At 62.2% G+C, this 54484-nt stretch carries 59 protein-coding genes and 4 tRNA genes (1 of these 63 cut by a window edge); 51 read left to right on the forward strand and 12 right to left on the reverse strand.

Annotated features, from left to right (window positions below; all coding sequences use genetic code 11):
- The first annotated feature begins 312 nt into the window (after window positions 1-312).
- Window positions 313-1296 (forward strand): biotin--[acetyl-CoA-carboxylase] ligase, encoded by a 984-nt coding sequence (locus QWY74_RS06795; RefSeq protein ID WP_264824384.1) that lies wholly within the window; start codon window positions 313-315, stop codon window positions 1294-1296.
- Window positions 1297-1328: 32 nt separating this feature from the next.
- Here the strand turns inward: QWY74_RS06795 and QWY74_RS06800 are convergent, their stop codons facing one another.
- The 7 genes from QWY74_RS06800 to QWY74_RS06830 all read right to left on the reverse strand — a co-directional run bounded on the left by QWY74_RS06800 (window position 1329) and on the right by QWY74_RS06830 (window position 9651).
- Window positions 1329-2324, reverse strand: coding sequence for a LacI family DNA-binding transcriptional regulator (locus QWY74_RS06800; protein ID WP_264824383.1), 996 nt, complete (start codon window positions 2322-2324; stop codon window positions 1329-1331).
- A gap of 252 nt (window positions 2325-2576) precedes the next feature.
- The gene (locus QWY74_RS06805) at window positions 2577-3581 is read right to left on the reverse strand and encodes an ABC transporter ATP-binding protein (protein WP_264824382.1); all 1005 of its coding nucleotides are present in this window, start codon (window positions 3579-3581) and stop codon (window positions 2577-2579) included.
- The gene (locus QWY74_RS06810) at window positions 3578-4492 is read right to left on the reverse strand and encodes an ABC transporter ATP-binding protein (protein ID WP_264824381.1); all 915 of its coding nucleotides are present in this window, start codon (window positions 4490-4492) and stop codon (window positions 3578-3580) included. The genes QWY74_RS06805 and QWY74_RS06810 overlap by 4 nt, the downstream gene beginning before the upstream one ends.
- 94 nt (window positions 4493-4586) lie before the next feature.
- Window positions 4587-5561 carry an ABC transporter permease gene (locus QWY74_RS06815; protein ID WP_290314033.1) on the reverse strand — a complete coding sequence of 325 codons (975 nt, stop codon included), beginning with the start codon at window positions 5559-5561 and terminating at the stop codon, window positions 4587-4589.
- 15 nt (window positions 5562-5576) lie between these two features.
- Complete coding sequence (locus tag QWY74_RS06820; RefSeq protein ID WP_264824379.1) at window positions 5577-6551, reverse strand: ABC transporter permease; 975 nt, start codon at window positions 6549-6551, stop codon at window positions 5577-5579.
- 70 nt (window positions 6552-6621) lie between these two features.
- Entirely contained in the window at window positions 6622-8256 is a 1635-nt protein-coding gene (locus QWY74_RS06825) for an ABC transporter substrate-binding protein (protein ID WP_290314034.1), read from the reverse strand.
- Between the two features lie 45 nt (window positions 8257-8301).
- Complete coding sequence (locus QWY74_RS06830) at window positions 8302-9651, reverse strand: GH1 family beta-glucosidase (RefSeq protein ID WP_264824377.1); 1350 nt, start codon at window positions 9649-9651, stop codon at window positions 8302-8304.
- Between the two features lie 413 nt (window positions 9652-10064).
- On the opposite strand from QWY74_RS06830, the gene QWY74_RS06835 reads away from it, so the two are divergent.
- The 45 genes from QWY74_RS06835 to rplQ all read left to right on the forward strand — a co-directional run bounded on the left by QWY74_RS06835 (window position 10065) and on the right by rplQ (window position 42044).
- On the forward strand, window positions 10065-10904 hold the full coding sequence (locus QWY74_RS06835) for a type III pantothenate kinase (RefSeq protein WP_264824376.1): 840 nt from the start codon (window positions 10065-10067) through the stop codon (window positions 10902-10904).
- Window positions 10905-11021: 117 nt separating this feature from the next.
- Window positions 11022-11105: transfer RNA gene (locus tag QWY74_RS06840), tRNA-Tyr, on the forward strand.
- A 44-nt stretch (window positions 11106-11149) separates the two neighbouring features.
- Window positions 11150-11223: transfer RNA gene (locus tag QWY74_RS06845), tRNA-Gly, on the forward strand.
- A gap of 29 nt (window positions 11224-11252) precedes the next feature.
- Window positions 11253-11327: transfer RNA gene (locus QWY74_RS06850), tRNA-Thr, on the forward strand.
- A gap of 147 nt (window positions 11328-11474) precedes the next feature.
- A tRNA-Trp gene (locus tag QWY74_RS06855) sits at window positions 11475-11550 on the forward strand.
- A gap of 72 nt (window positions 11551-11622) precedes the next feature.
- The gene (gene secE / locus QWY74_RS06860; protein WP_264824375.1) at window positions 11623-11991 is read left to right on the forward strand and encodes a preprotein translocase subunit SecE; all 369 of its coding nucleotides are present in this window, start codon (window positions 11623-11625) and stop codon (window positions 11989-11991) included.
- Between the two features lie 8 nt (window positions 11992-11999).
- Entirely contained in the window at window positions 12000-12533 is a 534-nt protein-coding gene (nusG, locus tag QWY74_RS06865; protein ID WP_264824374.1) for a transcription termination/antitermination protein NusG, read from the forward strand.
- Window positions 12534-12617: 84 nt separating this feature from the next.
- Window positions 12618-13049, forward strand: a complete 432-nt coding sequence (rplK, locus tag QWY74_RS06870) for a 50S ribosomal protein L11 (RefSeq protein WP_264824373.1) — start codon at window positions 12618-12620, stop codon at window positions 13047-13049.
- Between the two features lie 2 nt (window positions 13050-13051).
- Window positions 13052-13744: a 50S ribosomal protein L1 gene (rplA, locus tag QWY74_RS06875; RefSeq protein ID WP_264824372.1), complete on the forward strand. Its 693-nt coding sequence runs from the start codon at window positions 13052-13054 to the stop codon at window positions 13742-13744.
- 248 nt (window positions 13745-13992) lie between these two features.
- Window positions 13993-14496 carry a 50S ribosomal protein L10 gene (gene rplJ / locus QWY74_RS06880; RefSeq protein WP_264824371.1) on the forward strand — a complete coding sequence of 168 codons (504 nt, stop codon included), beginning with the start codon at window positions 13993-13995 and terminating at the stop codon, window positions 14494-14496.
- 89 nt (window positions 14497-14585) lie between these two features.
- Window positions 14586-14960 (forward strand): 50S ribosomal protein L7/L12, encoded by a 375-nt coding sequence (gene rplL, locus QWY74_RS06885; RefSeq protein WP_141320876.1) that lies wholly within the window; start codon window positions 14586-14588, stop codon window positions 14958-14960.
- 233 nt (window positions 14961-15193) lie between these two features.
- Window positions 15194-19273 carry a DNA-directed RNA polymerase subunit beta gene (rpoB, locus tag QWY74_RS06890; RefSeq protein WP_264824370.1) on the forward strand — a complete coding sequence of 1360 codons (4080 nt, stop codon included), beginning with the start codon at window positions 15194-15196 and terminating at the stop codon, window positions 19271-19273.
- An 86-nt stretch (window positions 19274-19359) separates the two neighbouring features.
- Window positions 19360-23577, forward strand: a complete 4218-nt coding sequence (rpoC, locus tag QWY74_RS06895) for a DNA-directed RNA polymerase subunit beta' (protein ID WP_264824369.1) — start codon at window positions 19360-19362, stop codon at window positions 23575-23577.
- A gap of 179 nt (window positions 23578-23756) precedes the next feature.
- On the forward strand, window positions 23757-24131 hold the full coding sequence (gene rpsL, locus QWY74_RS06900) for a 30S ribosomal protein S12 (protein ID WP_264824368.1): 375 nt from the start codon (window positions 23757-23759) through the stop codon (window positions 24129-24131).
- A 125-nt stretch (window positions 24132-24256) separates the two neighbouring features.
- A complete protein-coding gene (gene rpsG, locus QWY74_RS06905; RefSeq protein ID WP_264824367.1) occupies window positions 24257-24727 on the forward strand; it encodes a 30S ribosomal protein S7 in 471 nt (156 codons plus the stop codon).
- A 45-nt stretch (window positions 24728-24772) separates the two neighbouring features.
- The gene (gene fusA, locus QWY74_RS06910; protein WP_264824366.1) at window positions 24773-26893 is read left to right on the forward strand and encodes an elongation factor G; all 2121 of its coding nucleotides are present in this window, start codon (window positions 24773-24775) and stop codon (window positions 26891-26893) included.
- A 29-nt stretch (window positions 26894-26922) separates the two neighbouring features.
- The gene (gene tuf, locus QWY74_RS06915; protein WP_264824365.1) at window positions 26923-28116 is read left to right on the forward strand and encodes an elongation factor Tu; all 1194 of its coding nucleotides are present in this window, start codon (window positions 26923-26925) and stop codon (window positions 28114-28116) included.
- Window positions 28117-28280: 164 nt separating this feature from the next.
- Entirely contained in the window at window positions 28281-28592 is a 312-nt protein-coding gene (gene rpsJ / locus QWY74_RS06920; RefSeq protein ID WP_089848256.1) for a 30S ribosomal protein S10, read from the forward strand.
- A 157-nt stretch (window positions 28593-28749) separates the two neighbouring features.
- Window positions 28750-29388 (forward strand): 50S ribosomal protein L3, encoded by a 639-nt coding sequence (gene rplC, locus QWY74_RS06925; RefSeq protein ID WP_264824364.1) that lies wholly within the window; start codon window positions 28750-28752, stop codon window positions 29386-29388.
- A gap of 14 nt (window positions 29389-29402) precedes the next feature.
- The gene (gene rplD / locus QWY74_RS06930) at window positions 29403-30011 is read left to right on the forward strand and encodes a 50S ribosomal protein L4 (protein ID WP_141320890.1); all 609 of its coding nucleotides are present in this window, start codon (window positions 29403-29405) and stop codon (window positions 30009-30011) included.
- The gene (gene rplW / locus QWY74_RS06935) at window positions 30008-30304 is read left to right on the forward strand and encodes a 50S ribosomal protein L23 (RefSeq protein ID WP_141320892.1); all 297 of its coding nucleotides are present in this window, start codon (window positions 30008-30010) and stop codon (window positions 30302-30304) included. Before rplD ends, rplW begins: the two co-directional genes overlap by 4 nt.
- A gap of 17 nt (window positions 30305-30321) precedes the next feature.
- The gene (gene rplB / locus QWY74_RS06940; RefSeq protein ID WP_264824363.1) at window positions 30322-31152 is read left to right on the forward strand and encodes a 50S ribosomal protein L2; all 831 of its coding nucleotides are present in this window, start codon (window positions 30322-30324) and stop codon (window positions 31150-31152) included.
- 33 nt (window positions 31153-31185) lie between these two features.
- Window positions 31186-31461: a 30S ribosomal protein S19 gene (gene rpsS / locus QWY74_RS06945; RefSeq protein WP_264824362.1), complete on the forward strand. Its 276-nt coding sequence runs from the start codon at window positions 31186-31188 to the stop codon at window positions 31459-31461.
- Window positions 31462-31479: 18 nt separating this feature from the next.
- Window positions 31480-31812, forward strand: a complete 333-nt coding sequence (rplV, locus tag QWY74_RS06950) for a 50S ribosomal protein L22 (protein ID WP_264824361.1) — start codon at window positions 31480-31482, stop codon at window positions 31810-31812.
- 11 nt (window positions 31813-31823) lie between these two features.
- A complete protein-coding gene (gene rpsC / locus QWY74_RS06955) occupies window positions 31824-32528 on the forward strand; it encodes a 30S ribosomal protein S3 (protein ID WP_264824360.1) in 705 nt (234 codons plus the stop codon).
- A 15-nt stretch (window positions 32529-32543) separates the two neighbouring features.
- Window positions 32544-32957 carry a 50S ribosomal protein L16 gene (rplP, locus tag QWY74_RS06960; RefSeq protein WP_264824359.1) on the forward strand — a complete coding sequence of 138 codons (414 nt, stop codon included), beginning with the start codon at window positions 32544-32546 and terminating at the stop codon, window positions 32955-32957.
- On the forward strand, window positions 32957-33148 hold the full coding sequence (gene rpmC, locus QWY74_RS06965) for a 50S ribosomal protein L29 (RefSeq protein WP_141320904.1): 192 nt from the start codon (window positions 32957-32959) through the stop codon (window positions 33146-33148). Before rplP ends, rpmC begins: the two co-directional genes overlap by 1 nt.
- Window position 33149: 1 nt before the next feature.
- Window positions 33150-33410 (forward strand): 30S ribosomal protein S17, encoded by a 261-nt coding sequence (gene rpsQ, locus QWY74_RS06970; protein WP_290314037.1) that lies wholly within the window; start codon window positions 33150-33152, stop codon window positions 33408-33410.
- 52 nt (window positions 33411-33462) lie between these two features.
- Complete coding sequence (rplN, locus tag QWY74_RS06975; protein ID WP_264824357.1) at window positions 33463-33834, forward strand: 50S ribosomal protein L14; 372 nt, start codon at window positions 33463-33465, stop codon at window positions 33832-33834.
- 14 nt (window positions 33835-33848) lie between these two features.
- Complete coding sequence (gene rplX, locus QWY74_RS06980; protein ID WP_141320908.1) at window positions 33849-34166, forward strand: 50S ribosomal protein L24; 318 nt, start codon at window positions 33849-33851, stop codon at window positions 34164-34166.
- An 18-nt stretch (window positions 34167-34184) separates the two neighbouring features.
- The gene (rplE, locus tag QWY74_RS06985; RefSeq protein ID WP_141320910.1) at window positions 34185-34724 is read left to right on the forward strand and encodes a 50S ribosomal protein L5; all 540 of its coding nucleotides are present in this window, start codon (window positions 34185-34187) and stop codon (window positions 34722-34724) included.
- A 10-nt stretch (window positions 34725-34734) separates the two neighbouring features.
- The gene (gene rpsN / locus QWY74_RS06990; protein ID WP_264824356.1) at window positions 34735-35040 is read left to right on the forward strand and encodes a 30S ribosomal protein S14; all 306 of its coding nucleotides are present in this window, start codon (window positions 34735-34737) and stop codon (window positions 35038-35040) included.
- A gap of 32 nt (window positions 35041-35072) precedes the next feature.
- Entirely contained in the window at window positions 35073-35465 is a 393-nt protein-coding gene (rpsH, locus tag QWY74_RS06995; protein ID WP_264824355.1) for a 30S ribosomal protein S8, read from the forward strand.
- 9 nt (window positions 35466-35474) lie between these two features.
- A complete protein-coding gene (gene rplF / locus QWY74_RS07000) occupies window positions 35475-36005 on the forward strand; it encodes a 50S ribosomal protein L6 (protein ID WP_264824354.1) in 531 nt (176 codons plus the stop codon).
- A 9-nt stretch (window positions 36006-36014) separates the two neighbouring features.
- Window positions 36015-36365, forward strand: a complete 351-nt coding sequence (rplR, locus tag QWY74_RS07005; RefSeq protein WP_264824353.1) for a 50S ribosomal protein L18 — start codon at window positions 36015-36017, stop codon at window positions 36363-36365.
- An 11-nt stretch (window positions 36366-36376) separates the two neighbouring features.
- Window positions 36377-36877 carry a 30S ribosomal protein S5 gene (rpsE, locus tag QWY74_RS07010; protein ID WP_264824352.1) on the forward strand — a complete coding sequence of 167 codons (501 nt, stop codon included), beginning with the start codon at window positions 36377-36379 and terminating at the stop codon, window positions 36875-36877.
- Between the two features lie 5 nt (window positions 36878-36882).
- On the forward strand, window positions 36883-37065 hold the full coding sequence (gene rpmD, locus QWY74_RS07015; RefSeq protein ID WP_264824351.1) for a 50S ribosomal protein L30: 183 nt from the start codon (window positions 36883-36885) through the stop codon (window positions 37063-37065).
- 3 nt (window positions 37066-37068) lie between these two features.
- Window positions 37069-37503: a 50S ribosomal protein L15 gene (gene rplO, locus QWY74_RS07020; RefSeq protein ID WP_264824350.1), complete on the forward strand. Its 435-nt coding sequence runs from the start codon at window positions 37069-37071 to the stop codon at window positions 37501-37503.
- Entirely contained in the window at window positions 37504-38835 is a 1332-nt protein-coding gene (gene secY, locus QWY74_RS07025) for a preprotein translocase subunit SecY (protein WP_264824349.1), read from the forward strand.
- A gap of 51 nt (window positions 38836-38886) precedes the next feature.
- Window positions 38887-39000 carry a 50S ribosomal protein L36 gene (gene rpmJ / locus QWY74_RS07030; RefSeq protein ID WP_141320928.1) on the forward strand — a complete coding sequence of 38 codons (114 nt, stop codon included), beginning with the start codon at window positions 38887-38889 and terminating at the stop codon, window positions 38998-39000.
- A 124-nt stretch (window positions 39001-39124) separates the two neighbouring features.
- Entirely contained in the window at window positions 39125-39481 is a 357-nt protein-coding gene (gene rpsM, locus QWY74_RS07035) for a 30S ribosomal protein S13 (protein WP_264824348.1), read from the forward strand.
- Window positions 39482-39520: 39 nt separating this feature from the next.
- Complete coding sequence (gene rpsK, locus QWY74_RS07040; protein WP_141320932.1) at window positions 39521-39907, forward strand: 30S ribosomal protein S11; 387 nt, start codon at window positions 39521-39523, stop codon at window positions 39905-39907.
- Between the two features lie 12 nt (window positions 39908-39919).
- Window positions 39920-40540, forward strand: coding sequence for a 30S ribosomal protein S4 (gene rpsD, locus QWY74_RS07045; protein ID WP_264824347.1), 621 nt, complete (start codon window positions 39920-39922; stop codon window positions 40538-40540).
- Between the two features lie 82 nt (window positions 40541-40622).
- A complete protein-coding gene (locus QWY74_RS07050) occupies window positions 40623-41621 on the forward strand; it encodes a DNA-directed RNA polymerase subunit alpha (RefSeq protein WP_264824346.1) in 999 nt (332 codons plus the stop codon).
- Window positions 41622-41660: 39 nt separating this feature from the next.
- A complete protein-coding gene (gene rplQ / locus QWY74_RS07055; protein WP_264824345.1) occupies window positions 41661-42044 on the forward strand; it encodes a 50S ribosomal protein L17 in 384 nt (127 codons plus the stop codon).
- A 194-nt stretch (window positions 42045-42238) separates the two neighbouring features.
- Here rplQ and uvrA read toward each other — a convergent pair whose 3' ends face one another.
- Window positions 42239-45106: an excinuclease ABC subunit UvrA gene (gene uvrA / locus QWY74_RS07060; protein ID WP_264824344.1), complete on the reverse strand. Its 2868-nt coding sequence runs from the start codon at window positions 45104-45106 to the stop codon at window positions 42239-42241.
- Window positions 45107-45263: 157 nt separating this feature from the next.
- Here uvrA and QWY74_RS07065 point away from each other — a divergent pair, with 157 nt between their 5' ends.
- The 4 genes from QWY74_RS07065 to QWY74_RS07080 all read left to right on the forward strand — a co-directional run bounded on the left by QWY74_RS07065 (window position 45264) and on the right by QWY74_RS07080 (window position 49106).
- The gene (locus tag QWY74_RS07065; protein WP_264824343.1) at window positions 45264-46661 is read left to right on the forward strand and encodes an MFS transporter; all 1398 of its coding nucleotides are present in this window, start codon (window positions 45264-45266) and stop codon (window positions 46659-46661) included.
- 91 nt (window positions 46662-46752) lie between these two features.
- On the forward strand, window positions 46753-47310 hold the full coding sequence (gene ssb, locus QWY74_RS07070) for a single-stranded DNA-binding protein (RefSeq protein WP_264824342.1): 558 nt from the start codon (window positions 46753-46755) through the stop codon (window positions 47308-47310).
- A gap of 174 nt (window positions 47311-47484) precedes the next feature.
- Complete coding sequence (locus QWY74_RS07075; protein ID WP_264824341.1) at window positions 47485-48378, forward strand: sugar nucleotide-binding protein; 894 nt, start codon at window positions 47485-47487, stop codon at window positions 48376-48378.
- Window positions 48375-49106, forward strand: coding sequence for a lysophospholipid acyltransferase family protein (locus QWY74_RS07080; protein WP_264824340.1), 732 nt, complete (start codon window positions 48375-48377; stop codon window positions 49104-49106). The genes QWY74_RS07075 and QWY74_RS07080 overlap by 4 nt, the downstream gene beginning before the upstream one ends.
- 104 nt (window positions 49107-49210) lie before the next feature.
- Here QWY74_RS07080 and fabB read toward each other — a convergent pair whose 3' ends face one another.
- Both fabB and fabA read right to left on the reverse strand, forming a co-directional pair.
- A complete protein-coding gene (gene fabB / locus QWY74_RS07085) occupies window positions 49211-50425 on the reverse strand; it encodes a beta-ketoacyl-ACP synthase I (RefSeq protein WP_264824339.1) in 1215 nt (404 codons plus the stop codon).
- A gap of 13 nt (window positions 50426-50438) precedes the next feature.
- The gene (gene fabA / locus QWY74_RS07090; protein WP_264824338.1) at window positions 50439-50954 is read right to left on the reverse strand and encodes a 3-hydroxyacyl-[acyl-carrier-protein] dehydratase FabA; all 516 of its coding nucleotides are present in this window, start codon (window positions 50952-50954) and stop codon (window positions 50439-50441) included.
- A 219-nt stretch (window positions 50955-51173) separates the two neighbouring features.
- Between fabA and QWY74_RS07095 the strand changes: the two genes are divergently transcribed.
- Window positions 51174-52976 (forward strand): putative bifunctional diguanylate cyclase/phosphodiesterase, encoded by a 1803-nt coding sequence (locus QWY74_RS07095; protein WP_290314039.1) that lies wholly within the window; start codon window positions 51174-51176, stop codon window positions 52974-52976.
- Here QWY74_RS07095 and QWY74_RS07100 read toward each other — a convergent pair.
- Both QWY74_RS07100 and QWY74_RS07105 read right to left on the reverse strand, forming a co-directional pair.
- Complete coding sequence (locus QWY74_RS07100) at window positions 52973-53488, reverse strand: DUF2878 domain-containing protein (protein ID WP_290314040.1); 516 nt, start codon at window positions 53486-53488, stop codon at window positions 52973-52975. The genes QWY74_RS07095 and QWY74_RS07100 overlap by 4 nt on opposite strands.
- Window positions 53485-54484: the 3' portion of an SAM-dependent methyltransferase gene (locus tag QWY74_RS07105; protein WP_290314041.1), read on the reverse strand. The gene runs 269 nt beyond the window's last position; the window shows 1000 of its 1269 coding nt (coding positions 270-1269); the start codon falls outside the window, past its right edge — the gene reads right to left on this strand; its stop codon occupies window positions 53485-53487. The genes QWY74_RS07100 and QWY74_RS07105 overlap by 4 nt, the downstream gene beginning before the upstream one ends.

Here is a 54484-nt window from a genome sequence, read left to right on the forward strand (position 1 = left end):
TACCATGCGACCCGTTCGTCGGGAACGAACGGGAACCGCCCCTGGCGGGCCCGCAGGGCGAGCCTCAGGGATGAGGCGAGTACAGTAGGGTGAGCGCCGCCCCGACGTCAGGCACTTACATGAGAACTCCCTCGGGTCTTCCTGGGGGAGTTTTTTATATCGGGTGTCATACCGTGCGAATCCGGGAACGCCACGGGAGTTGAGCCTGGCTACTGTTCCGCCTCGACCTGGGAACTGTGCAGTGCGGAAGGTGAATGTCGGGGCAGGGCCGCTTCCGTTAGAATATTGTTTTTGCCTGGTTGGGGGTGGCACATGACCATCGGAGATTTGATCCGCTTGTTGAGTGATGGTGAGTTTCACTCTGGCCAGCAATTGGGTGAACGCTTGGGGGTCTCGCGGGCCGCCGTCTGGAAGCAGTTGCGTAAGCTGGAGTCGTTGGGTATTGGCATGGAGGCGGTCAAGGGCCAGGGGTACCGGCTGGCAGAGCCGCTGGAGCTGCTTGATGGGAGCGTGATTGTGGCGGGCCTGTCGCGTCAGGCGAGGAGTCATGTCGCACGGCTCTTTGTCGAGGACGTTGTGCCCTCGAGCAACCAGTTTATCCGTGAGCGGTTTGCCCAGGGGGCAGGCCACGGCGAGGTGTGTCTGGTCGAGCAACAGAGTGCCGGCAAGGGGCGTCGTGGCCGTACCTGGGTCACGCCCTGGGGGCGAACGCTGATGCTTTCGACAGGCTGGCGTTTCGAGTCCGGGATCGCGGCCATGGAAGGCTTGAGTCTGGCAGCGGGCGTGGCCCTGTCACGCGTGCTGGAGGCACATGGCGTGCAGCCGAGGCTGAAGTGGCCCAACGATGTCCTGCTGGCCACCGAGGGCGGTGGGTATGGCAAGCTGGCCGGTATACTGGTCGAGATGAGTGGTGATGCGGCGGGCCCGTGCGAGGCGGTGATCGGCATGGGCATCAACATGGATCTGCCCGATGACTTCCGGGCGAGTATCGAGCAGCCGGTGTCGGCAGTCAGGGATCAGGCGCCCGGACTGACACGTCATCAACTGGCCGTGGAGCTCCTGGGCGAGCTGATGCCGATGCTCGCGGATTTCGAGCGGGTCGGCTTCGAGGCCTGGCAAGCGGAGTGGAACGCTCGCCATGCCTTCGCTGAACAGGAGGTCGAGATCCTGCAAGGAGAGCGACGTGAGGCCGCTGTGGCCGAGCAGGTCGATGTGTCCGGTAACCTCTGGGTGCGATGCGACAAGCGACGCTGGAAGCTGACGGGGGGCGAGATCAGCGTGCGCGGGCGCTCTTGAGATCGTCGCCCGCTGGTCGAGCCGACCGGCGGTCAGCGCGGGGGAACCACGGTGCCTCTTTCCACCAGGTGGGTCATAAAGCAGCGCTGGCCCTCCCAGGGCTTGCCGTTCAGAAGAGACAGCAACTGCGCACTGGCCGACTGGGCCATGTGGTCGACGGGCACATGGACCGAGGTGAGCCCCGGCGTCACGAAGTGCGCATAGACTTCATCGTCGAAGCCTACCAGCGAGACGTCCTCGGGGATGCGCCATCCCCACTCCTGCATCTGCAGCATGGCGCCGATGGCCATGTCGTCGTTACCCACGGTCAGGGCGGTGAAGGGAATGCCGCGCTCCCGCAGGGTACACACGGCATGGCTTCCGCTGCGCTCCTGCCAGTCGCCCTCGATGATGGCGGTTTCGTCGATCGCCAGGCCGGCTTCCTCCATGGCCTGGTGATAACCCGCCAGGCGCTGGGCGGCATCCTGCTTCCACAGGGGACCGGTGATGCAAGCAATGTGTCGATGCCCGTTATGTATCAGGTGTTGTGTCGCCAGATAACTTCCCTGGCGGTTGTCGACATGGCTGCATTGCGCTTCCAGCCCCGGGACGCGGCGGTTGATGACGATCAGCGGGATCTCGGCGGCCAGGCTGATGAGGGTCTCGTCACTCAGGCGGTCGGACTGGATCAGCAGGCCATCACAGCGCCTCGACATGAGAAAGTCGATGGAATCCTGCTCGCGCTGCAGTTCGTCGTGCCCCGAGGCCACCAGGAGTGACTTCTGGTTGAGGCGCAGCCGTTCCTCCAGGTTGACCATCAGCGTGCCCATGAAGGGGCCGGCCAGGTGGGAGATGACCAGCCCGATGCAGTCGGAGCGGTTCGAGGCCAGGGAGCGGGCGAAAGAGTTGGGCCGGTAGCCCAGGTGACGCATGGCGTCCTCGACTCGCTGGCGGGTCTGCTGGGCGACGGGGACTTCGCCATTCATGACACGCGATACCGTGGCAGGCGAGACCCTGGCCAGGTTGGCGACCTCCTTGATCGTGGACATGCTTGCTCCTGGTGCGTGGCGATCGACAGCGCCAGGAAAAGGCCGACGGTCCCCCGGGCGTTGTTCGGCGGCAGGGGAGAGGCGGGCACAGGCTCGGCCGCTATGGCGTGCGCCATTTCCTGGCGTAGTCTCGAGGCACAGGCCAGCTTTCAGCCTGTGCCTCCGAGAACAGCGTGCCACATTATAAAGCGAAACCTGGTGGCTTTCATTCGGCGCCTGCCGGCGCGAGCCCCGTCTCCCCGGCAGGCGGTTTCAGGTGGTACCGTCAGGCTCGTACAGGTAGCAGCGCACGAAGTGGTCCTCGGCGATCTGGGTGACCCCGGGCAATTGCTCCTTGCAGATCTCGCGCGCATGCGGGCAGCGCTCGGCAAACGGGCAGCCCTTGCTGTCCGGCTGCCACATGGGGATGTCCGCCTTGTGCTGGTACTGCGTCATGTCGCGGCTCTTTTGGGCGCCGGGCTGCGGCACGGCAGCGAGCAGCAACTGGGTGTAGGGGTGCTGCGGGGTCTGGGTCACAGCATCACTGTTGCCCCATTCGACCATGTGACCGACATACATGACGGCGGTACGCTCGGCGAAGTAGCGGGCGGTAGCGATATCGTGGGTGATGTACATGAAGGCGATGCCGTGCTGGTCCTTCAGGTCCATCATCAGGTTGAGGATACCCAGCCGGATCGATACATCGAGCATCGAGATGGGCTCATCGGCGAGGATGACATCGGGCTCCACGGCCAGCGCGCGCGCAATGGCCACGCGTTGCCGCTGCCCGCCGCTCAGCTCGTAGGGGAACTTCTGGGCGGTTTCGGCAGCCGGTGACAGGCCGACGGTCTCGAGCAGTTCGTGGACGCGCTGGGTCAGTGCCTGACGGTCCTTCAGCTTGCCGTGGATCTGCAGTGGCCGGGCGATCTGATAGAAGATGCGGTGCACCGGGTTGAGGCTGCCGAAGGGATCCTGAAAGATCATCTGCACCTGGCTGGCAAAGCCGCGCTTGCCGCCTTGCCGGATCCAGTCATGCAAGGGCTTGCCACGGTAGGTCACCTCGCCCGAGGTGGCGTCGTGCACCTGCGAGAGAATGCGGGCGCCGGTGCTCTTGCCGCTGCCGGACTCCCCGACAATGGCCAGTGCCTCGCCGGGAAACAGGTCGAACGAGACGGCATTGAGCGCCCGCATGGTGGTTTTCTCGAACAGCGATCCGCCCAGGGTGAAGTCCTTGGTCAGGTTGCGTGCCGAGACAATAGGCTGCTGGCTGGTGGTCATCCTGTGTTCCTCTCTGCCAGCGCATGGCAGGCGGCCTGGTGAGTGGGAGAGAGCGTGCTCAATGCCGGGTCATCCGTCAGACAGGGGGCAAAGCACTTCTCGCAGCGGGCCTGGAAATAACACCCTTCAGGGGTGTCGAGCAGGTTGAGCGGCTGGCCGGGGATGCCGTTCAGTCGCTCGCGCGGGCCATGTATGGTGGGGAAGGAGTTGAGCAGGCCCTGGGTATAGGGGTGCTGTGGTTGCTCGAAGACTTCACTGGCGGCCCCCAGCTCGACCAGCTTGCCGGCATACATGATGCCGATGCGGTCGGCGATCTCGCCCATCAGGCTGAGGTCATGGCTGATGAACAGAATCGAGAAACCGAACTCGTCCTTGAGCTGGTAGAGCTCGTCCATGATCTCCCGCTCGACGACCACATCCAGCGCCGTGGTCGGCTCATCCATGATGATCAGGCGGGGCCGCAGTGCCAGGGCAATGGCAATGACCACCCTTTGGCGCATGCCGCCGCTGAGCTGGTGCGGAAAACTCTCCATGCGGCTGGCATGCAACCCGACGGTCTGCAGCAGGGTTTCCCCCTGACGCCATGCCTCCTTGGTCTTGACCTTGCGATGCGCCTGGATCACATCGATGATCTGCTCACCAATGGTGATCACCGGGTTGAGCGAGTTCATGGCGCTCTGGAACACCACGCTGACCTCGTTCCAGCGAAACTGCCGCAGGGTGCGGGGCGACATGCTCAACACATCCCGCCCGCGGTAACGGATTTCGCCAGCCGAGATGAGGGCCGGCGCCTTGTGCAGGCGAGAGATGGAGAACGCCAGGGTCGACTTGCCACATCCCGACTCACCGGCCAGGCCCAGGGTCTCGCCGGCCTTGATGTTGAGGTTGACGTTGTCGATGGCGCGGACCATGCCCTGGGCGCCACATAGTCAACGCAAAGGTCGTGGATCTCCAGAAGATCGCTCTGCGCTTCGTCCTGTGCGGGTTCAAACGCTTGTCTGGCCATCAGGAAGCACCTCGCAGCCGTTTGGCTTGAATGATTTGATTGAGCTTGCGCCAGCGCCGGATGTGCGGGCCTGTCTTGAGCTTGGGGTTGCTGATCTGGTCGATGGAGATATTGATCAGTGCCATGGCGCCACCGACCACTGCGATGGCCACGGCGGGCACAATCATTTCCCACCAGCCGCCGGTATACAAAGCGGCCGAGGACTGCGCCCAGTACAGCATGGTGCCCCAGGTGACCACGGTGGGGTCGCCCAGCCCGAGGAACTCGAGCCCCGCCTCGTTGATCAGGGCGTACATGACCACGCCGACAAAGCTGCCCGCCACGATGGAGATCAGATTGGGCAGGATTCCCACCAGCACGATGCGCAGGCGGCTTTCCCCCATGCACTCGGCGGCCAGGATGAACTCCTTGTTGCGTAATGCCATGGTCTGGGAGCGCACCACCCGGGCGCCCCATGGCCAGCTGGTGATGCCGATCAACAGGGCGATGACGATGGGTCCCACCTGCCCCAGGAAGGCCGCGAGGACGATCAACAGGGGCAGTTGCGGGAAGACCAGCACCACGTTCATGACAAAGTTGAGCCACTGGTCGACCCGACCGCCGAAATAGCCGGCGGAGATGCCCACCAGGATGGAAATGACCGTGGAAATGGCCCCGGCGAGGAAGGCCACGGCCAGGGACGCTCGACCGCCATACAGCAGCTGGCTGAAGACGTCCCGTCCCTGACGGGTGGTGCCCAGGAAGTGTTCGGCGCTGGGTTCGACGTGCGGCCTGGCGACGCGTTCGTCGGGTGCATGGGCGGTGAACCAGGGGCCTGCCAGGCAGGCGACAATCACCAGGGCCATGATGCCCCCGCCGATCGTTGCCGAGAGATTGCCCTGGAAGAAGGCCGCGAGATTGCGCATTCGTCGCCAGCGGGGCGGTCGGCTCGGCGGGGTGGTATCCGAGGGGGAGGTGGCGGAGTAGTCAGTCATCGTGGAACCCTTCCGTTACTTGCGCAGACGAGGATCGAGCCAGAGATAGGTCAGATCGGCGATGAAGTTGCCGATGAGGACAAAGGCCACGATCAGCAATAGCAGGGCCTGTACCAGCGGATAGTCGCGCGCATTGATGGCCTTGAGCAGGGTGTTACCGACACCCGGATAATTGAAGACGATTTCGATGAAGACCTGGCCGGCGACGGCGAACCCGAGTCCCATGGCCACGGATGTGACGACCGGCAGCACGGCATTGCGCGAGGCATAGCGCATCATGATGCGCGACTGGCTCAGCCCCTTGGCCTCGGCCATGGTGATGATGTCCTCGCCGAGCACATTGATCATGGCGTTGCGCATGGTCATGACCCACTGGGCCAGGCTGACCAGCACAATCACCAGCAGGGGCAGGACGGCATGGTGCGCGACACTGGCCATGTACTCGGCCGTCCAGCCGGGCGACAGGGAGGGGTCGGCCGCGTAGCTCATGGGGAACCACTCCAGCTGCAGGCCGAAGATGTAGAAGACCAGCAGAGCAGTCACGACCGCCGGCATCGAGGAGATCACGGCTGTCATGATGGGAATCACCGTGGCCAGCCAGCTGGCCCGTTTGTAGGCCGCCAGGGTGCCGATGATCAGCCCCAGGATGATGGCGGTCGTCACCCCCAGCCCGATGAGAAACAGCGTCCACGGGAAGGTAAAGCCCAGCACCGAGGTCACTTCGGTCGGATACATGAGAAACGAAGGCCCGAGGTCGCCGGTGAAGACGCTTTTCACGTATTGCAGGTACTGCGACCACAGGGGGCCATCGGAGAAGCCGTACATGGCGCTGATGGCATCCATCTGCGACGGGTCGAGCTGGCCTGCCGCCCCGGCAAAGAGGGCATCGACCGGGTCTCCCGGCATGATCCGCGGCAACAGGAAGTTGAAGGAAATGGCGATCAGGAACGCGACGAAGTAGAACAACAGTCGACTGGTTATGTACCGCATGGGCATCGCCTCTGATTCGGGTAGGGGCCGGGCGCCCCGAGGAGGCGGCGCCCGGAAGTCAGCGGGTGGATCACTTCTGCCGGAGGTTGTTGAAGATCAGCGTATTGTTGCCCGTGGTGTAGAACACCGGGTGTACATACGGGTCTTCTTCGCTCGGCCAGCCAACGAAGTCAGTGGTGTTGTACTGGAACCAGGTGGCGTTGGAGAACAGCGGAATGAAGGGCAGCTTTTCGGCGGTGAAGCGCTGCAGCTTGTCCAGCGTTTCCTGCTTGTCGCTTTCCGAAGTCAGCGACCCGAAGTTGTCGATCAGCTTGTCGACCCGTTCCGCGTGCACCCCATGGCCGGCATGCCATGTCTGGCCGACGCGGCTGGTATGGAAGTACTCCTTGAAGGTCTGGATGGGGTGTGTCGAGAGCTGTGACCAGTTGATGGCCGCCTCGTATTCGCTGTGTTTCAGCGACTTGTCGTAGACGCCCCATTCCACGGCCTTGACGTTGGCATTGACGCCGATGTCCTGGAAGTACTCGGTGATCATGACGACCGCCTGAACCCAGTCGGTCCAGCCATTGACGACCTGGATGTCGACCTCCATGGCCGAGCCGTTCGGCTGCTCGCGCCAGCCATCGCCGTCGCTGTCCTGGTACCCGGCTTCCTCCAGCAGCGCCTGTGCCTTGTCCGGATCGTACTGCGTCAGCCAGCCGAAGTCCTCCTTGACCGAGTCGTCCATGTAGTCGGCGAAATAGTCGCCGATGCCGCCCGGGAAAAAGTTGGCCGTGGGGTAGCCATAGGCCGCCAGCTCGACGATGGCTTCACGGTCGATCGCCACCGAGAGGGCCTGACGGAACTTCAGGTCATCGAAGGGCGCCTGATTGGTGTTGAGGTACAGGTGAATGGCGTCGTTGGGCGGATACCAGTAGTGATGATTCTCGGGGTCGGTGGCGACAAAGGTCTTTTCGACGTCGGCAATGAAGTTGGAGCCCCAGTCCAGTTCGCCGCGCATCAGGGCCGGTTGAATCTGTGAGTTGTCATTGAAGGCCCGGTACTTGACGCAGTCCAGGTAGGGGCGGTCTTCCAGGTAGTAATGCGGATTGCGGCAGAGTTCCATCTGCTGAGGGCGCACGTACTGGATTTCGGTCACCGGGCCGGAGCCGATGGCCTCGGGGTTGGTGAAGGTTGCCGGGTCGTCGGCCTTTTCCCAGACATGCTTGGGAAGCGGCATGTAACGGTTGATGTCCCAGTGGATGGTGCTGTTGGTGTTGGCCAGGTCGAAACGCACCTTGCGCTCGGAGACCTGAGTCACCTTGGTGACCTGGCCGCTGGCGATCACCCCGGCAATGTCATAGGCCGGCACCTCGCCCGCGAGATCGAAGGTGTACACCACATCCTCGGCGGTCAGGGGCTCGCCATCCGACCACTTGAGGTCCTCGCGAAGCGTATAGGTGATGCTGCGATAGTCATCGGCGTAGCTATAGCTTTCCGCCAGGCGGAAGTTGGTCTCGTTCTGCCTGACATTGGTGAAGGCCAGCAGCTCGAAGTTCATGCCGCCGACAATCTTCAGTTTGTCGATGTAGGGGTTGAAACTCTTGGTCAGCGCCGTGGTGATGACCGGAACGGACAGGGTGCCCCCCTGGGAGGGGGCTGCCATGGCCGCAGTCGAAACGGAGGCCACGGCCGTGGCCAGTGCCAGCATGGATAGCGTTTTCATGACCTTCACCTTCTATTGTTATCGTCGTGTTACGGGTTGCTGTGCTCAGCGGGATGTCGGCCGTTGCCGGAGGAAGTCGGCAAACAGCCGGGCGCTGTCCTTGAGGGTGCGTTGCTGGGTCGCGTAGTCGACGTACACCATGCCGAAACGCTTGCTGTAGCCTTCCGCCCACTCGAAGTTATCCATCAGGCTCCAGGCAAAATAGCCACGGACATCGACGCCCTGTTCAATGGCATCGTGAACCGCCTGCAAGTGGCTCTGCAGGTATCGGCAACGCTGTTCATCGTGAACCCGATCCTGTTCGAGATGGTCATCGCCGGCCATGCCGTTCTCGGTGATCATCAAGGGCGGGAGCGTGTACTGGGCGTCGAGGTCGACCAGCAGGTCGGTCAACCCCTGCGGGTAGACCTCCCAGCCAAAGTCGGTCACCTCGGCATCCTTGGCGGCGTGGCCCTTGACCCAGTGTTCGTTGTCGTAGGACACGATGCCGCGGGTGTAGTAATTGATGCCGATGAAATTGACCGGCTGCGAGATCAGCTCCATGTCACCCGGCAGGATGCGGGGCGCCTGTTCCGGGTAGAGCCGGGTATAGAGCTCCGGGTAGCGGCCCTCGAGGACCGGCTCCAGAAACCAGTGGTTCATGCTGGCCTCGCCGATCAGCGCCGCCACGCGATCGTCATAGCGCTGACTGTTGGGCGTGTTCGGGCCCATGTTGAGGACCAGGCCGGCTTGCGCCTCGGGAGCCTCGGAGCGCAGCGTCTGCATGCCCAGGCCATGCGCCAGCAGCATGTGGTGGCCGGCCTGGCGTGCCAGTCGCGCATCGGTCATGCCCGGTGCATGAATCCCCACCTCATGGCCGAGAATTGCGCTGACCCAGGGTTCATTGAGCGTCGCGTAGGTATCCACCCGCTCGCCGAGCTCCCGGCTGACCAGGCTGACGTAATCCTGGAAGCGGTAGGCGGTATCCCGGTTCAGCCAGCCGCCATGCTCCTGGAGATGTTGTGGCAGGTCCCAGTGGTAGAGGGTCACGAAGGGCCGGATATCATATTCGCGCAGGCGGTCCAGCAACTGCTTGTAGAAATCCAGCCCCTTGTGGTTGGGCTGGCCGTCCTGGGTCATCACCCGAGGCCAGGCGATGGATAGACGATAGGCATCCACGTTCAGGTCACGGATCAGCGCCACGTCATCCTGCCAGCGATGATAGTGGTCGCAGGCCGGCATGCCGGTGTCACCATTCTTGACGTTGCCCGGCGTGGCGCAGAAGGCATCCCAGATGGAGGGTAGTCGACCATCCGCCTGGGTGGCTCCTTCAACCTGGAAGGATGCCGTGGCGACGCCGAAGGTGAAGCTCGGGTCACGCAGGCGAGAGGCCGGAGGGAGTTCGATTCGTTGCATGGGGTTTCCTGCCGATTTTCAGAGATCGTGAGTGGCTTCATGGCCATGAAAGCGGTTTCATAAGCAAATTAGACCTTGGTCTAGATCGGCGGCGAGGCGCGGTCATGGCGGCCACTGGAGACCTGGCTTGGGACCGTTCGCAAGGCGAAATGCGGCATATCGAGGGCGATGGCCGGGCCAGGTGATTTCCGGGGCCAGCTGCCATCCGCTAGAATGACGCTTTTTGCAGTGGGAAGTGCCATGACCAGCTGTCAGCTGCGGCGAGAGGCAAAAAGGGGCGGCAGGTGTTCCGCCGGGGTGGCCTCGGTCGCGACCCCGGGGGCGGCCGGCCGCGCGCTGCACGGTCTCCGGAGCGCGCCGCCTGCTGTGGCGCGGCAGTGCTCGGGTGCCCTGCTGGATGCACGAGGGCGCTCATGATCCTGGATCTGGACATCGGCAACACCCTGTCGAAGTGGCGTCTCAAGGATGCGGACAGCAGCGAGATTCGATCCCGCGGCGCCGTCTGGACACGGGAAGAGTGGCGGCCCGGCGCGGATATTCCGGACCTGGATGTGGTGGAATCGGTGCGTATTTCCAGCGTCGCCCGCCAGGCCGTGCTCGGCCGCACCGTGTCCCTGCTGCGGGACCGGGTCGGGGCCGTGCATGTGGCCCGTTCGGTGCCGGAAGCCCTGGGCGTGACCAACGGCTATCAGGAGCCGGCGAGGCTCGGCGTGGATCGCTGGATGGGCGTGCTGGCCAGTTATCAGTTGGCCGGTGGTTGCTGTTCGGTCGACTGTGGCAGTGCTATCACGGTGGACTTTGTGCTGCCCGGCGGGCGACACCTGGGCGGCTACATCCTGCCTGGCCTGCGGCTGATGAAGGAAAGCCTGAAGCTCGGTACCCGCAACGTGGCGATCGACCCGGACAGCGAGGCGGATGAGCTCCTCGAGCCTGGCGTGCGCACCGTGGAAGCGGTCAATCATGGTATCTACATGGCGGCGGTGAGCGCGGTGAATCGCATCTACAGTGAGGTCTGTGATCGTCATGGCGTGGCGCTACCGTTGCTGGTGACCGGCGGTGATGCCCGCGTGGTATCCCGCGGTATCCAGGCGCCTCACGCGGTGTGGCCGGATATGGTCTATGGCGGGCTGGAGGCCTGTTTTCCGCTGACCTCGGCGGAGCGCTCGGGGCGCATGTCGGGGGCGCCGCCTATACCGCGCCCGGTCAGCCTGGAAAAAATACGGGCCGGCCTTGCATTTTCGATGTTCCTTTGAAAGAATACGTCCTCGTTCCGGGGCGCTGGTCTCAGATTGGCGCGGACAAGTTGTCGAAGGGTTGTAAAAACAGTCACTTGACACCGGAGCGTGGGGCTGTAAAATGCTCCGCCAGTTGGAGGGGTTCCCGAGTGGCCAAAGGGAGCAGACTGTAAATCTGCCGCGAAAGCTTCGGAGGTTCGAATCCTCCTCCCTCCACCAGATTCTGCTGTGCTCGATGTCGAGAACAGTCTAGAGCGAGGTAGGCGGGCATAGTTCAATGGTAGAACCTCAGCCTTCCAAGCTGATGATGCGGGTTCGATCCCCGCTGCCCGCTCCAAGTTCACGGGCAAGGTTGTCCGGTAGCAAGCTCATGTAGCTCAGGGGTAGAGCACACCCTTGGTAAGGGTGAGGTCGACGGTTCAAATCCGTCCATGAGCTCCAATTCGAAAAGGCGAGCATCGGCTCGCCTTTTCTGTTTCTCCCGGAGGTAGGGCGTGCCGGGAGGGGTTGCCAAGCGAAGTCGGTTTCGTTATGATGGCGCCCGCTGTCGCTCGGGTCTGCTGCAAAGGCGGATTCAAGAAGGCATACAGGCCAGTGGCTCAATTGGCAGAGCAGCGGTCTCCAAAACCGCAGGTTGGGGGTTCGAGTCCCTCCTGGCCTGCCAGTCTTCCCCAGGCTGGCAATATCTAGTATACTGGTTTGTTTTCGATTGCTGTCCCTGAGGAGTCTCGTGGTCATGAAACATAACGCCGAGGTGCGGGAGTCGCGCCACGACGGGCTCAAGTGGGCGGTTGTCGTCATTCTGTTGATTCTGGCTGTCGTCGGGAATACGTATTTCACCGACGTCGCTCTGCTGTATCGCGTGCTCGGTGTCGTCGCGCTCAGCGTCGCCGCTGCGCTGGTGGCGCTGACTACCACCAAGGGTCGTGAGCTGCTCGAGCTGGCTCGTCAGGCCAAGAAGGAAATTCAGCGCGTTGTCTGGCCGACTCGTCCCGAGACCATTCAGACGACGGCCATTGTGCTGGTGGCCATCCTGGTGGTCGGGCTGATGCTGTGGCTGATTGATACGCTTCTTGGCTGGGCGATGTCCGGCGTCATTGGTTAGGAGTCTGCATGTCCAAGCGTTGGTACGTCGTACACGCCTATTCCGGTTTTGAAAAGCATGTCATGCGCTCGCTGCTCGAGCGTGTGAAGATGTATGGCATGGAAGATTGCTTCGGCGAGATTCTGGTGCCCACGGAAGAAGTCGTTGAAATGCGTGACGGCAAGCGCCGCAAGAGTGAACGCAAATTCTATCCCGGCTATGTTCTGGTCGAGATGGAAATGACCGATGAAAGCTGGCACCTGGTCAATGAGACTCCGCGTGTCATGGGCTTTATCGGTGGAACGAAGGAGAAACCGGCACCCATCACCACGCGCGAGGCCGACGCCATCCTGAGTCATGTGCGGGAAGGCACGGAGCAGCCACGGCCCAAGACCGTGTTCGAGCCCGGCCAGTCCGTGCGTGTCGTCGACGGGCCCTTTGCCGACTTCAATGGTGTGGTCGAGGAAGTCAATTACGACAAGAGTCGCCTGCAGGTGAGTGTCCTGATCTTCGGTCGCTCCACACCGGTCGAGCTGGAGTTTGCTCAGGTCGAGAAAGAGTGACCCGAGCCTGATTGTTGTGGCTGCTGGAGCAGCCGCCTAACCCGGGGAGCCGCAAGGCGTTAGCACCCAACTGGAGTCCTTACCATGGCCAAGAAAGTACAGGCTTACGTCAAGCTGCAGGTCGCAGCTGGCAAGGCCAATCCCAGTCCTCCCGTGGGCCCTGCGCTGGGTCAGCACGGCGTCAACATCATGGAATTCTGCAAGGCATTCAATGCCGAGACGCAGAACCTCGAGCCGGGTCTGCCGACCCCGGTGGTCATCACCGTCTATGCCGACCGCAGCTTTACCTTCGTCACCAAGACGCCGCCCGCGGCTGTCCTGCTGAAGAAGGCGGCTGGCATCAAGTCCGGCTCCGGCGAGCCGAACAAGAACAAGGTCGGTACCGTGACGCGCGAGCAGCTCGAAGAAATCGCGCAGGCCAAAGAGCCGGATCTGACGGCAGCCGACATGGACGCCGCGGTCCGCACCATCGCTGGCAGTGCCCGTAGCATGGGCCTCAACGTGGAGGGTCTCTGATCATGGCCAAGCTTACCAAACGCGCCAAGCTGTTTCGTGAAAAGGTCGACCCGAACAAGGCCTATAGCCTGGATGAAGCGGTCCAGCTGCTGTCTGAACTGTCCACGGTGAAGTTCAAGGAGTCTGTCGACGTCGCCATCAACCTGGGCGTCGATCCGCGTAAATCTGACCAGATCGTGCGTGGTTCAACCGTCATGCCCAATGGTACGGGCAAAGAAGTGCGTGTTGCCGTCTTTACCCAGGGCGATAACGCCGATGCCGCCAAGGAAGCCGGTGCCGACATCGTTGGTATGGACGACCTAGCCGAACAGGTCAAGAAAGGTCAGCTCGACTTTGACGTCGTCATTGCCTCGCCGGATGCCATGCGTGTCGTCGGTCAGCTCGGCCAGATTCTGGGTCCGCGCGGCCTGATGCCCAACCCGAAGGTCGGCACCGTGACGCCGGACGTTGCCACTGCCGTAAAGAACGCCAAGTCGGGCCAGGTGCGCTTCCGCAGCGACAAGAACGGCATCATCCACACCACGATCGGCAAGGTCGACTTCGAGTCGGGCGATATCCGCGGCAATCTGGAAGCGCTCATCGCCGACCTCAAGAAGCTCAAGCCGAGCACGTCGAAGGGTGTGTATTTCAAGAAGGTCTCGCTGTCCACCACCATGGGCCCCGGCTTGACCATCGACCACTCCGCGCTGGTCTGAATCGCGGAACAGGCAAATGACTTTGCGGTCCCCGTGCGCTGTTGCGACAGAAGCCGGCGGGGCACCGTCAAAGACCGCAGGCGCCACCTTGCCGAGGTGGCTTAATCATCCTCCGGGAGGCCTGCGCAGATGGTGTTGCCGCCAGATACCTGGTGAGCACCATCTCCCGGTCCCTCGCCGATGTCGGTGAGGGGGATGGTAACCATCGGAAGGCTTCTGCAAGCTTCCGACACGAAGGAGTGATCACTGTGCCACTAGCACTTGAAGGCAAGAAAGCGATTGTTGCCGAGGTCAGTGAAGCGGCCAAGAATGCTCTCTCCGTCGTAGTTGCCGACTCTCGTGGTGTTCCGGTCAGCAAGATGACCGATCTGCGCAAGCAGGCCCGCGAGAATGGCGTCCAGATGCGTGTTGTCCGCAACACCCTGGCACGCCGCGCCCTGGAAGGTACTCAATGGGAGTGCCTGAACGAGACATTCGTGGGTCCGACTCTGTTGGCCTTCTCCACCGACCATCCGGGCGCTGCCGCTCGTTTGTTCAAGGAGTTCGGCAAGACCGAGAAGAATCTCGAAGTCAAGGCGCTGGCCTACGAAGGCGAGTTCATTCCGGCAAGCGATCTTGATCGTCTGGCGAACCTGCCGACCCATGACGAAGCCATCGCCAAGCTGATGTCCGTCATGAAGGAAGCGTCCGCTGGCAAGCTGGTTCGTACCCTCGCTGCGTTGCGTGATCAGAAGCAGGAAGAAGCCGCCTGATCGGCGATTTCGACTGCTCCACGCATCTCGATTATTGAATCACCGAGTCATCGGATGACCGAGACTCCCGCAAAGTTAGGAAAGTGAAAATGGCACTTACCCAAGAAGACATCATCAACGCCGTCGCCGACATGTCAGTGATGGAAGTCGCTGAGCTCATCGAAGCGATGGAAGAGAAGTTCGGCGTTTCCGCGGCAGCGGCTGTCGTGGCCGGCCCGGGTGGCGGCGGCGAAGCCGAAGCCGAGGAAGAGCAGACCGAGTTTGACCTGGTGCTGACCGGCGCCGGCGACAAGAAGGTCAACGTCATCAAGGCCGTGCGCGAGATCACCGGCCTGGGCCTGAAGGAAGCCAAAGGCGCTGTCGACGGCGTGCCGGCCACCCTGAAGGAAGGCATGTCCAAGGACGATGCCGAAGAGGCCAAGACCAAGCTCGAAGAAGCCGGCGCTTCCGTGGAGGTCAAGTAACTCTTGGCCCCACAGGCTTTACGCGCGGCGTAAGCTTGTACGGCTGGTGGCGGGACGCCCGCTGCCGGCCTTTTTCTGTTGTTGCTGGGCGGTGATGGCACGCCATGCCGGCCAGCCGAATTCCGATGGCGAGCCTCTTCCGGGGGCTCGCCGTCAGCGCCTGACGGAGCCGACTCCGTCGGGTGGCGCCGACACGCATCGGTCACCCATGGTGAACAAGCTGGGGAATACAGATGGCTTACTCATACACTGAGAAAAAACGCATCCGCAAGGATTTCGGCAAACTGCCCCAAGTGATGGATGTGCCTTACCTGCTGGCCATCCAGCTTGATTCCTATTACGACTTTCTCCAGCAGGATCGGTCACCCGAAGAACGTATTGACGTCGGCCTGCACGCCGCCTTCAGCTCCGTTTTCCCGATCGAAAGCTTCTCCGGCAACGCCGCACTGGAGTATGTCAGCTATCGATTCGGTACGCCGGCGTTCGACGTCAAGGAATGTCAGCTGCGTGGCGTCACCTATTCGGCTCCCTTGCGCGTCAAGGTTCGCCTGATCATCTACGACAAGGATTCGTCGAACAAGGCCATCAAGGACATCAAGGAGCAGGAAGTCTACATGGGGGAAATCCCCCTGATGACGGAAAACGGCACCTTTGTCATCAATGGCACCGAGCGTGTCATCGTCTCGCAGCTGCACCGTAGCCCGGGCGTGTTCTTCGATCATGACAAGGGCAAGAGCCACTCCTCCGGCAAGCTGCTCTATTCCGCCCGGGTCATTCCGTATCGTGGCTCCTGGCTGGACTTCGAGTTCGACCCCAAGGACAACGTCTTTGTGCGCATCGACCGGCGCCGCAAGCTGCCGGCGACCGTGCTGATGCGCGCGCTCGGCATGAGCGCCGAGGAAATCCTCGCCGAGTTCTTTGCCACCAGCACCTTCCACATCGAGAAGTCCGGCTTTTCCGTGGATCTGGTGCCGTCGCGTCTGCGCGGCGAGACCGCGACCTTCGACATCAAGGATGGTGACGGCAATGTCATCGTCGAGGAAGGGCGTCGTGTCACCCAGAAGCACATCCGCCAGCTCGAGAAGGCCGGGCTGGAGCGTCTGGAAGTCCCCATGGACTACCTGGTCGGCAAGACGCTGGCCAAGGATCATGTCAACCCGAACACCGGCGAGCTGATCTGCCCCTGCAATACCGCCATCACCGCCGAGCTCATGGAGAGCCTGGGACAGGCCGGCATTACCACGCTGGAAACCCTGTACACCAACGACCTGGATTGCGGCCCCTTCATTTCCGACACCCTCAAGCTGGACACCACCGGGTCCCAGCTCGAGGCGCTGGTCGAAATCTACCGCATGATGCGCCCCGGCGAGCCGCCCACCAAGGAAGCGGCCGAGACGCTGTTCAATAACCTCTTCTTCACCGAAGACCGTTACGACCTGTCCGGTGTGGGCCGCATGAAGTTCAACCGTCGCCTGCGCCGCGACGGTGATACCGGCTCCGGTGTGCTCGACCAGCGTGACATCCTCGATGTCCTCGGCGAGCTGATCAATATCCGTAATGGCTTCGGCGATGTCGACGACATCGACCACCTGGGCAATCGGCGCATCCGCTGTGTCGGCGAGATGGCCGAGAACCAGTTCCGCGTGGGACTGGTGCGTGTCGAGCGCGCGGTCAAGGAGCGCCTGTCCATGGCCGAGAGCGAAGGACTGATGCCGCAGGACCTGATCAATGCCAAGCCCGTGGCGGCGGCGGTCAAGGAGTTCTTCGGTTCCAGTCAGCTCTCGCAGTTCATGGACCAGAACAACCCGCTCTCCGAGGTCACGCACAAGCGCCGTATATCCGCGCTCGGCCCGGGCGGCTTGACCCGCGAGCGGGCGGGCTTCGAGGTGCGCGACGTCCATGCGACCCACTATGGTCGCCTGTGCCCGATCGAGACCCCGGAAGGCCCGAACATCGGCCTGATCAACTCGCTGGCCACCTACAGCCATACCAACAGCTATGGCTTCCTCGAGACACCCTACCGCAAGGTGGCCAACGGTCAGGTCACCGACGAGGTGGTGCACCTCTCGGCCATTGAGGAAGGTGACTTCGTCATTGCCCAGGCCTCGGCGACCGTCGACGAGAACGGACATCTGGTCGACGATCTGGTCCAGGCGCGTAACCGGGGCGAAACATCCTTCATGCGCCCCGAACAGGTGACCCTGATGGACGTCTCGCCGCGTCAGGTAGTGTCCGTGGCGGCGGCGCTGATTCCGTTCCTCGAGCACGATGACGCCAACCGCGCCCTGATGGGCGCCAACATGCAGCGTCAGGCCGTGCCCACTCTGCGTGCCGATAAGCCCTTCGTGGGTACCGGCATGGAGCGATTCGTGGCGCGTGACTCGGGTGTCTGTGCCGTCGCCAGTCGTGGCGGTGTCATTGATTCGGTGGATGCCAAGCGCATCGTGGTGCGGGTCAACGAGGACGAGATCATCGGTGGCGAGGCCGGCGTTGATATCTACAACCTGACCAAGTACCTGCGCTCCAACCAGAACACCTGTATGAACCAGCGGCCCATCGTGCATACCGGCGACTCAGTGGCACGCGGCGACATCCTCGCCGACGGCCCTTCCGTCGACATGGGCGACCTGGCGCTGGGGCAGAACATGCGCATCGCCTTCATGCCCTGGAACGGCTACAACTTCGAGGACTCCATCCTGCTCTCCGAGCGGGCCGTCCAGGAGGACCGTTTCACGTCCATCCATATCCAGGAACTGACCTGTGTGTCTCGCGATACCAAGCTGGGCGCCGAAGAGATCTCCTCGGATATTCCCAATGTGGGCGAGTCGGCGTTGTCCAAGCTGGATGAGGCCGGTGTGGTCTACATCGGTGCCGAGGTCGGCGCGGGTGACATCCTGGTCGGCAAGGTCACGCCCAAGGGCGAGACCCAGCTGACGCCCGAAGAGAAGCTGCTGCGTGCCATCTTCGGCGAGAAGGCGTCCGACGTGAAGGATACTTCGCTGCGTGCGCCGACGGGCATGAAGGGCACCGTCATCGATGTCCAGGTGTTTACCCGTGATGGTGTCGAGAAGGACTCGCGTGCGCTGTCCATCGAGCAGCAACAGCTCGACGAGGTGCGCAAGGACCTTCAGGAGACTTATCGCATCGCCGAGGACGCGACCTTCGAACGTCTCAAGCGCACCCTGTCGGGTCAGGCGGTCAACGGTGGGCCCAAGCTCAAGAAGGGCGACCTGCTGTCCGACGAGTACCTGGAAGAACTGCCGCGTCAGCAGTGGTTCAAGCTGCGCATGCAGGACGAGTCGCTCAACGAGCTGCTGGCCCAGGCCGATGAGCAGCTGGAACAGCGCCGCAAGGAGATGGACGAGCGTTTCGAGGACAAGAAGCGTAAGTTGACCCAGGGCGACGACCTGGCGCCCGGCGTGCTCAAGATCGTGAAGGTCTACCTGGCGGTGAAGCGTCGCATGCAGCCTGGCGACAAGATGGCCGGCCGCCACGGTAACAAGGGTGTTATCTCTGCGATCATGCCGATCGAGGACATGCCCTATGATGACAGTGGCGAGCCCATCGACCTGATTCTCAATCCGCTGGGTGTACCCTCGCGGATGAACGTCGGGCAGATCCTCGAGACCCACCTGGGCATGGCCGCCCGCGGCCTGGGCGTGCGCATCGAGCAGATGCTGCGCGATGCCCGCGAGCAGCAGGTCAGCGAGATCCGCGACTTCCTCGGCGAGGTCTACAACACGGCCAGCAGCACCAAGGTCGAGGACCTCGGGTCACTGTCCGATGAAGAGGTCATCGCTCTGGCGAAAAACCTCAAGGCGGGTGTGCCGATGGCCACACCGGTCTTCGACGGTGCTCTCGAGCACGAGATCAAGCACCTGCTCGAGCTAGGCGGTCTGCCGGAGTCCGGTCAGATGACGCTCTATGATGGCCGAACCGGTGAAGCCTTCGATCGCCCGGTCACTGTGGGCTACATGTACATGCTCAAGCTGAATCACCTGGTGGATGACAAGATGCATGCGCGCTCCACCGGCTCCTACTCTCTGGTGACGCAGCAACCGCTGGGCGGCAAGGCCCAGTTCGGTGGCCAGCGTTTCGGGGAGATGGAGGTCTGGGCCCTGGAGGCCTACGGCGCAGCCTACACACTCCAGGAGATGCTCACCGTGAAATCGGATGACGTGGAGGGTCGCACCAAGATGTACAAGAGCATCGTGGATGGTGACCATGCCATGCAGGCGGGCATGCCGGAATCCTTCAATGTGCTGGTGAAGGAAATCCGCTCGCTGGGTATCGACATCGAACTGGAGAGCTGAGGCTGTCGTCACGGCGCTTCTCAGTATGACGGTCCGCGGGGGCGTGCGCGCCCCCGCCCATGACAACTCCGCAACGGAGCCGACCCATGAAAGATTTGGTGAAAGTCCTCAAATCGCAGTCTCAGTCCGACGAATTCGACGCGATCAAGATTACCCTGGCATCGCCGGCCATGATCCGCAGCTGGTCATTCGGCGAGGTCAAGAAGCCTGAGACCATCAATTACCGTACCTTCAAGCCGGAACGGGATGGCCTGTTCTGTGCCAAGATCTTTGGTCCGGTAAAGGATTACGAATGCTTGTGCGGCAAGTACAAGCGCATGAAGCATCGCGGCATCATCTGCGAAAAGTGCGGCGTCGAGGTCACCAAGGCCGCCGTGCGTCGTGAACGCATGGGGCACATCGAGCTGGCCAGCCCGGTGGCGCACATCTGGTTCCTGAAGTCGCTGCCGTCACGCATCGGCATGTTCCTGGACATGACCCTGCGTGATATCGAGCGTGTACTCTACTTTGAGAGCTTCATGGTCGTCGACCCGGGCATGACCACCCTCGAGCGTGGCCAGTTGCTCAACGACGAGCAGTACTTCGAGGCCCTCGAGGAATTCGGCGATGACTTCGACGCCCGCATGGGTGCCGAAGCCGTCCAGGCCATGCTCAAGGACATCGATCTCGACGAGGAGATCGAGCGTCTGCGTGAAGAGATTCCGCAGACCAACTCTGAGACCAAGATCAAGAAGCTGTCCAAGCGTCTCAAGCTGCTGGAAGCCTTCCAGGGCTCGGGCAATGACCCGGCCTGGATGATCATGGAAGTGCTGCCGGTGCTTCCGCCGGACCTGCGTCCGCTGGTGCCGCTGGACGGCGGTCGTTTCGCGACCTCCGACCTGAACGACCTGTATCGTCGCGTCATCAACCGCAACAACCGCCTGAAGCGCCTGCTCGATCTCAACGCGCCGGACATCATCGTGCGCAACGAGAAGCGCATGCTGCAGGAAGCGGTCGATGCGCTGCTCGACAACGGCCGCCGTGGTCGGGCGATCACCGGCTCCAACAAGCGTCCGCTGAAGTCGCTGGCCGACATGATCAAGGGCAAGCAGGGACGTTTCCGTCAGAACCTGCTGGGCAAGCGTGTCGACTATTCAGGCCGCTCGGTGATCACCGTCGGTCCGACCCTGCGACTGCACCAGTGCGGCCTGCCGAAGAAGATGGCGCTGGAGCTGTTCAAGCCGTTCATCTATTCCAAACTGCAGCACAATGGTCAGGCGTCGACCATCAAGGCGGCCAAGAAGATGGTCGAGCGCGAGCTGCCGGAGGTCTGGGATATCCTCGCCGAGGTCATCCGCGAACATCCGGTGCTGCTCAACCGTGCGCCGACGCTGCACCGCCTGGGTATCCAGGCGTTCGAGCCGCTGCTCATCGAGGGCAAGGCCATTCAGCTGCACCCGCTGGTGTGTGCGGCCTACAACGCTGACTTCGACGGCGACCAGATGGCGGTGCACGTCCCGCTGACCCTGGAAGCCCAGCTCGAGTCGCGCACCATGATGATGGCGACCAACAACGTGCTGTCGCCGGCCAATGGCGAGCCGATCATTGTGCCGTCACAGGACGTGGTGCTGGGTCTGTATTACATGACCCGCGAACGCATCAACGCCAAGGGCGAAGGCATGGTGTTCTCCGGCCTCGACGAGGTCGAGCGCGCCTTCGGCACCCAGAGTGTGTCACTGCACGCCCGCATCAAGGTACGTCTCGATGAGGTGATCATCGAGGAAGAGGGGGCCGAGAAGACCTTCAGCCGCAAGATCTACGACACCACCGTCGGCCGCGCCCTGCTGTATCGCATTCTGCCGGACGGTGCGCCCTTCTCGCTGGTTGACCAGCCGATGAAGAAGAAGGCGATCTCCGCGCTGATCAATGAAGTCTACCGTCGCACCGGTCTCAAGCCGGCGGTCATCTTCGCCGACCAGCTGATGTACACCGGTTTCCGCATGGCCACCTGGTCAGGCGCCTCCATCGGCGTCAATGACTTCGTCATCCCGGATGCCAAGGCCGAGATCGTCGAGGGCGCCGAGGAAGAGGTCAAGGAAATCGAGGACCAGTTCTCCTCCGGTCTGGTGACCGCGGGCGAGAAGTACAACAAGGTCATCGACATCTGGGCTCGCGCCAATGACCAGGTCGCCAAGGCGATGATGACCGGTATCTCGAAGGAAAACGTCATCGACCGCGACGGCAACCAGGTCGAGCAGGACTCCTTCAACAGCGTCTTCATCATGGCCGACTCCGGCGCCCGGGGTAGCGCGGCGCAGATTCGCCAGCTGGCGGGCATGCGTGGCCTGATGGCTAAGCCGGATGGCTCGATCATCGAAACCCCGATCGTCGCCAACTTCCGTGAGGGCCTGAACGTACTGCAGTACTTCATCTCGACCCACGGCGCGCGCAAGGGTCTGGCGGACACGGCCCTGAAGACGGCCAACTCGGGCTATCTGACCCGCCGTCTGGTCGATGTGGCGCAGGACATGGTCATCACCGAGAGCGACTGTGGCACCGAAAACGGCCTGACCCTGCACCCGGTCATCGAGGGCGGTGACATCATCGTCTCGCTGGCTCAGCGGGTGCTGGGACGCGTGGTCGCCCAAGACGTGGTCGATCCCGAGACCGAGGAAGTCCTGATCGCGCGTGGCACCCTGCTCGACGAGAAGTGGTGCGCCGAGCTCGACACCATGGGCGTCGATGAGATCGTGGTGCGTTCCTCGATCACCTGTGCTACCGATCACGGCATCTGCTCCTACTGCTACGGTCGCGACCTGGCACGCGGTCACCAGGTCAATGTCGGTGAGTCCGTGGGCGTCATCGCCGCACAGTCCATCGGCGAGCCGGGTACCCAGCTGACCATGCGGACCTTCCATATCGGTGGCGCCGCCTCGCGGGCCTCTGCGGTGGACAGCGTTCAGGTCAAGCACGGCGGTCGTGTGCGTCTGCACAACATGAAGCATGTCGAGCGCTCCGACGGCAAGCTGGTCGTGGTGTCTCGCTCCAGTGCCCTGGCGGTCGCCGACGGTCACGGCCGTGAACGTGAGTACTACAAGCTGCCGTACGGCGCCGAGCTCTCGGTGAAGGACGGCGACGAGGTCGAAGCGGGTCAGTCCGTGGCCAAGTGGGATCCGCACACCCACCCGATCGTCGCCGAGGCCGAGGGTCAGGTGCAGTACGCCGACATGGATGATGGGGTGACCATCTACCGCAGCGTGGATGAGATGACCGGCCTGTCGTCCATCGAGGTCATCGAGTCGGCGGCGCGTCCGGTCTCCGGTCGCGACAAGCGCCCGATGATCATGCTGACCGATGCCGCCGGCAAGCCGGTCACAGTGCCGGGCTCCGATACCCCGGTGCAGTACCCGCTGCCGGGCAAGGCGATCGTCAGCGTGGACGACGGCTCCGACATCGGCGTGGGCGAGGTCGTGGCGCGCATCCCAGTCGAGGCGACCGGCAACAAGGACATCACCGGTGGTCTGCCGCGGGTTGCCGACCTCTTCGAGGCGCGCAAGCCTAAAGAGCCGGCCCTGCTGGCCGAGACCAGTGGTGTGATCAGCTTCGGCAAGGAAACTAAGGGCAAGCGTCGTCTGACGATCACCCCGGAAGGCGGTGAACCCTACGAGATGCTGATTCCCAAGTCGCGCCAGATCGCGGTCTTCGAAGGCGAGACCGTCGAGAAGGGTGAGGTGATCTCGGATGGCCCGAGCAACCCGCACGATATCCTGCGTCTGCTGGGCATCGCCGAGCTGGCCAAATACATCGTCGCCGAGGTGCAGGACGTCTACCGCCTGCAGGGCGTAGGCATCAACGACAAGCACATCGAAGTGATCGTGCGTCAGATGCTGCGTAAGGTCGAGATCACCGAAGCCGGCGACTCCGAGTTCCTGCCGGGTGACCAGGCCGAGCTGGTACGAGTGCTCGAGGCCAATGCCCGTCTGGAACAGGAAGAGAAGTTCCCGGCCAAGTACCAGCGCCTGCTGTTGGGTATCACCAAGGCCAGCCTGGCGACCGAGTCGTTCATCTCCGCGGCCTCCTTCCAGGAGACCACGCGGGTGCTGACCGAAGCGGCCGTGACAGGCAAGCGGGATTATCTGCGGGGTCTCAAGGAGAACGTCGTGGTCGGGCGTCTCATTCCCGCGGGCACCGGCCTGACGCATCATGCCGAACGTCGGCGCAAGCGTGAGGACGCCGAGCGACTGCATCACCCGTCCGCTCAGGACGTGGAGCAGGAGCTGGGTGCGCAGCTGACGGCTCTGGACTCGGATGACGACGAGCTCTGAGGGATCCTCATCGAGCCGGTGCCCGCCGAGGTGCCGCGCTTGACGGTGAGCCCCGTCAGCCAGTAAAATGCGCAGCCTTTAACAGTGGGGCGGGTGCGCCCACCCCACTGGTGAAGCTGGCAAGACAGGAAGCGAACGGCTACTCGCTTCCGCCCAAGGCAACCCATTTGGAGTAATAGATGGCAACGATCAATCAGCTCGTGCGCAAGCCGCGCAAGCGTCAGGCCGCCAAGAGCGACGTGCCTGCGCTGCAGGCTTGCCCACAAAAGCGCGGTGTCTGTACCCGCGTCTATACCACCACCCCGAAGAAGCCAAACTCGGCCCTGCGTAAGGTCTGCCGTGTGCGCCTGACCAACGGTTACGAAGTCGCTTCCTACATCGGCGGTGAAGGTCACAACCTGCAGGAACACTCTGTGGTCCTGATTCGCGGCGGCCGGGTCAAAGACCTGCCGGGTGTGCGCTATCACACCGTCCGTGGCGCCCTGGATACGTCCGGCGTGCAGAACCGCAAGAAGGGCCGTTCGAAGTACGGCACCAAGCGTCCGAAGGCCTGATACAGGCTTCGTGCGCCCCGGCTCCGGCCGTAGAGAGATACCTAGTCACGGTCTGATAAGAGTAAGGTCGAGCGCCAGATGGTCGTCTCGGGTTTACCTGAAGGACCCTTCAGCGAGGGCTTATCATGCCTAGAAGAAGAGTTGCTGCCAAGCGCGAAATCCTCCCGGATCCCAAGTTCGGAAGCGAGCGCCTGGCGAAGTTCATGAACCACCTGATGGTCAGCGGCAAGAAGTCCGTAGCCGAGCGCATTGTTTATGGTGCGCTGGACAGGGTTGCCGATCGTAGCAAGGAAGAGCCGCTGGAAGTCTTCGACAAGGCGCTGGAAACCATTCAGCCCATGGTCGAGGTCAAGTCGCGTCGTGTTGGCGGGGCTACCTATCAGGTGCCGGTCGAAGTACGTCCGTCCCGCCGTCAGGCGCTGGCCATGCGCTGGATGGTGGATGCTGCTCGGCGCCGTGGCGAAAAGACCATGGTGCAGCGTCTGGCTGGTGAGATGCTGGATGCCGCCGAAGGCAAAGGTTCGGCCGTCAAGAAGCGCGAAGATGTGCACCGTATGGCAGAAGCCAACAAGGCCTTCTCTCACTATCGGTTCTAAGCCCAGCGCTTCTCATCCGCATCGCCAACCAATGGGAGTTCCATCGTGGCTCGCAAGACTCCGCTAAATCGTTACCGTAATATCGGTATCGTGGCTCACGTCGACGCCGGCAAGACGACGACTACCGAGCGTGTGCTGTTTTACACCGGCCTTTCGCACAAGGTCGGTGAGGTCCATGATGGCGCCGCCACCATGGACTGGATGCAGCAGGAACAGGAGCGTGGCATCACGATCACCTCCGCTGCAACGACCTGCTTCTGGCAGGGCATGAACAAGCAGTTCGATGAGCACCGCATCAACATCATCGACACTCCGGGGCACGTCGACTTCACTATCGAGGTCGAGCGTTCGCTGCGTGTGCTCGACGGTGCCGTCGTGGTGCTGTGCGGCTCGTCCGGTGTGCAGCCGCAGACCGAGACCGTATGGCGCCAGGCCAACAAGTACGAAGTACCCCGCATGGTTTTCGTCAACAAGATGGACCGTGCCGGTGCCGACTACTTCATGGTGCTCGACCAGCTGAAGACCAAGCTGGGTGCCAATGTTGTGCCGATTCAGCTCAACTGGGGCGCCGAAGACGGCTTCAAGGGCGTTATCGACCTTATCCAGATGAAGGCCGTCCTCTGGGATGAAGCCAACTTCGGCATGAACTATGACTTGGTGGATATTCCGGCCGACCTGCAGGACAAGGCCCAAGAATACCGCGAGCACATGGTCGAGTCGGCGGCAGAAGCCTCCGAAGAGTTGATGGACAAGTACCTCGAAGAAGGTGACCTGTCCGTTGAAGACATCAAGGCCGGTCTGCGTCGTCGTACCCTCGACAACGAGATCGTCCTCGTGACCTGCGGCTCCGCGTTCAAGAACAAGGGCGTGCAGGCGGTTCTGGACGGCGTTATCGAGTACATGCCGTCTCCCACCGAGGTCAAGGCCATCGAGGGTGAGCTGGACGACAAGGAAGGCACTGTTGCGACCCGTGAGGCCGACGACAAGGCGCCCTTCGCTGCTCTGGCGTTCAAGATCGCCACCGACCCCTACGTGGGCACCCTGACCTTCATCCGCGTCTACTCCGGTGTGCTGAAATCCGGTGACAGCGTCTTCAACTCCGTCAAGCAGAAGAAGGAGCGTGTCGGCCGTATCGTCCAGATGCACTCCAACTCCCGCGAGGAGATCAAAGAAGTGCTGGCCGGCGACATCGCTGCCTGTATCGGCCTGAAGGACGTTACCACGGGTGACACCCTGTGCGACCTGACCGACAAGATCGTTCTCGAGCGCATGGAGTTTCCGGATCCGGTGATTTCCGTGGCCGTCGAGCCCAAGTCCAAGCCCGATCAGGAAAAGATGGGCACGGCCCTCGGCAAGCTGGCCCAGGAGGACCCGTCCTTCCAGGTCAAGACCGACGAGGAAACAGGGCAGACCATCATCTCCGGTATGGGTGAGCTGCACCTGGACATCATCGTTGATCGCCTGCGTCGCGAGTTCAAGGTGGATGCCAACATTGGTAAGCCCCAGGTGGCCTACCGTGAAACCATCCGCCACAGTGTCGAGCAGGAAGGCAAGTTCGTCCGCCAGTCCGGTGGTCGCGGTCAGTACGGTCATGTGTACGTGCGCATCGAGCCGCTGACAGCCGAGGACAAGGGCGAAGACGAAGAGATGAACTTCAAGTTCGCCTCAGAAATCGTCGGCGGCGTGGTTCCCAAGGAATACGTCCCCGCTGTCGAGAAAGGGGCCTATGAGCAGCTTCAGAACGGTGTCATCGCGGGCTACCCGATGATTGACGTCAAGGTTACGCTGTTCGACGGTTCCTACCATGACGTGGACTCTAACGAGACCGCGTTCAAGGTCGCCTCTTCTATGGCGATCAAGGAAGGCGCTCCCAAGGCCAAGGCCGTGTTGCTGGAGCCGGTTATGAAGGTCGAAGTCGTGACCCCCGAGGAATTCATGGGTGATGTCATGGGCGACCTGAACCGCCGTCGCGGCCTGGTGCATGGGATGGATGACTCGCCGACCGGCAAGATCATCAACGCCACCGTGCCGCTGGCTGAGATGTTCGGTTACGCAACCGACCTGCGCTCTCAGACACAGGGCCGCGCAAGCTACACCATGGAGTTTGCGGATTACGAAGAGGCGCCGTCCAGCGTCGTTGAAGCCGTCATCAATCAGAACGGTTAACCGTTAGCTAACGTAAAGAGGTCATAGCAGTGGCTAAGGAAAAATTCGAACGTTCCAAAACGCACGTCAACGTCGGCACCATCGGTCACGTCGACCATGGCAAGACCACGCTGACTGCGGCCCTGACTCGTGTGTCCGCTGAAGTCTTCGGCGGTGACGCCCGTGCGTTTGATTCCATCGACAACGCTCCGGAAGAGCGTGAGCGTGGTATCACCATCGCAACCGCACACGTCGAGTATCAGTCCGAAGTGCGCCACTACGCACACGTCGACTGCCCGGGTCACGCCGACTACGTCAAGAACATGATCACCGGTGCTGCCCAAATGGATGGCGCCATCCTGGTCTGTTCCGCTGCCGACGGCCCCATGCCGCAGACTCGCGAGCACATCCTGCTGTCTCGTCAGGTCGGCGTGCCGTCCGTCGTCGTGTTCCTGAACAAGGCCGACATGGTCGACGACGAAGAGCTGCTCGAGCTGGTCGAGATGGAAGTCCGTGAGCTCCTGAGCGAGTACGACTTCCCGGGCGACGACCTGCCGATTATCACCGGCTCCGCTCTGATGGCGCTGGAAGGCAAGGATGACAACGGCATGGGCACCACCGCCGTGGCCGAGCTGATCAAGGCTCTGGATGCTTACATCCCGGAGCCGGAGCGTGCCATCGATCAGCCGTTCCTGATGCCCATCGAGGACGTCTTCTCCATCTCTGGTCGCGGTACCGTGGTGACCGGTCGCGTCGAGCGCGGCATCGTCAAGGCCGGCGACGAAGCTGAAATCGTCGGTATCAAGGACACTGTCAAGACCACCGTTACCGGTGTCGAGATGTTCCGCAAGCTGCTCGACGAAGGTCGTGCTGGCGAGAACATCGGTGCCCTGCTGCGTGGTACCAAGCGTGACGACGTCGAGCGTGGTCAGGTCCTGGCCAAGCCGAAGAGCATCACGCCGCACACCAAGTTCGAGGGCGAGGTCTACGTACTGTCCAAGGACGAGGGTGGTCGTCACACGCCGTTCTTCAAGGGCTATCGTCCGCAGTTCTACTTCCGTACCACTGACATCACCGGTACCTGTGAACTGCCGGAAGGCATCGAGATGGTCATGCCGGGCGATAACGTCAAGATGGTCGTGACCCTGATCGCTCCGGTCGCCATGGATGACGGCCTGCGCTTCGCCGTGCGTGAAGGCGGTCGTACCGTCGGCGCCGGTGTCGTGGCCAAGATCGTCGAGTAAGCTCGCTTACCCGCGATCGACCGAAGGGGGCTCCGCAAGGGGCCCCCTTTCTTGCGCACCAGATTGAGGGATTGACTCTCGCAATCTGGCTGCCTATAATGCGCATCCTTTGAATGCGTGGGTTGACGGCTCGCGCCGTCAAGATCCATTGGAGTTTAGGGCAAATGCAGAACCAGAAGATTCGCATTCGGTTGAAGGCTTTTGACCATCGCCTGATCGACCAGTCCGCTGCGGAGATCGTGGATACCGCCAAGCGTACCGGCGCCCAGGTTCGGGGTCCGATCCCACTGCCGACCAATCGCGAGCGTTACACCGTGCTGGTTTCCCCGCACGTGAACAAGGATGCTCGTGACCAGTACGAAATTCGTACTCACAAGCGCGTGCTCGACATTGTCGAGCCGACCGAAAAAACCGTTGACGCACTGATGAAGCTCGACCTCGCCGCCGGCGTGGACGTGCAGATCAAGCTCGACTGACCACCTCACTAGACACTCGCGGCCCAGCGTCCCTCACCTGCAATGCAGAGGTTCAGCAGCCGCCACGCCGGGATGGCGTTATACAACGTGCTAGTGGAATGCTCTGGAAAGGGCAGCCATAGCGGGTGATAGCCCCGTACACTAAAGGAGACTAAGCATGACTATCGGTTTGGTCGGTAAGAAGGCCGGGATGACCCGTGTCTTCACCGAAGACGGCGCCTCCGTGCCCGTGACCGTTATCGAGGTTGAGCCCAATCGCGTGACGCGTGTCAAGTCCGTCGAATCCGACGGCTACGCGGCCGTACAGGTTACAACCGGCTCCCGCAAGGCCAAGCACCTGACGAAAGCCCAGGCGGGCGAGTTCGCCAAGGCAGGTGTCGAGGCCGGTCGTTCGCTGATGGAGTTCCGCCTGGAAGATGGCGCCGAGGCTCCGCAGGTGGGCGGCGAAATCACCGTATCCCTCTTTGAAGCTGGTCAGCGTGTCGACGTGACCGGTACCTCCAAGGGTAAAGGTTATCAAGGCGCCGTGAAGCGCTGGAATTTCCATACCCAGGACAACAGCCACGGTAACTCCCTGGCCCACCGTGCACCGGGTTCCATCGGCATGTGCCAGACCCCGGGTCGCGTGTTCAAGGGCAAGAAGATGGCCGGTCAGATGGGCAATGCCCGTTGCACCGTCTACACCCTGGAAGTCGTCCGTGTCGATGCCGAGCGCAATCTGTTGCTGGTCAAGGGTGCCGTACCCGGTGCCACCGGCAGCGATGTGGTCGTGCGCACCGCCGTCAAAGCAGGCTGAGGGGGAGTTAACCGATGAATCTGAATCTCGCAGGCGCCGGTGCCGGCACCATCGAAGTGTCCGATGTTACCTTCGCCAAGGATTTCAATGAGGCACTGGTGCACCAGGTCGTCACCGCCTATCTGGCCGGTGGTCGTCAGGGTACTCGTGCTCAGAAGAACCGCTCCGACGTTCGTGGCGGCGGCAAGAAGCCGTGGCGCCAGAAGGGCACCGGCCGTGCCCGCGCCGGCACCATCCGCTCGCCGATCTGGCGCGCCGGTGGTGTGACCTTTGCAGCGCGTCCCCAGGACCACTCGCAAAAGGTCAACCGTAAGATGTATCGCGCCGCCATGCGCTCGATCCTGTCCGAACTGGTTCGTCAGGAGCGTCTGGTCGCCGTCGACAGCTTTGCCGTCGACAGCCCCAAGACCAAGCAGCTGGCTGCCAAGCTGGGCGAGCTGAACCTGGAAAAGGTGCTGATCGTCACTGAAGAAGTTGACGAGAATCTCTACCTCGCCGCTCGCAACATCCCCAATGTGGATGTCGTGGACGTCGCTGCCGCCGATCCGGTGAGCCTGGTCGCCTTCGACAAGGTGCTGGTCACCGTCTCCGCACTGCGCCAATTCGAGGAGAAGCTGGCATGAACCAGGAACGTGTATTCAAGGTCCTGCTGGGTCCGCACGTGACCGAAAAGGCCGCCATGGCTGCCGAGCGCAACCAGTATGTGTTCAAGGTGGCGGACGATGCGACCAAGCCCGAAATCAAGGTGGCAGTACAGGAACTCTTCGGCAAGAAAGTCGACAGCGTTCAGGTGCTGAACATCAAGGGCAAGACCAAGCGCAGCGCGAACGGTCTCGGTCAGCGCAAGGGTTATCGCAAGGCATATGTCACTCTGGCTGCCGGCGAAACGCTTGAAGACTTCTCTGGCGCCGAATAAGGGCAGGAGTACGGATCATGGCAATCGTCAAGACAAAACCCACATCCGCCGGTCGTCGCCACGTCGTCAAGATCGTCGGCGAGGGGCTGTACAAGGGTCGCGCCTACGCGCCCTTGCTGGAAAAGCAGTCCAAGTCCGGTGGGCGTAACAACCACGGTCGTATCACGACCCGTCACACGGGTGGTGGTCACCGTCAGCATTATCGGATCATCGATTTCAAGCGCACCAAGGATGGCATTCCGGCCACCGTCGAGCGCCTGGAACACGACCCGAACCGCAGCGCTCACATCGCGCTGCTCAAGTACTCCGATGGCGAGCGTCGCTATATCATCGCCCCGCGTGGCGTGAAGGACGGCGACCGTCTCGAGTCCGGTGTGAACGCGCCGATCAAGAAGGGCAATACCCTCCCGCTGCGTAATATTCCGTTGGGTTCCACGGTGCATTGCATCGAGCTCAAGCCCGGCAAGGGTGCCCAGCTCGCTCGCAGCGCCGGTACCAGCGCGCAGCTGGTGGCACGTGAAGGCAGCTACGCCACGCTGCGTCTGCGTTCCGGCGAGATGCGCAAGGTGCTGTCCGAGTGCCGTGCCACCCTGGGTGAAGTGAGTAACACCGAGCACAGCCTGCGTCAGCTTGGCAAGGCCGGTGCGAAGCGCTGGAGAGGCGCGCGTCCGACTGTTCGTGGTGTGGCCATGAACCCGGTGGATCACCCGCACGGTGGTGGTGAAGGCCGCACCAGCGGTGGTCGTCATCCGGTGTCTCCCTGGGGTATGCCCACCAAGGGCCACAAGACCCGCAAGAACAAGCGCACCGACAAGCTGATCGTCCGTCGCCGCAAGGCACGGAAATAAGATCCCACGCCAAGACATCAAGAGGTAACGGCTGTGCCACGTTCACTGAAGAAAGGTCCTTTTATTGACCTTCACCTGTTGAAGAAGGTTGAGGCTGCAGCGGAAAAGAACGACCGCAAACCCATCAAGACCTGGTCGCGTCGTTCGATGATCCTGCCCAACATGGTCGGGCTCACCATTGCAGTCCATAACGGTCGCCAACACGTCCCGGTGCACGTCTCCGAGGAAATGGTTGGCCACAAGCTGGGCGAATTCGCTGCCACCCGCACTTATCGCGGTCATGCGGCGGACAAGAAAGCCAAACGGTAAGCCGAGAGAGGATTAGAGATGGAAGTCACAGCTAAGCTGCGTGGCGCTCGTTTATCCGCCCAGAAGGCCCGTTTGGTGGCTGACCAGGTGCGCGGTAAACCTGTCGCCGAGGCACTCGATCAGCTGACCTTCTCACCGAAGAAGGCCTCCAAGCTGGTCAAGAAGGTGCTGCAGTCCGCCATCGCGAATGCGGAAGAAAACAACGGCATGGATATCGACGAGCTGCGTGTCTCGACCATCTGCGTCGATGAGGGCATGACGCTCAAGCGCATTCGGCCGCGGGCCAAGGGCTCTGCGGACCGTATCCTGAAGCGCACCTGCCACATCACCGTCAAGGTAGCCGAGAAGTAGGAGTCGACCAGATGGGTCAGAAAGTCAATCCAACAGGCATCCGCCTGGGTATCGTCAAAGACCATACCTCGGTCTGGTATGCCGAGCGCGGCGCCTATGCCGAGAAGCTGGTAAACGATCTCGAGGTGCGTAGTTTCCTCGAGAAGCGTCTGCAGAACGCGTCTGTCAGTCACATCATCATCGAGCGTCCTGCCAACAATGCTCGCATCACCATCCACACGGCGCGTCCGGGGATCGTGATCGGCAAGAAGGGTGAGGATGTCGACAAGCTGCGGCGCGAGCTCACCGAGATGATGGGCGTGCCCGTGCACGTCAACATCGAGGAAGTTCGCAAGCCGGAGCTCGATGCCAAGCTCGTCGCCCAGAACATTGCCGGCCAGCTCGAACGCCGTGTCATGTTCCGGCGCGCCATGAAGCGTTCCGTGCAGAACGCCATGCGCCTGGGTGCCGGCGGTATCAAGGTTGAGCTGTCCGGTCGTCTCGGCGGTGCCGAAATCGCTCGTAACGAGTGGTACCGCGAGGGCCGCGTGCCGCTGCATACCCTGCGCGCGGACATCGACTACGCCGCCCATGAGGCCCAGACCACCTACGGCATCATCGGTGTCAAGGTCTGGGTCTTCAAGGGTGAAATCCTCGGGGGCATTGAGGAGGTCCGCGCCAAGGCCAAGCAGACGCAAGGCCAGAACGCGCCCTCCAAGAAGAAAGGTTCCAAGTAAGGGGAGAGCGAATCGATGTTACAACCTAAGCGTCTCAAGTACCGCAAGGTGCAGAAAGGCCGTAATCGCGGCCTGGCACAGCGCGGCAACAAGGTAAGCTTCGGCGAGTACGGTCTCAAGGCCACTGGTCGTGGCCGTGTCACTGCCCGCCAGATCGAGGCTGGTCGCCGTGCGATCAATCGCCACGTCAAGCGTGGCGGCAAGATCTGGATCCGTGTCTTCCCCGACAAGCCGATTTCCAAGAAGCCGTTGGAAGTCCGTATGGGTAAAGGCAAGGGCTCTGTCGAGTACTGGGTCGCACAGATCCAACCCGGCCGTGTCCTGTACGAGATCGAAGGCGTATCCGAGGAGCTGGCACGCGAGGCATTTGGCCTTGCAGCGCAGAAGTTCCCGGTCTCCACCACCTTTGTGAAACGGACGGTGATGTGATGAAAGCCCAGGAAATTCGCGACAAGTCAGCCGAACAGCTCCAGGAGCAGCTCTTTGAACTCCTCCGCGAGCAGTTCAACCTGCGGATGCAGAAGGCCACCGGCCAGTTGAGCCAGACTCATCTGCTCAAGCAGGTTCGTCGGGATATTGCCCGTGTGAAGACTGTGCTCAACGAGAAGGCAGGTGTCTGAGATGGCCGAAGCAAATAACACACGTACGCTCACCGGCAAGGTGGTGAGCGACAAGATGGACAAGTCCATCGTGGTCATGATCGAGCGTCGTGAGCGCCACCCGATCTATGGCAAATACGTCAAGCGCTCCACCAAGCTGCACGCCCATGACGAGACCAACCAGGCCAAGGCCGGCGACACGGTGTCCATCGAGGAGTGCCGTCCGCTGTCCAAGAACAAGGCTTGGACACTGGTCGAAGTCGTCGAACAGGCCAAGGGTTGATCGGCTCACGCCAGTCAAGCCTGCGCAGTCAGATTAGGTTTGGAGAAAACCGATGATTCAGACTCAGACAATGCTGGATGTCGCCGACAACAGCGGGGCGCGCCGGGTGCAGTGCATCAAGGTGCTGGGTGGTTCTCACCGCCGTTATGCCCGCGTTGGTGACATCATCAAGATCACGGTGAAGGAAGCCATTCCGCGAGGTCGGGTCAAGAAGGGCCAGGTCCTCAAGGCAGTGGTGGTCCGCACCCGTAGTGGCGTCCGTCGTAATGACGGCTCGCTGATTCGCTTCGATGGAAATGCGGCCGTCTTGTTGAACAACATCAACGAGCAGCCGGTCGGTACCCGGATCTTTGGTCCGGTGACCCGTGAGCTTCGCAACGAGAAGTTCATGAAGATCATTTCCTTGGCGCCTGAAGTGCTGTAAGGAGCGAGGCGGATATGCAAAAGATCAAACGTGACGACGAAGTTATCGTCATCGCCGGTAAGGACAAAGGCAAGCGCGGCACCGTCAAGCGCGTCCTCAAGGACGAACGCTATGTGGTGTCCGGTGTGAACATGATCAAGCGTCACACCAAGCCGAATCCCATGGCGGGCAATCAGGGCGGTATCGTCGAGCGCGAAGCTCCGATTCACGCGTCCAACGTTGCCATCTTCAATCAGGAGACCGGCAAGGCGGATCGCGTCGGCTTCCAGGTTCAGGATGACGGTACTAAGGTACGTATCTACAAGTCGACGCAAGCGCAGATCGACGCTTAACGCGAGTCGGGTAGCAAAATGGCGAACTTGAAAGAACGTTATCAAAACGAGGTGGCAGCTCAGCTGCAAGAGCAGTTCAGCTACGCCAACGTTATGCAGGTGCCCCGGATCACCAAGGTGACTCTGAACATGGGCATCGGCGACGCGATCAGTGACAAGAAGCTGATCGACAATGCCATCGGCGACCTGGAGAAGCTTTCCGGGCAAAAGCCGCTGGTGACCAAGGCACGCAAGTCCATCGCGGGCTTCAAGGTGCGTGAAAGCTGGCCGATCGGGATCAAGGTCACCCTGCGTCGCGAGCGCATGTGGGACTTCCTCGATCGCTTGGTGAATATCGCGATCCCCCGTGTTCGTGACTTCCGTGGTCTCAACCCGAAGTCCTTCGACGGCCGTGGTAACTATTCCATGGGGGTGCGTGAGCAGATCATCTTCCCGGAGATCGAGTATGATAAGATCGATCAGGTCCGTGGTCTGGATGTCACCATCACCACCTCTGCCAACACCGACGAAGAAGGTCGTGCACTGCTGAGTGCACTGAACTTCCCGTTCAAGAAATAAGGGTGGGATCATGGCTAAGAAGAGCATGGTAGAACGTGAGGAAAAGCGCACCAAGCTGGTGGCCAAGTATGCTGCCAAGCGCGCTGCACTCAAGGCGGTTATCCACGACGTGAACGCCTCTGACGAAGAGCGCTTCGACGCACAGCTCAAGTTGCAACAGTTGCCGCGTGATTCAAGCCCGGTTCGCCAGACGAACCGTTGCAGCATCACCGGTCGTCCGCACGGCTACTACAACAAGTTTGGCCTTGCCCGTAACAAGCTGCGTGAAGCCGCCATGCGTGGCGACGTCCCTGGCCTCAAGAAGTCCAGCTGGTAACGCCACGCAGAATCATCAGGAGCGCAACGTAAATGAGCATGCAAGACACTCTAGCGGATATGTGTACCCGTATTCGCAATGCGCAGATGGCCACCAAGGAGACGGTTTCCATGCCGTCCTCCAAGCTCAAGGTCGAGGTGGCCCGCGTGCTGAAGGAAGAAGGTTTCGTGGCTGACTATGCCGTTAGTGATTCCGCCAAGCCGGAATTGAGCGTGACCCTCAAGTACTTCGAAGGCAAGCCGGTCATCGAACATCTGCAGCGGGTCTCCAAGCCGTCTCTGCGCAACTACAAAGGCAAGGACTCCCTGCCCAAGGTTGCCGATGGTCTGGGTATCGCGATCGTCACCACCTCCAACGGGGTGATGACCGACCGTGCGGCTCGTCAGGCTGGTGTCGGTGGCGAAGTCATCTGCACCGTATTCTAGGAGTTTGGAATGTCCCGCGTAGCCAAATATCCGGTTAAACTGCCTAGCGGCGTCGAGGTCAAGCTCGACGGTGATCAGCTGTCCGTGAAAGGAAGTCAGGGCGAAATGTCCATGACGGTCCATTCCGATGTGGCCCTCGGCCAGGAAGACGGTCAGCTGACATTCCAGCCGAGCGAGTCCGCCAAGAGCTGGGCAATGGTCGGCACCACCCGTGCACTGGTTCAGAACCTGGTCACGGGCGTGTCAGAGGGCTTCAGCCGGTCCCTCGAAATCAACGGCGTCGGTTATCGTGCACAAGCGAGTGGCCAGACGCTCAACCTGACACTGGGCTTCTCCCACCCGGTCGAGTATCAACTGCCCGAGGGTGTCACGGCCGAAACGCCGAAGAACACCACCATCGTGCTGAAGAGCGCGGACAAGCAGAAGCTCGGCCAGGTTGCCGCGGAAATCCGCGCCTTCCGTCCGCCCGAGCCCTACAAGGGCAAGGGTATTCGGTATGGCGACGAGGTTGTCCGCCGCAAAGAAGCCAAGAAGAAGTAAGGCAGGGTTATGAACGCGAAGAAAGAATCTCGTCTCCGTCGTGCCCGCCGCGCTCGTGCCAAGATCCGCGAGCAGGGCGTGTATCGCCTGTGCGTCAATCGTACCCCGCGCCACATCTACGCGCAGATTATCTCGCCTGATGGTGGCAAGGTGCTCGCCAGCGCTTCTACGCTGGACAAGGCCCTGCGCGAGGGAACGACTGGCAATGTCGACGCTGCGACCCAGGTCGGCTCCATGATTGCCGAGCGCGCCAAGCAGGCAGGCATCACCCAAGTGGCTTTCGATCGTGCCGGGTTCAAGTACCACGGTCGCGTCAAGGCCCTGGCCGACGCCGCTCGTGAAGGCGGCCTGGAATTCTAAAGGGTTTTACGATGGCGAAGAACGAACAGCAAGACGGCGATCTGCAAGAAAAGCTCGTGCAGGTCAACCGTGTCGCCAAGGTGGTCAAGGGAGGTCGTATCTTCGGCTTCACCGCACTGACTGTCGTGGGCGACGGTAAGGGCCGTGTCGGCTTCGGCCGCGGCAAGGCACGTGAGGTCCCGGTGGCGATTCAGAAGGCCATGGACCAGGCGCGTCGCAACATGGTCAAGGTCAATCTCTCGGGCCAAACCCTGCAGTATTCCGTCAAGGCACGCCACGGTGCGTCCAAGGTCTACATGCAGCCGGCGTCCGAAGGTACCGGGATCATTGCTGGCGGTGCCATGCGTTCCGTGCTCGAGCTGGCTGGCGTCCACGACGTCCTGGCCAAGTGCTATGGCTCCACTAACCCGGTGAATGTGGTGCGTGCGACCGTCAATGGTCTGGCCGCACAGCGTTCGCCGGAAGACGTGGCCGCCAAGCGCGGTCTGTCAGTCGAAGCGATCACGGGGTAAGTACCATGTCAGCAACGATCAAGGTTACCCAGACCCGCAGTACCATCGGCGTGGTGGCCAAGCACAAGGCCACCATGAAAGGCCTCGGCCTGCGTCGCATCGGTCACACGGTTCAACTGGAAGACACCCCCGCCGTGCGCGGCATGATCCACAAGGTCAACTACCTTGTGCGTGTTGAGGGAGAGTAATCCATGAAACTCAATAGCCTGAGCCCGGCACCGGGCTCCAAGCACGCCGAGAAGCGCGTTGGTCGTGGCGTGGGCTCCGGTCTGGGCAAGACCGGTGGCCGCGGTCACAAGGGCCTCAAGTCGCGCAGCGGTGGCAGCGTGAAGCCAGGCTTCGAAGGCGGTCAGATGCCGTTGCAGCGTCGCCTGCCGAAGTTTGGTTTCACCTCCGCCAAGGCGATGGTTTCCGAGGAAGTCCGTCTGGCCGAACTCGGCCGGGTCGAGGGTGGCGAGGTCACCCTGGAAAGCCTCAAGCAAGCCAACGTGCTCAAGGATGCCACCAAGCATGCCAAGGTCATCCTTTCCGGCGATCTGAACAAGGCGGTTACGGTCCGCGGCCTCAAGGTCACCAAGGGTGCCCGTGCTGCGATCGAAGCCGCCGGCGGCAAAGTAGAGGACTAAATGGCCAAGTCAGGAAACATGCCGGCGAAGGGCAGCGGTCTGAGTGAACTGTGGGCGCGTCTGCGCTTTGTGCTCCTCGCCATCGTGGTCTACCGTATCGGTGCCCACATTCCCGTCCCCGGTATCAATCCTGACCAGCTTGCTGCCTTGTTCAGGGAGCAGCAGGGCACCATCCTGGGCATGTTCAACATGTTCTCGGGCGGTGCCCTGGAGCGCATGAGTATCCTCGCGCTGGGCATCATGCCCTACATCTCGGCGTCGATCATCATGCAGCTGCTGACGGCCGTCTCGCCTCAGCTCGAGCAGCTGAAGAAAGAGGGCGAGGCCGGCCGCCGCAAGATCAGTCAGTACACCCGCTATGGCACGGTACTGCTGGCGTTCATCCAGGCTTCCGGCATGTCCGTCGGTCTGGCCAGCCAGGGTATCGCCTACACGGCTGATTTCAGCTTCTATTTCACCGCCATCGTGACCTTTGTCTGCGGTGCGGTGTTCCTGATGTGGCTGGGTGAGCAGATCACCGAGAAGGGGATCGGCAACGGGATTTCTCTGCTGATCTTCGCGGGTATCGTGGCCGGCTTCCCGGGAGCTATCGGCCAGGCGTTCGAGCTGGCACGCAATGAAGGTGCTTGGAACGTCCTGCCGCTGCTGGCCCTTTCCGCGCTGGGCATCGCCACAGTGGCGTTCATCGTCTTCATCGAGCGCGGCCAGCGCCGCCTCACGGTGAACTACCCGCGGCGCCAGGTCGGCAACAAGATGTACGCCGGACAGAGCAGCTATCTGCCGCTGAAGGTCAATATGGCGGGTGTCATACCCGCGATCTTTGCCTCGAGCATTCTGTTGTTCCCGGCGTCGCTGGGCCAGTGGGTTGGCGCCGGCGATGGCATGGAGTGGTTGCAACGGGCTTCCCAGGCTCTGGCCCCGGGGCAGCCACTTTACATCTTGCTTTTCGCTGCAGCGGTGGTATTCTTCTGCTTCTTTTACACAGCGCTGGTCTTCAATCCCAAGGATGTCGCCGACAACCTCAAGAAGTCGGGGGCTTTTCTGCCGGGTATTCGCCCCGGCGAGCAGACCGCTCGCTATGTCGACAAGGTCATGACCCGTCTGACCTTGTTCGGTGCTCTCTACATCACTGCGGTTTCCCTGATGCCCCAGTTCCTGATCGTGGCGTGGAACGTGCCGTTCTTCTTTGGCGGTACCTCGCTGCTGATCGTGGTGGTGGTGGTCATGGACTTCATGGCCCAGGTGCAGTCGCACCTCATGTCGAATCAGTACGAGTCGGTGATGAAGAAGTCGAACCTGAAAGGCTATGGCAGCGGTGGTGTCATGCGCTGATGGCGTAGCCGGATGACCCGGCGCGCCACAAGCCGAATCTGGAGAAAGAACATGAAAGTTCGAGCTTCTGTAAAGAAAATGTGCCGCAAGTGCAAGATTATTCGTCGCAATGGCGCCGTGCGCGTCATCTGCAGCGAGCCGCGGCACAAGCAGCGCCAGGGCTGAACCCCTGGGCTGTGATGAACCGGGTGCCGGCATGCCCCTTGCCCTGTAGCGGGAAAAGGGGTATGCTGTTGCGCCTTTTAAAGATGATCCAACGAGCAAGCCGCTCAAATTTCGGAGTAAGCTGATGGCCCGTATTGCAGGCGTCAATATCCCGGACAACAAGCAAGCGGCGATCTCGCTGACCTACATCTTCGGGATTGGCCACACCACTGCACAGGATATCTGTGTGGCGGCTGGCATCGCTCCGACCGCCAAGGTGCAGGAACTGTCTTCTGAAGAGGTTGACACCCTGCGCGCCGAGGTCGGCAAGCATACCGTTGAAGGCGATCTACGTCGTGAAGTGACGCTTAACATCAAGCGCCTCATGGACCTGGGTTGCTATCGTGGTCTGCGTCATCGTCGTGGTCTTCCGCTGAACGGTCAGCGTACCAAGACCAATGCGCGTACCCGCAAGGGCCCGCGCAAGCCGATCCGCAAATAACACGCACGTTCTGGCGTAACGACAGGAATAGACATCAACATGGCTAACCCGCGTAGCAACCGTAAAAAGGTTAAAAAGCAGGTAGTGGATGCGGTTGCGCATATCCACGCCTCTTTTAACAACACGATCATTACGATCACAGACCGCCAGGGCAACGCTCTGTCATGGGCGACTGCCGGTGGTTCGGGTTTTCGTGGTTCTCGCAAGAGCACCCCGTTCGCTGCTCAAGTGGCAAGTGAACGTGCAGCAACTGCTGCAGCCGATTATGGTGTGAAAAACGTCGACGTGCTGGTCAAAGGCCCCGGTCCTGGCCGTGAATCCGCCGTGCGTGCACTGAATGCCGCCGGCTTCCGCGTGCAAAGCATCACCGACGCGACGCCCATTCCCCACAATGGCTGCCGTCCGCCGAAGAAACGCCGCGTTTAAGGAGACAGATTCATGGCTCGTTATATTGGACCGAAGTGCAAGCTGTCTCGTCGTGAAGGCACCGACCTCTTTCTGAAGAGCGGTGTGACTCCCTTCGAGAAGAAGTGCAAATCCGAGCAGATCCCGGGTGTGCACGGCCAGCGCCGTCAGCGTATTTCCGAATACGGCTCGCAGCTTCGCGAGAAGCAGAAAGTCCGCCGCATGTATGGCGTACTCGAAAAGCAGTTCCGCAACTACTACAAGGAAGCGGCCCGTCAGAAGGGCGCTACCGGTGAAGTGCTGTTGCAGCTGCTGGAATCCCGACTGGACAACGTCGTCTATCGCATGGGCTTCGGCGCCACGCGTTCCGAGGCGCGTCAGCTGGTCAGCCACAAGGCGATCGCGGTCAATGGCCGAAGCGTCAATGTGGCGTCCTACAAGGTCAAGCCGGGTGACGTGGTCTCCGTCCGCGAGAAGGCCAAGAACCAGGCCCGCATCCAGAATGCCCTGGCCATCGCGGCCAACCGTGGTGATGTGAGCTGGGTCGAGACGGATGCCAAGAAGATGGAAGGCACATTCAAGGCCCTGCCTGAACGCGGTGACCTGTCTGCCGACATCAACGAAAACCTGATCGTCGAGCTGTACTCGAAATAAGCGGCCCGGCCGCACTGCTTCCCGGTGACGGGGAGCAGGTTTCAGTACCGAGTATCCGTTTGGCAGCCTGATAGGTGTTCATATGCAGCGTTCAGTGACAGAGTTTCTCCGTCCTCGCGATATCAAGGTCGAAGAGACCAGCGCACATCACGCGAAGATTGTGCTCGAGCCCTTCGAACGTGGCTTCGGCCACACACTGGGCAATGCTCTGCGTCGCATCCTGCTCTCCTCCATGCCCGGCTGTGCCGTGGTCGAGGCCGAGATCCAGGGAGTCGAGCACGAGTACAGCGCGATCGAGGGTGTTCAGGAAGATGTGATCGAAATTCTCCTGAACCTCAAGGACGTGGCGATCAAGATGCATAGCCGCGACGAGGCGGTGCTCTCGCTGAACAAGCAGGGCCCGGCCGTCGTGACAGCGGGTGACATTGCTCTCGACCACGATGTCGAAGTCGTCAATCCCGAGCATATCATTGCCCACGTCAACGAAGGTGCCGAGCTGAAGATGCAGCTCAAGATCGCGCGCGGTCGCGGCTACGAGCCGGCCGATGTGCGTGGCGAAGGCGACGACGAGTCTCGCACTATCGGCCGCCTGCAGCTGGATGCAACCTTCAGCCCCGTCCGTCGTGTTTCCTACTCCGTCGAAGCGGCTCGTGTCGAACAGCGTACTGACCTCGACAAGCTGATCATCGACCTGGAAACCGACGGCACCCTGGATCCGGAAGAGGCGATCCGTCGCAGCGCGACCATCCTGCAGGAGCAGTTGGCCGCGTTTGTTGACCTGGAAGCCGACAAGGAACAGGAAGTCGAAGAGGAAGAGGATCACATCGATCCCATCCTGCTGCGCCCCGTAGACGATCTCGAGTTGACCGTCCGCAGCGCCAACTGTCTGAAAGCCGAGAATATCTACTACATCGGAGACCTTATTCAGCGCACCGAAGTCGAGCTGCTGAAGACTCCGAATCTCGGCAAGAAATCGTTGAACGAGATCAAGGACGTGTTGGCCGCTCGTGGCCTGTCCCTTGGCATGCGGCTGGACAACTGGCCACCCGCTAGCCTGAAGGACGACAAGGCCTCCGCGTGAGTGTCGACTCGAGTCCCAGTTTGGTAAGGAATTACAACCATGCGTCATCGTAAGAGTGGTCGTCATCTGAATCGCACCAGCTCACATCGCCAAGCCATGTTCAAGAACATGTGCGTGTCGCTGGTCGAGCATGAAATGATCAAGACAACACTGCCCAAGGCCAAGGAACTGCGTCGTCATATCGAGCCGCTGATCACCCTGGCTAAGCAGGATAGCGTCGCGAATCGTCGTCTGGCCTTCAGTCGCACCCGCTCCAAGGAAGCGGTCGGCAAGCTCTTCAATGAGCTGGGTCCGCGTTACGCCGAGCGCCCGGGCGGTTACGTCCGTGTGCTGAAGTGCGGCTACCGCACCGGCGACAACGCCCCCATGGCCTACGTCGAACTCGTCGACCGTCCGGTCATCGAGGAAGCCGCCGAGGACTGATCCTCGCGCGCAACCTCGCGGCGAAACAAAACCGGCTCCCCAGGGAGCCGGTTTTTTAGTTTCGAGCTGGCAGAGCGGCGCTGCACGCCTGGAAGCTGGAAGACGAGCTACGAGCTACGAGCTACGAGCCCGAGTCGCGACTTTGCGCTGCTCGTGGCTCGCGGCTCGTCACTCGTTTGAGCTTCGCAACTGGGTCATGCCTCCGCGCTGCTCGTGGCTCGCGGCTCGTCACTCTTGGCGCGTTCGAGCATCGGTTTGAGGAAGCGTCCGGTGTGCGAGGCGCTTTCCCTGGCGACCTGTTCCGGGGTGCCTTCGGCGATGATGCGGCCGCCGCCGGAGCCGCCTTCCGGGCCGAGGTCGATGAGCCAGTCGGCGGTCTTGATGACATCCAGGTTGTGCTCGATGACCACGATGGTGTTGCCGTGGTCGCGCAGGCGGTGGAGCACGCCGAGCAACTGGCGGATGTCCTCGAAGTGCAGGCCGGTGGTCGGTTCGTCGAGGATGTAGAGTGTCTTGCCGGTATCCCGCTTGGCCAGTTCGCGTGCCAGCTTGACGCGTTGCGCCTCGCCGCCGGACAGCGTGGTGGCACTCTGCCCCAGGCGGATGTAGGACAGGCCGACATCCATCAGGGTCTGCAGGCGCCGGGCGATGGCCGGTACCGGCGAGAAGAATTCCAGGGCCTCCTCGACGGTCATCTCGAGGACCTCGTGAATGCTTTTGCCCTTGTAGGCGATCTCCAGGGTCTCGCGGTTGTAGCGCTTGCCCTTGCAGACATCACAGGGCACATAGATATCGGGCAGGAAGTGCATTTCGACCTTGATCATGCCTTCGCCCTGACAGGCCTCGCAGCGGCCGCCCTTGACGTTGAAGGAGAAGCGGCCGGGCTTGTAGCCGCGGGCCCGTGCCTCCTGGGTGCCGGCGAACAGCTCGCGAATCGGCGTGAAGATGCCGGTATAGGTGGCCGGGTTGGAGCGCGGCGTACGGCCGATGGGACTCTGGTCGATGTCGATCACCTTGTCCAGGTGCTCGAGGCCCTGGATGCCGGCATGCGCCGCCGGACTGAGGGCCGTGGCGCGGTTCAGCTCCCGGGCGGCGATCGGCATCAGGGTCGAGTTGATCAGGGTCGACTTGCCCGAGCCGGAGACGCCGGTGACACACACGAAGAGTCCCAGCGGCAGGGTCAGGGTCACATCCTGCAGGTTGTTGCCGGTGGCGCCCGACAGCACCACCTGTTTCTCCGGGTTGCCGGGAATGCGCCAGGGCGGTACCTCGATGCGCCGCTCGCGCGACAGGTACTGGCCGGTCAGCGACTCCGGCGTGGCCATGATGTCCTCTGGGGTGCCCTGAGCGACGATGCGGCCGCCATGCACGCCGGCCCCCGGCCCGATGTCGAGGACATGGTCCGCGGAGCGGATGGCGTCTTCATCGTGTTCCACCACGATGACCGTATTGCCCAGATCGCGGAGGCGTTCCAGGGTCTGCAGCAGGCGGTCGTTGTCGCGCTGGTGCAGGCCGATGGAAGGTTCATCGAGGATGTACATGACGCCCACCAGTCCGGCGCCGATCTGGCTGGCCAGGCGAATCCGCTGGGCCTCGCCGCCGGAGAGGGTTTCGGCGCTGCGCTCCAGGTTCAGGTAGTCGAGACCGACATTAACCAGAAACTCCAGTCGCGCGCGAATCTCGTTGAGGATCTTCTCGGCGATCTCGCCCTTGCGGCCCGGCAGGGAAAGCGCCTGAAAATAGGCCAGGCCTTCGCCGATCGGCAGGCCCACCACGTCCGGCAGGGTCTGGTCGTCGATGAACACATTGCGCGCTTCCTTGCGCAACCGGCTGCCCTGGCAAGCCGGACAGGCCTGGGTCGAGATATAACGGGCCAGCTCCTCGCGTACCGAGCTGGATTCGGTTTCCCGGTAGCGGCGCTGCATGTTGGGCAGCACCCCCTCGAAGGGGTGCTCGCGGGTCACCTTGCGCCCCCTGTCGTTGACGTAGTGGAAGGCCACAGGGTCCTTGCCGCTGCCATGCAGGACAATCTCGCGCTCGTGACGTGCCAAGTCCTGCCAGGGGGTTTCCAGGGCGAAGCGGTAATGCTCTGCGACCGCCTGCAACTGGTTGAAGTAGTAGACACTGCGACGATCCCAGCCCTTGATGACGCCCTCGGCCAGCGAGAGCTCCGGGTGGCTGATCAGCTTTTCTGCGGCGAAGAACTGCTGCACTCCCAGGCCATCGCAGGAGGAGCAGGCCCCGGCGGGGTTGTTGAACGAGAACATGCGCGGCTCGAGCTCGGCGATCGAGTAGCCGCAGACCGGGCAGGCAAAACGCGACGAGAAGGCCAGATCCTCGGCTTCGCCGTCCATGAAGTGGACGATCGCCGTGCCGTCGGCCAGCCCCAAGGCCGTCTCGAACGACTCAGCGAGACGCTGGGCAAGCCCCTCACGGACCTTGATGCGATCCACCACCACGCTGATGTCGTGCTTCTTGTTCTTGTCCAGCGGCTTGATGTCATCCAGCTCGAGCACCTGGCCGTCGACCATGGCACGCACGAAGCCCTGGGCGCGCAGTTCGGCGAGCAGTTGCAGGTGCTCGCCCTTGCGCCCGCTGACCACCGGGGCCAACAGCATCAGCTTGCTGCCTTCGGGCAGCGCCAGGACCTGATCGACCATCTGCGAGATGGTCTGAGCTTCCAGGTCCTCGCCATGCTCCGGGCAGCGTGGTGTCCCGGCGCGTGCAAAGAGTAGCCGCAGGTAGTCGTAGATTTCGGTAATCGTGCCCACGGTCGAGCGCGGGTTGTGGGAGGTCGATTTCTGTTCGATGGAAATGGCCGGCGACAACCCCTCGATGTGGTCGACATCGGGCTTTTCCATCATCGACAGGAACTGCCGGGCATAGGTCGAGAGTGATTCCACATAACGCCGCTGGCCTTCTGCATAGAGCGTATCGAAGGCCAGCGATGACTTGCCTGAACCGGATAGACCGGTTACCACGATCAGCTTGTCTCGCGGCAACTCGACGTCGATTTGCTGGAGGTTGTGGGTGCGCGCACCGCGAACCAGAATCTTGTCCATTCCCACCTCTGCGAGACACGGTAAAAAGTCGATTATACGTGGCTGCTCGTGGCCGCGGCAAAGCCTGCCCGGCTTTGGCTTTCCTCGGGTGCTGGCAAACCGCTAGAATATGCACTCCATTCAAGGGCGCTTGCCCGTTCACGGAAACGCCACCCCTATGCGAAAGGTCTCTGGACTGCTGTTGCCCTCGGAGCGACGCGCCATTGTCGGCCTGGCCGGCCTGTATGCCTCGCGCATGCTGGGACTGTTCATGGTGCTGCCGGTGCTGGCCCTGTATGCCGAGGATCTGCAGGGCGCGACTCCCTTGCTGGTGGGGCTGGCGCTGGGGATCTATGGCCTGACCCAGGCGGCGCTGCAGATTCCCTTCGGCCTCGTTTCCGATCGTATCGGTCGCAAGCCGGTCATTGCCGTCGGGCTGTGTCTGTTCATCCTGGGTAGCATCGTAGCCGCCGAGGCACAGAGTATCGGCATGGTCATCGCCGGTCGCTGTCTACAGGGCAGTGGCGCCGTGGCAGCGGCCATAATGGCCCTGCTGGCCGACCAGACCCGAGAGGAAGTGCGCACCGCCGCCATGGCCACGATCGGCCTGTCGATCGGCGTTGCCTTTGGCGTGGCCATGGTGCTGGGGCCTCTGGTGTCGGCGCAATTCGGCCTCGGTGGCGTCTTCTGGTTCACGGCCGCCTTGTCGGCCCTGGGCATGCTGGTACTCTGGAAGCTGGTGCCGCCTGCGCCACGCCGTGCCAGACACCAGGATGTCGGTCTCGACCGTGACCAGTTGAAGCACATCCTGGGGCGCATGGATCTGTGGCGCATGGACGCCTCGATCTTTGCCCTGCACCTGATTCTGATGGCGCTGTTCGTGGCCGTGCCCTTTCGGCTGGTCGAGGCCGGCATTCCTGGCGCGCAGCATGGCTGGGTCTATCTGGGGCTCATGGGCATGGCCTTCGTGCTGATGGTGCCGTTGGTGATCGTGGCCGAAAAATGGCGCCGCATGAAACCCATGTGCCTGGGCGCGATAATCGCCATCACCCTCAGCCTGGCGGGCCTGGCCGGTCTGGCGCAAGGGCTCCACGGCTTGTTGTTGTGGCTGCTGATGTTCTTCGTGGCCTTCAATCTGCTCGAGGCGACGCTGCCGTCATTGCTTAGCAAGCTGGCCCCGGCCGGTGCCAAGGGCACGGCCATGGGACTCTACTCGACCAGCCAGTTCCTGGGCGCCTTCCTGGGTGGCGTGATGGGCGGCTGGCTGTCTCAGCAATGGGGGCTGGATGCGGTTTTTGCCGGATGTGCCATGCTGGGGGTTGCCTGGCTGATGCTGATGCTCGGCATGACCCCGCCTCGCCACCTTTCCAGCGAGGTGGTCGCGTTGCACCACCAGCATGATGAGGCCGCCATGGATACCCTGATGGCCAGGTTCGCCGATGTGGCGGGCGTCGAGGATGTACTGGTGGTGCCCGAGGAAGGGCGCGCCTATCTCAAGATTGACCGACAGCGCCTCGATGAGCAGGCCCTGGCACACCTGGTCGGCCGAGCAGAGCAGCCGCAGGACAAGGCTTGAAGCACTGGGTCGCAGCACCCTGACATGATGGTGGCGCCGGTTAACCGGTGCCAAGGAATCCGCAGCATCACGTATTGATAAGGAGTCAACCATGGCCCGTGGCATCAACAAGGTCATTCTCATCGGCAACCTCGGGCAGGACCCGGAAGTGCGCTTCACGGCCTCCGGCTCCGCGGTGGCCAATCTCAACCTGGCGACCACCGATACCTGGATGGACCGTCAGAGTGGTCAGCGCCAAGAACGCACCGAGTGGCATCGCGTGGTGATGTTCAACAAGACCGCCGAGATTGCCCAGCAGTATCTGCGCAAGGGCTCCAAGGTCTACATCGAGGGCCGCCTGCAGACCCGCAAGTGGCAGGACCAGAACGGCCAGGACAGGTATTCCACCGAGGTCGTTGCCAACGACATGCAGATGCTGGACGGTCGCAGTGACGGTGGCCAGGGTGGCGGCAACTTCGGCGGCGGCCAGCCGCAGCAGGGCGGCCAGTATGGCCAGCCGGCCAATCAGGGCGGTGGGCAGCCGCAACGTGCGCCTCAGCAGCCAGCGCCCCATCAGGGCGGGCAGCAGCAGGGTGGCCAGCAGGGCGGCAACTACGGCGCCCCGGACCCCGGCAGTTTCGATGACTTCGATGATGAAATCCCGTTCTGATCGCTGACCCCAGGGCGTCGTCACCAGGCCCCGGTCCAGCGGGGCTGGTGCGTTGAGGGGAAATACGGCCGGTATCCTGCCACTCCGGGTGTGGACCTGGTGTAGAATGGTGCCCGCTCCGGGACGCCTTGTGGCGTCTCCCGAGCCCGGCCGGACCATCGAAAAGGAGTTGTCGTGAAGCTGCTGATACTGGATGCCGGTCATTGCCTGAGCCTGGCGCTGGTGCGCGAGGCCAGTCGGCGCAGTGATGTCGAGCTGGTCATCGAGCCGAGCCTCGAGATTACTCAGCAAAGGCTCGATGAAGTGGCGCCGGATGCCCTGATCATTCCGCCCCTGTCTCGTCCCATCAATGCCGAGCCGGCGTCGGTCACCGCCCACGCCGAAGCCGTGGAGGCATGCCTGAGCGTCTGCCAGCAGGGCGAGGTGCCGCTGGTCTGGTGTGTGTCCGATCAGTTATACGAACAGGGCCATGAGTCGCCCATCGACGAGCATGTGATCCCCGAACCGCGCGATGAGGATCTCAGGCGCCTGGTCCAGGCCGGCAACCGGATTCGCGCCGAGTGGCCGCGTCACCTGATCGTGCGGCTTGGGCCCTTGTTTGCCCTGGACGGCAGTCACGCCTGGCTCGGCGAGCTGCTGGATGGTCTGGTCAGGGGTGAGGAGCAGCGGGCCGCCTCGGATGTGGTGCTCTGTCCGACATCCTGTGATGCCGTCGCCATGGCATTGATCGGCATGCTGCAGCAGCAATCCTGCGGGGCGCAGGCCTGGGGCAGTTATCATCTGGCGGGCACCGAGCCGGTCAGTATCTATACCTTTGTCTCGATGGTACGCACCCAGTTGCAGACCCGCCTCGAGGGACGTGGCGAGTCCGTTTCGCTGGGCGCTGTCAAGGCACTCAATCATCATCACGACCAGCCGTTGCGCCGTGTGCTCAATTGCCGTCGTGTACTGGAAGTCTTTGGCGTGCACCAGAAGCCCTGGCGGCTGGAGGTCGAGCGCATGCTGGATCTGTGGTGCCTGGCCCGGGATGCCGCAGAGGACCATGGCAGGGAGTCCGGCAAGGCATGAATGTCGTTCGCAGCACCATCTTCTATATCGGCTATTTTGCCGCCATGCTTGTCTGCGGTGTGCTCTTCCTCCCGCCGTCGCCGTTCCTGCCATTGGCCAGCCGCTACCGGCTGCTCAACCTCTACAACCACTTCATCATCGCCTGGTTCCGCCTGGTGTGCGGGGTCCGCTACGAGATTCGCGGCCGGGAAAACCTGCCCGAGGGTGCCTGTGTGCTGTTGTCGAATCACCAGTGCGAGTGGGAGACGGTCTATCTGCAGTTGCTCAAGCCGCCGGTCTGTACCGTACTCAAGAAGGAGCTGTTGAATTTTCCGATCTTCGGCTGGGGGCTGCGCCTGCTGCACCCCATCGCGCTGGACCGCTCCCGGCCGTCGCGGGCCATGAAACAGGTGCTGACCCAGGGCAAGCAACGCCTGGAGGAAGGGTTGTCGGTACTGATCTTTCCCGAGGGCACCCGCGTCGAGCCAGGGCAGCAGCGTCGCTACAACAAGAGTGGCGCCGTCATCGCCTGCCGCGCCGGCGTGCCGGTGGTGCCGGTGGCGCACAATGCCGGCGAACGCTGGCCCGGCCGTCACTGGGTCAAGCAGCCGGGGCGCCTGACCCTGGTGGTCGGTGAACCCATCGAGACCGCGGGACGCAGCGCGGAAGAGGTGCTGGCGGAGACCGAGGCCTGGATCGAGGCGCGGCTGAGCGAAATTTCCGACGTGCCGCGGCCGGTGCCCGCCTGACCGGGGCACTCGCCCCGGAGTGCCTGAGGCCTTCAAAATCTGAGACCTTCAAAAAAGGCGCCCCGAGGGGCGCCTTGAGTCATCTGCCGTGGCCCCCGGGGCCCTCAGTCGCGATACTTCTCGAGCACCAGGCAGGCGTTCGTGCCGCCGAACCCGAAGCTGTTGGACAGCACGCGCTCCACGTGGGTGTCGCGCCGCTCGGTGACGATATCGAAGCCCGCTGCCTGCTCGTCGAGGTTCTCAACATTGGCGGAGGCCGCGATGAAGTCGTTCTTCATCATCAGCAGCGAGTAGATGGTTTCCTGCACCCCGGTGGCGCCCAGCGAGTGGCCGGTCAGCGACTTGGTGGAGCTCATCGCCGGCGTCTCATCGCCGAAGACTTCCCGAACCGCCTTGAGTTCGGCGACGTCACCCACGGGCGTGGAAGTGCCGTGGGTGTTGATGTAGTCGATCCGGCCGTCGACCGTGGCCATGGCCTGGCGCATGCAGCGGGCGGCACCCTCGCCGGAGGGCGCGACCATGTCGTAGCCGTCGGATGTGGCGCCATAACCGACCAGCTCCGCATAGATGGTGGCGCCACGTGCCTTGGCGTGCTCCAGCTCTTCCAGGACCAGCATGCCGCCGCCACCGGCGATGATGAAGCCGTCGCGCGCCTGATCGTAGGGGCGCGACGCCTGCTCGGGCGCGTCGTTGTACTGGGTGGAAAGGGCGCCCATGGCGTCGAACAGGCAGGACAGGGTCCAGTGCTCTTCCTCGCCGCCGCCGGCGAAGACCACGTCCTGCTTGCCCAGCTGGATCTGTTCCATGGCACTGCCGATGCAATGGGCCGAGGTGGCGCAGGCCGAGGAAATGGAGTAGTTGACGCCCTTGATCTGGAAGGGCGTGGCCAGGCAAGCCGATACGGTGCTGCCCATGGTGCGGGTGACCCGATAGGGACCCACGCGGCGCAGTCCCTTGTCACGCATGACATCGGCCGCCTCGACCTGGTTGGCACTCGAGGCGCCGCCCGAGCCGGCGATCAGGCCGGTGCGCTCGTTGGAAACCTGTTCCGGTGTCAGGCCCGAATCCTCAATGGCCTGATTCATCGAGACATAGGCATAAGCGGCGGCATCGCCCATGAAGCGCTTGAGCTTGCGGTCGACTACGGCATCCAGGTCGATGTCGACGACACCGGCCACCTGGCTGCGGAAGCCGCGCTCGGCATAGTCTTCCTTGAAGCGAATGCCCGACCGCCCCTGGCGCAGTGCCTCGAGCACCTGTTGTGCGTCATTGCCCAGGCAGGAAACGATGCCCAGGCCGGTGACTACCACTCGTCGCATGGAAGCCTCCTGTTCAGAAATTCGCAGTGGAGGTGAAAAGGCCGACACGAAGGTCATTGGCCTGATAGATGTCGCGGCCATCCACGGAGACGGTGCCGTCGGCCATGCCAAGAATCAGGCGCCGGGTGATGATGCGCTTGATATTGATATGGTAGGTGACCTTGCTGGCCTCGGGGAGGATCTGGCCGGTGAACTTGACCTCGCCACACCCCAGGGCACGCCCGCGGCCGGGATAGCCCATCCAGCCCAGATAGAAGCCGACCAGCTGCCACATGGCATCCAGGCCCAGGCAACCGGGCATGACCGGGTCGCCGGGGAAATGGCAGCCGAAGAACCACAGGTCCGGATGGATATCCAGCTCGGCAATCAGCTGGCCCTTGCCGTGCTCGCCGCCTTCTTCGTGGATGTGCGTGATGCGATCGAGCATCAGCATGTTGGGTGCCGGCAGTTGGGCGTTGCCGGGGCCGAAAAGTTCGCCACGGCTGCATGCCAGCAGTGCTTCGCGATCAAAGGAATGTTGCTTGGTCACTGAGTCGTTCCGAGAGTCGAGATAACTGTATGCCGTGTCACGGCATGCGGCCGCCAGGCGGTACTGCCTAGTCTACTGTCCGCGTTCGTCGAATGCACGTCGAGACGCAACAGCGCATTTTTTCCGTCCCTGGCGTAAAGTCGTGTCTAACGGGTTGCCGGATCCAGCATGCCATGATGGCATGAGCGCCGGTGATCTTCATCTTATACGTGAGTGTCGATGATCATGTGGCCCCGGTTACGCCTTGAACGGCTGTCGTTTGTGCTGATGCTGGGCCCTGTGCTGGCAATGCCCTGGCTATCCTCACCGGTCTGGCGGGGCGCTGTTGCCTGTCTGCTGGTGCTCTCTGCCGGGCAGGCCTGGCGTCGCTGGCAAGACCTGCAGGCGCACGAGCGGGTGCAGCGCGAAGCGCTGGCCGTGGTCGAGGAAGGAGTCGTGGTCACCGATGCCGATTACCGCATCCTGGACGTCAATGCCGCGATGACCCGGGCCTCCGGTTACACCCTGGAGGAAGTCCGCGGCTGGCATGCGACCCGACTCTCGGCGCCGCGACATGATGCTGCCTTCTTCGAGCGCCTCTTGCAGAGCGCACGGTCCGTCGGCCGCTGGGAGGGCGAGTTCTGGCATCGCCGTAAGTCGGGAGGCGTCTATCCGGCATGGCTCAAGGTGCAGCCCCGGCTGGGGTCGCGTGGCGAGCTTCAGGGCTATGTCTGTGTGTTGTCGCCCATCTCATCTCAGACGGCCGGCGCCAGGGACCTTCGGCGCATCGGCTTCGAGGACGCCCTGACCGGCCTGCCCAATCGACGCCGCTTGCATGAATTGCTGGGCTCGCGATTGTCGCGCCTGACGCAAGGCGAATGCCTGGATCTAGCCCTGGTGGATATCGATGGCTTCCGCGCCATCAATGAAGGGCTGGGCAGCGAAACGAGTGACCGACTGCTGGTGCTGATCGGCCAGCACCTGAACGAGTTCGTGCCGAATGGCGTGGTCGGCCGTTCGGGCGGCAATCAGTTCATGCTGCTGAGGTCCGGCGGCGGCGAGGATCATGATGACTGGATCCAGCGCTTGCAGGCCTGGATGGCCACTCCCTTCGCGCTGGATGGCCGCTCCATGCGGCTCGGTGCCACCATCGGCAGCTGCCAGGCGCCAACGGACGGCATGCGTGTCAGCACGCTCAGGCAATGCCTCGAGACGGCGCTGTTCAGCGCCAAACGCAATGGCCGCAATCATGCCCTGCGCTACAGCCCCGGCCTGGGGTTCCATGGGGCCACGTCGATGCGCATGGTCAATGACCTGCGCAGTGCGCTGGCGATCGGCGGGCAGCTGGAGCTGCACTTTCAGCCTCAGTACCGGCTGGCCAATGATGCCCTGACCGGGCTCGAGGTTCTGCTGCGCTGGCGCCACCCCCATGAAGGTCTGATCCTTCCTGCCGACTTCATCCCCATGGCCGAGACGCATGGCCTGATGGCATCAATGGGCAACTGGGTGATCGACCAGACCCTGGCGCAGATGGCCTGCTGGCGCGACCGGGGTCAGCTCCGGGTGCCAGTGTGGGTCAATGTCTCGCCGGTCCAGCTCTTTCAGGGCAAGCTGGAGGCCGCCCTGCAGGCGGGGCTGGCACGCCATCGTCTGGAGGCCCGCTATCTGGGGCTGGAGCTTACCGAGTCGACCCTGCTCGATGAACGGGCCGGTGATGTCGTCCCCCGGCTCGAGGCCCTGCGCGAACGAGGCCACCCCACCGCCCTGGATGACTTCGGCACCGGCTACTCGTCGCTCGGCTACCTGACACGCCTGCCGCTGGACAAGCTCAAGCTCGACCGAACCTTTGTCGAGTCCCTGCCGGAAGATCGCTCCAATATCGCCATCGTCAATGCTGTTCTAGCCATGGCCGAGGGCCTGTCCTTGAAAGTGGTAGCCGAAGGCGTGGAAACGCTGGCCCAGCGCGACTTTCTGCGTGCCGCCGGTTGCGGCGAGGCCCAGGGGTACTGGTACTCGCCACCGCGCATGGCATCGGAGATCTAGCCTCGGGGCCGCGCCGGGGATGGTGGGCGGGGCTGCCCAAGCTGCCGCGAGACCCCCAGGCAGAGGAGCAGCCAGACCAGCGCCTCGGCCGGCAGCAACCAGGGCGCCAGGTCCACCTCGGCCAGGCGGGCCCCACCGAAATAGGACATCGGCGCGCTGAGCGCACCCCCCAGCATGGCCAGCCGCGGGTGGGGCCACAGCCAAGCCAGGCCATGGTGCAGCGTGCTGGCAAACAGCGGCCAGAGTAGCCACAGCCAGACAGGCAGGGGCCCCAGTCGCCAGGCGTCATCGGGGAACTGAAAGCCGCCGGCCAGGGCGAGGCCGCCATCGACCCCCAGTCCCAGCAGGGCAAAACCGGCCAGCCAGCGCCACTCGCCCGGATACGCCATGAAGCGCAGGTGCAGGGCCAGCAGGATGGCCACCGTGACCAGTCCGATCAGGCTGCCCCCCAGTACGCAGGCCAGCCAGCCGAGCTGAAAGCCCGCCAGATTGGCGATCAGCCGGCCCTTCATGGCGCCCCCGTCAACGGCGCGGGGCGGGCCCCCGGCTTGGCCATCAGCAGGTGGCAGGTGCCGATGGTGCGCTCGAGAAATCCCCCCTCGCAATAGCCCAGGTAATAGCGCCACATACGGATGAATCGCTCGTCGTAGCCCAGGCGGCGTACCGTCTCCAGGTTGTCGTCGAAGCGCTGGCGCCACTCGCGCAGCGTACGGGCATAATGCAGGCCGATCTCGTCCAGGGCGACCAAGTTCAGTGTGGTGCGCCGCGTCAGGCCATCCAGAATGGCATGGTGAGACGGCAGGAAGCCCCCGGGGAAGATGTAGCGTTTGATGAAGTCCATCTCCCGGCTGGCGGCCTTGAAACGCTGGTCGCGGATGGTGATGGCCTGCAGCATGGCCAGCCCATCGTCGGTCAGCAGACGATCCAGGGTGACCAGGTAGGTATCCAGATACTGGTGGCCGACCGCCTCGATCATTTCCACCGAGACCAGGCGGTCATAGCGTCCGCTCAGCTCCCGATAGTCCTGCTTGAGCAGGGTGACCTGCTCGGCCAGGCCCTCTTGCGCCAGGCGTTGCGCGGTGTGCGCATACTGTTCCTCGGAAATGGTGGTCGTGGTGACCCGGCACCCACGGGTCCGCGCGGCATGGATTGCCAGGCCACCCCAGCCGGTACCGATCTCCAGCAGATGGTGATGCGGCTGGACGTCCAGCTTGTCGAGCAGCAGGTCGAGCTTGTGCGTCGAGGCCTCCTCGAGGCTGGCCGCCGGATGCGGGAAGACCGCACTGGAATACATCCAGTGGTGCTGATCCAGGAAGGTGGCAAAGAGGTCGTTGCCGATATCGTAATGGGCCGCGATATGCCGTCGTGAGCCGCCCAGAGTGTTGCGCCGCAGGCCATTGGCCAGGCTCAGCAACCAGCGCGCCAAGGAGGCCATGCCGCCTTCTATGTCCCGATTGACCCTCTCCAGATTGGCGGCCAGCAGGCGTACCAGCGACACCAGGTCGTCG

It is taken from the genome of Halomonas almeriensis (assembly GCF_030409235.1).
GTDB lineage: Bacteria > Pseudomonadota > Gammaproteobacteria > Pseudomonadales > Halomonadaceae > Halomonas > Halomonas almeriensis.

Bases quoted from the DNA above. Each gene is read 5' to 3' on its own strand.
- rpsQ (WP_290314037.1), top strand. From the start codon at position 33,150: ATGGCCGAAGCAAATAACACACGTACGCTCACCGGCAAGGTGGTGAGC.
- rplR (WP_264824353.1), top strand. From the start codon at position 36,015: ATGAACGCGAAGAAAGAATCTCGTCTCCGTCGTGCCCGCCGCGCTCGT.
- rpsC (WP_264824360.1), top strand. From the start codon at position 31,824: ATGGGTCAGAAAGTCAATCCAACAGGCATCCGCCTGGGTATCGTCAAA.
- rpsJ (WP_089848256.1), top strand. From the start codon at position 28,281: ATGCAGAACCAGAAGATTCGCATTCGGTTGAAGGCTTTTGACCATCGC.
- QWY74_RS06815 (WP_290314033.1), bottom strand. From the start codon at position 5,561: ATGACTGACTACTCCGCCACCTCCCCCTCGGATACCACCCCGCCGAGC.
- rplB (WP_264824363.1), top strand. From the start codon at position 30,322: ATGGCAATCGTCAAGACAAAACCCACATCCGCCGGTCGTCGCCACGTC.
- QWY74_RS06795 (WP_264824384.1), top strand. From the start codon at position 313: ATGACCATCGGAGATTTGATCCGCTTGTTGAGTGATGGTGAGTTTCAC.
- rplQ (WP_264824345.1), top strand. From the start codon at position 41,661: ATGCGTCATCGTAAGAGTGGTCGTCATCTGAATCGCACCAGCTCACAT.
- rpsM (WP_264824348.1), top strand. From the start codon at position 39,125: ATGGCCCGTATTGCAGGCGTCAATATCCCGGACAACAAGCAAGCGGCG.
- fabB (WP_264824339.1), bottom strand. From the start codon at position 50,425: ATGCGACGAGTGGTAGTCACCGGCCTGGGCATCGTTTCCTGCCTGGGC.
- rplN (WP_264824357.1), top strand. From the start codon at position 33,463: ATGATTCAGACTCAGACAATGCTGGATGTCGCCGACAACAGCGGGGCG.
- QWY74_RS06800 (WP_264824383.1), bottom strand. From the start codon at position 2,324: ATGTCCACGATCAAGGAGGTCGCCAACCTGGCCAGGGTCTCGCCTGCC.
- rpsL (WP_264824368.1), top strand. From the start codon at position 23,757: ATGGCAACGATCAATCAGCTCGTGCGCAAGCCGCGCAAGCGTCAGGCC.
- rplA (WP_264824372.1), top strand. From the start codon at position 13,052: ATGGCCAAGCTTACCAAACGCGCCAAGCTGTTTCGTGAAAAGGTCGAC.
- QWY74_RS06805 (WP_264824382.1), bottom strand. From the start codon at position 3,581: ATGACCACCAGCCAGCAGCCTATTGTCTCGGCACGCAACCTGACCAAG.
- ssb (WP_264824342.1), top strand. From the start codon at position 46,753: ATGGCCCGTGGCATCAACAAGGTCATTCTCATCGGCAACCTCGGGCAG.
- QWY74_RS07080 (WP_264824340.1), top strand. From the start codon at position 48,375: ATGAATGTCGTTCGCAGCACCATCTTCTATATCGGCTATTTTGCCGCC.
- rpmJ (WP_141320928.1), top strand. From the start codon at position 38,887: ATGAAAGTTCGAGCTTCTGTAAAGAAAATGTGCCGCAAGTGCAAGATT.
- QWY74_RS06830 (WP_264824377.1), bottom strand. From the start codon at position 9,651: ATGCAACGAATCGAACTCCCTCCGGCCTCTCGCCTGCGTGACCCGAGC.
- QWY74_RS06810 (WP_264824381.1), bottom strand. From the start codon at position 4,492: ATGGTCCGCGCCATCGACAACGTCAACCTCAACATCAAGGCCGGCGAG.
- rplC (WP_264824364.1), top strand. From the start codon at position 28,750: ATGACTATCGGTTTGGTCGGTAAGAAGGCCGGGATGACCCGTGTCTTC.
- rpsE (WP_264824352.1), top strand. From the start codon at position 36,377: ATGGCGAAGAACGAACAGCAAGACGGCGATCTGCAAGAAAAGCTCGTG.
- secE (WP_264824375.1), top strand. From the start codon at position 11,623: ATGAAACATAACGCCGAGGTGCGGGAGTCGCGCCACGACGGGCTCAAG.
- rplL (WP_141320876.1), top strand. From the start codon at position 14,586: ATGGCACTTACCCAAGAAGACATCATCAACGCCGTCGCCGACATGTCA.
- rpmC (WP_141320904.1), top strand. From the start codon at position 32,957: ATGAAAGCCCAGGAAATTCGCGACAAGTCAGCCGAACAGCTCCAGGAG.
- QWY74_RS07095 (WP_290314039.1), top strand. From the start codon at position 51,174: ATGATCATGTGGCCCCGGTTACGCCTTGAACGGCTGTCGTTTGTGCTG.
- rplD (WP_141320890.1), top strand. From the start codon at position 29,403: ATGAATCTGAATCTCGCAGGCGCCGGTGCCGGCACCATCGAAGTGTCC.
- rpsH (WP_264824355.1), top strand. From the start codon at position 35,073: ATGAGCATGCAAGACACTCTAGCGGATATGTGTACCCGTATTCGCAAT.
- rplV (WP_264824361.1), top strand. From the start codon at position 31,480: ATGGAAGTCACAGCTAAGCTGCGTGGCGCTCGTTTATCCGCCCAGAAG.
- rpsG (WP_264824367.1), top strand. From the start codon at position 24,257: ATGCCTAGAAGAAGAGTTGCTGCCAAGCGCGAAATCCTCCCGGATCCC.
- rplW (WP_141320892.1), top strand. From the start codon at position 30,008: ATGAACCAGGAACGTGTATTCAAGGTCCTGCTGGGTCCGCACGTGACC.
- QWY74_RS07050 (WP_264824346.1), top strand. From the start codon at position 40,623: ATGCAGCGTTCAGTGACAGAGTTTCTCCGTCCTCGCGATATCAAGGTC.
- rplX (WP_141320908.1), top strand. From the start codon at position 33,849: ATGCAAAAGATCAAACGTGACGACGAAGTTATCGTCATCGCCGGTAAG.
- uvrA (WP_264824344.1), bottom strand. From the start codon at position 45,106: ATGGACAAGATTCTGGTTCGCGGTGCGCGCACCCACAACCTCCAGCAA.
- rplO (WP_264824350.1), top strand. From the start codon at position 37,069: ATGAAACTCAATAGCCTGAGCCCGGCACCGGGCTCCAAGCACGCCGAG.
- nusG (WP_264824374.1), top strand. From the start codon at position 12,000: ATGTCCAAGCGTTGGTACGTCGTACACGCCTATTCCGGTTTTGAAAAG.
- rpoC (WP_264824369.1), top strand. From the start codon at position 19,360: ATGAAAGATTTGGTGAAAGTCCTCAAATCGCAGTCTCAGTCCGACGAA.
- rplF (WP_264824354.1), top strand. From the start codon at position 35,475: ATGTCCCGCGTAGCCAAATATCCGGTTAAACTGCCTAGCGGCGTCGAG.
- QWY74_RS07065 (WP_264824343.1), top strand. From the start codon at position 45,264: ATGCGAAAGGTCTCTGGACTGCTGTTGCCCTCGGAGCGACGCGCCATT.
- rplP (WP_264824359.1), top strand. From the start codon at position 32,544: ATGTTACAACCTAAGCGTCTCAAGTACCGCAAGGTGCAGAAAGGCCGT.
- rplE (WP_141320910.1), top strand. From the start codon at position 34,185: ATGGCGAACTTGAAAGAACGTTATCAAAACGAGGTGGCAGCTCAGCTG.
- rpoB (WP_264824370.1), top strand. From the start codon at position 15,194: ATGGCTTACTCATACACTGAGAAAAAACGCATCCGCAAGGATTTCGGC.
- rpsD (WP_264824347.1), top strand. From the start codon at position 39,920: ATGGCTCGTTATATTGGACCGAAGTGCAAGCTGTCTCGTCGTGAAGGC.
- secY (WP_264824349.1), top strand. From the start codon at position 37,504: ATGGCCAAGTCAGGAAACATGCCGGCGAAGGGCAGCGGTCTGAGTGAA.
- QWY74_RS07100 (WP_290314040.1), bottom strand. From the start codon at position 53,488: ATGAAGGGCCGGCTGATCGCCAATCTGGCGGGCTTTCAGCTCGGCTGG.
- rpsN (WP_264824356.1), top strand. From the start codon at position 34,735: ATGGCTAAGAAGAGCATGGTAGAACGTGAGGAAAAGCGCACCAAGCTG.
- QWY74_RS06820 (WP_264824379.1), bottom strand. From the start codon at position 6,551: ATGCGGTACATAACCAGTCGACTGTTGTTCTACTTCGTCGCGTTCCTG.
- rplK (WP_264824373.1), top strand. From the start codon at position 12,618: ATGGCCAAGAAAGTACAGGCTTACGTCAAGCTGCAGGTCGCAGCTGGC.
- QWY74_RS06835 (WP_264824376.1), top strand. From the start codon at position 10,065: ATGATCCTGGATCTGGACATCGGCAACACCCTGTCGAAGTGGCGTCTC.
- rpsK (WP_141320932.1), top strand. From the start codon at position 39,521: ATGGCTAACCCGCGTAGCAACCGTAAAAAGGTTAAAAAGCAGGTAGTG.
- QWY74_RS06825 (WP_290314034.1), bottom strand. From the start codon at position 8,256: ATGAAAACGCTATCCATGCTGGCACTGGCCACGGCCGTGGCCTCCGTT.
- rpmD (WP_264824351.1), top strand. From the start codon at position 36,883: ATGTCAGCAACGATCAAGGTTACCCAGACCCGCAGTACCATCGGCGTG.